Below are 57,671 nucleotides of genomic sequence, written 5' to 3' on the forward strand. Positions count from 1 at the left end.
TGACATATTGTCATTCAGTTTTCAATGTTCATCTAAAACGTAATCTATTAAATCATATCATTTTTAATTTCTAAAGTCAATAACTAATTTTGATTACTTTTATTATTTTATATCGTTTTTTAATTTTATGCAACGGTAAATTTTACACCGTATTTACATTTTTTAAAATGTATTAACACTTCTTAAAAACGACTTTTTTATCTTATCAAACATTTCATTTAGTGTCAACAAATTATTTTAATAATTTTATTGTTGTTTTAAGCAATTCTGTTAACTTGCTCACAAAAAAATATTCTATCAGAATTTTTATATTTTGCAATAGAAAAAGCGCTCGAAATGATATTTTTTCGAGCACTTTTACACTAATATTTATTTATTATTTTATTGTTGTAGCAATCACTTTTTGTGCAATTGTTTTATAGATTTTTCCTAATCGATCTTCTTCTTGATAAATAGATGGTGAAAAGTCATTAGGATTCCAAGAAGGTTGTTCAAGAGGTAGTTCTCCTAACAATTGGGTATTTAGCTCGTCCGCAAGTTTACGTCCTCCACCTTTACCAAATACATACTCTTTTTTTCCAGTTTCTTTACTTTCGAAATAACTCATATTTTCAATAACACCTAAAATAGAATGCTCTGTATGCTTAGCCATAGCTCCAGCTCTTGCTGCTACAAATGCTGCTGTTGGATGTGGTGTGGTTACTATTATTTCTTTACTACTTGGTAACATTGAATGAACGTCAAGCGCTACATCACCTGTTCCAGGAGGTAAATCAAGTAATAAGTAATCTAATTCTCCCCATTTAACTTCAACAAAGAAATTCGTCAACATTTTTCCTAACATAGGACCACGCCAAATAACTGGTGCATTTTCTTCAACGAAAAATGCCATTGAAATCACTTTAACACCATGACGTTCTACAGGAATAATCTCTTTTCCTTGAACACCAGGCTTTTCATCTATACCCATCATATCTGGAACACTAAAACCATAAATGTCAGCATCTATGAGTCCTACTCTTTTTCCTTCTCTTGCTAATGCTACTGCTAAGTTTACGGCTATAGTTGATTTCCCTACTCCACCTTTACCAGAAGCAATTGCAATAAACTCCACTGGATTATTCTGTGACAATAATCCCTCAATTGTCTTAGGTTTCTCTTTTTCTTTTCCAGTATATTTTTCCACAACTTCTGCAGGTAGTTCCTCAAAACGAATGCCCACTGTATTTGCGCCATTCTCTTTTAAAGCTTTAACCACAGACATTTGCAAATCAAGCTGTGGTTGCCCCCCTAATTGAGCCATAGCAACTTTAACACTTACATGTTGAATTTCTTCTTTTATTTTTACTTCTACAATTCCTTTTGTTTCTTTTAAAGGTACATTAATAATTGGATCTTTTAAGTCTCCCACTATTTTTTCAACTTGTTCTACCGTTAACAACTCATTATCCCCCTTAAGTTTCTTTATATTTATATTTTAACAAATTTACTTACAATCTGTGCTGAATTTATCAAGAATTAATAGCTTATGTTTACTTTTTATCATTCAAGTCTTCGCTATCTGGATAAAAAATCATTTTACATAAATATAGTATTCCAATAATTAATGCAATAACCCAAAATTCAATTTTAATATATACGTAATGAATATGAATAACGAAATAGAATAGGATAGTCGTAATTACATAAGAAATTAAATGAAATAGTGTTCCATTAAAATATGGATTATTAGGTAATTGCTTTCTAAAGTAATCCATTAAATGTTCAATAGCAAATAGCAAAAAGTATCCAAAGACTATATAGCTACCATAGTATACTAAATTACTGAATAAATCCTTATTGTATGTAAAGAATCCTAATTTTAAAAAAATAAGAATTCGACTTAATCCAAATAACCCAAATCCTAAAAGTATTAAAAATATACAACCTGATAGAATAAAAATCATAAGAATAAGAAGAGTCGGAAAGATACCATTAAATTTTTGATTAGAAAATTTCACTTCTCTCTTTCCTCCTCTTTTCAACAATACTTTATAATGACACTTTATCATTTATATATAGTAACTTAAAATTTATTATTTTATACTTTCTTTATTCTCTCTAAATAAAAATATCCATATTACAATTAATACAAGCGCAACAATTGTAATTACAGTTAATATATTATAAAAGTTACCTCCTAATAAACCAAATTGAAGTGCATATAATGACCCCATCAATGTAGATCCTATAGATGATCCTAAATTTTTAGTTAATGCATAAAATGACATCATTTTTTTCATATATTTAGGACTTGTTTCTTCTTGAACAATTACACTGTCTTTAGTATAAACAAAACCAAAACTGAATCCTGCAAGTATCACAGCTCCCGCAATAATAAGAGGAATATGAAGTCCAAATATTAAAATCACATTACTTAAAATTAATGATATGAAAGCTCCGATATATAGTTTTTTTCTTGAAAATTTTGATTCTACTTTAGCTAAGTTAAAGTTTAAAGCTAACCACGCAACAGAAAGTGGAAATATAACTAATCCACTTTGTATTGGAGATAATTTTAAATGATCTTGTAAATAAACAGGTATATATAAGTTATACCCCATTAGACATATTGCTATAAGTAAATCAGTGATAAATACCAGTGAAATTGATTTATTAAATTCATTTATTGGTAAAAAAGGCATATCTATTTTATTTTCATATTTGAATAAAACGAATAATATAACTAATGCTAGTATTAATGCAATAATATTAAAAGTAACACCTGTTTTATTTAATAAACTAAACATGAGAAGTCCAATAAAAATATAAAACAATGATAATCCTTTTACATCAAAGTGTGTATGTTGTACTTCCGCTTCTTCTGGAAAATGAAAAGTAAGAAAAGTTAAAACAATAGCTATCATTGCTATTGGTATGTTGATATAAAACAACCAATGCCATGTTGCCACTTCTAATATTCCGCCACCTAATAACGGTCCAAGAATACTTGAAATTCCCCAGACACTTCCAACGATGCCCATTATTTTGTAACGAAGCGGAATTTCAAATGCTAGTTTTGGTACAATTTGAGTCAAAGACATCATAACTCCTGCGCCAAGTCCCTGTATGGCTCTTGAAACAATTAACATTGTAAACGTTTCACTCATGCCTGACACAAAACTTCCAATACCAAATAATAGTAAGCCGACTACAGCTATATATAGAATCTTAAATCTTGCGAGAAGTTCACCCACAATAGGATTTGCTACTACAAGTGCTATAAAATAAACGGTAAAGACTAGTGGCACTGCTGTACCAGCATTCAAATCTTTACGAATGGTAGGCAATGCTAGTGAAATAATTGAACTTTCAATTGCTGCCATAAACATGGTTAAAACCAAAGTCACTACAATACCTATTGATTTTAATTTCATCTTTGCCCTCCTATGTATTTAAAAAGATCATAATATAGAATATCCTTAATTATATTCATAAACAATTTTAATGTAATGTATTATTAAAAAAGAAAAAAACAGGGTAGAATTCTTTTTGAATTCATAGTCCTGTTTCTAAATAAGCACCTAATAAACTAAATTATTCTCAATGATATCATCTTTTAGCTAGGTCTACATAAAATATACGATGCCTATAAAATGAAAGAGTGATGCGATAACGATAAAAATATGCCATATCATATGAAAATATGGACGGTTTTTTTGTGCATAAAACCATGCTCCAATGGTATAAGAAAGTCCACCTAACACGATAAATAAAATAAATAACCAAGATGTTCTAATAATAATCACAGGTAAAAATATAATGCCAACCCATCCCATAACTAAGTATACGATTAAGCTTAATTTGGGATTTACATGAGTTGAAATTGATTTATATAGAACACCCCATATTGTTGTTCCCCATAATAACAAAAAGACCAGCCATCCTAACCAACCTCCAACAACTGTTAGTAAGACAGGTGTATACGTTCCAGAAATTGCTACATATATCATACTATGGTCAATAATTCTTAATATATACTTATGCGATGTATTATTTTTCATTGAATGATATACAGTAGAGGAAATAAACATCATGAAAATACTAATAACAAAGATCGAAACACTAATAGAACTTAGTGTTCCATACTCATTATAACTATGTACTGCTGCATAAGGCAGTAAAAATAAAGTCATTAGTGCGGCAAAACCATGTGAGGTTGCATTACCAATTTCCTCGCCAAAAGATAGTGGAATAATGTCTTTAAATGATTCAATTACATTATCTTTTGTATGCTGAGATGATTTAGACATCGTATTCCACCATCCTTTAAATGACATTCATTCGTTTTAAATCATCAGTTGCAGTTTCTACACTGTCTTTTCCCTCTTTATTTTTCAAAGGTGAAAATTCTTCTTTTCTTGGAACTTGTAATGTAATAAAGCTATTCGCATATCGGAAAATATCAAAGTAAAATAGTTCAAATTTTAAAGATGTTTTTTCAATTAAACCAAAGTCATCATCCAGTTGTTTCAATTTTTTAATGGCTAAATGATATGGTAAATCATTATTTACCGCTTGATTTATAAACGATAACTTAAATGCGTGAATGCCAATATTTGCATTATCAAATGTATTCGCTACATTTTCATCAAGCTCTGAGTATTCAAGTACAGTATCTTTATTATCTTTACTAACTAATCGTCCAACACTTTCACCCTTTTTAGGTTGAATAGATTTAGATGTGATATCTTTATCATTTACTACTGTAAACCCTACAAATACAGGATCAAGAACCTTTACTAACACATTGTCAATATTATTTAAGAAAATGAACTTTACGCCATCTCTCTCCATTTTATCTAAATAACCATGATACTCTAGCGATTTAAATATCCCCCCATTACCATTAGGTGTTTCCATAATATAGCCTTTTTCATTAAAAATAAGTCTACCATTTTCACTTAGAGCCACAATGTTGTCTTGTTTAAAAAAGTGAATATATTCTGGGTTATAACCAAAATAATCATGGTTTTCAAAATAACGTAATGTTTCCTCATGATTAATATCACTAGTCATAATATACCAATTAATACAATGTCCTGTTTCATTTTTCAGATGCAATAGTTGTCTTGCTTGAAGTTCAAATAAACTTACTCCTTCAATTTCAAAAGAACCTTTAGGTCCTTTATAACCTAAACGTGTGCCTTGACCACCAGCCATAAGAACAACAGCAAATTCTCCATTTCTTATTGCTTCTATTCCTTTATGTTCATAATATTCACGATCTTGCTCAGTAAATGCTTCCTTAATTTTATAATCAACTTCAGAAGCTGCAGTAACATCTGTAATTGTTTTACGATTAACATATAAACTTTGATAAAGTTCTTGAATAAATTCTAAATCTAATGAGTTCACTTTTTCATCTAATTGCTCTTTTTCATTACTACTCATCATTTTCTCATATTCAATTAAATGTTCTTGATTATATTTTTCTAATTTACTTTGATCTAGCATTACTAACTCTCCTTATAGATAGTTCGTGTCATTCAAATATATTTATCATATTAATTATAAATTTGATATTAAGACAAGAAAGATGGTCCATCTTATTCATTGATATCATCCAGACAATGAATGGCTCACATATTTCAAGATTTCATTTATAAACTCTTGAAATATTATGTATATTGCTCCAATACTAAAAGCTGTTGATAAGGATGCATCTAAAAAACCACCAGTTTTGAAAGTAAAAGGAAACTTAATCGCTAAAGGTATTGGATAAAGTAACTTTACCCCTCTAGGTGTCAACATATCTAGTATAACATGAGAAGCCATTGCACCGATAATAGTAACTAAATAATAAGTCGGAGTTTGAATTAAAATAAGTAAAAAACCTATCATACCTAAGAATAACAATGAATGCGTAAATGTTCGATGACCGAAGATAGTACTAATGAGCAAACTAAGAATTTTAAATTGTCTTCCAACCTTACTTCTTGTATGACAAATATCTGGAAGTAAACTTCCTGATATTGCTAAACAAATTACTGTTACAGTAGAAAATAGATCTGTATGATAATGGTCAACTGTTATTGCTCCTACAAGCAAACCAGCAGCTACATGCGTTTTTCCTGTCATTTATCTTCTCCTTTATTAAAAATATATTAACATAAATAGCCTTAAAATACGAACATATTTTCGGTATATAGATATCTTTCTTTAAACGCTTATTTTTCTTATTTATTATAAGTATTTTATTTGATATATCTTTGAATTTGTATATTATTAAAATAAATAAGTAAGGAGGTCTGACTATGTTTGTTGTTACAAATCGTATTACTGTAAAAAAAGGATTTGCTAAAAAAATGGCACCACGTTTCACTAAAGGTGGTAAGATTGAACAACTAGAAGGTTTCAGAAAAATTGAAGTTTGGCAAATTGATAATACTAATGATACTGAAGATATGTATGTTAATACATGGTGGGACAATGAAGAAAACTTCAAAGCTTGGACCCAAAGTGATGCGTTTAAAGAAGCACATAAAAATACTGGAAAATCTTCAACAGAAGATTCACCAGTATTAACAAGTGAAATAGTAAAAGCAAACGTACTATCAACTTTAGAATAGAAAAAAGAAGCAGGAAGGAATTGAAATTGCATTCATCCATCCTTACCCTGCTTCTTTTTTTATAGTAATACATGTGCCATTAAAGCAATAATTGGTAATGTGATTGCAGTTCTGATTAAAAATATCATAAATAATTTTCCGAGACTGACCGGGATTTTAGAACCTAAAATAACACCGCCCACTTCAGATAGATAAATTAATTGAGATATACTTAAAGCACCGATCACAAATCGTGTCAATTCACTGTGTACCGTCGCTATTAAGATAGAAGGTAAAAACATATCTGCAAAACCAATAAGTAAAGTTTCAGACGCTTTTGCAGCTTCAGGAATTTGAAGTAATTGTAATATAGGAATAAATGGTTTTCCTATGATTTCAAATACTGGCGTATAATTTGCTATTATCGTGGCAATAGTCCCTATACTCATCACTACTGGTAAAATAACAAACCACATATCGATCACCGTTTTAATTCCCGTTTTAAAAAATGCTTTAACTCCTGGCGCTTTTAGCCCTACAATTGTAGCTTCATCAAAACCATGAGCTAATGCAGTTTTACCTTCTGGAAGTTTTTCAAGTCGTGTACTTTCAGATACTTCTTTCGTAAAATCATCTGGAATTTGATTTAGTGGCCATATTCTTGGCATGATCATCGCTGCAACTAAGCAAGAAACGATCACTGTTAAATAAAATACAAAAAACTTTTGTTGTAATCCAATAGTTTGAGCAATAACAATAGCAAATGTGATCGATACAACACTAAAAGTTGTAGAAATGACTATTGATTCTCTTTTTGAATAAATACCTTTTTCATATTGACGACTTGTAATAAGCACGCCTACTGTTCCATCTCCTATAAATGAGGCTAAATTATCAACTGCTGATCGTCCTGGTAAAGTAAATAGTGGTCTCATGATCGGTCTAAACAATGGTCCTAAAAATTCTAATAAACCGTATTCCATTAATAAAGGTAAAAATAAGGCAGCAAAAAGGAATACTGCTACTAATGTAGGTAATAAATCATTAAATACTAATCCGCCCGTATCTTCTGAATATATCACTTTACTTCCAAATTTAAAATAAGTCATCCAAGCAAATACAGCTGCAAGAACTCTTAATATCATCCACACTGGGCCAACTTGAAATGCGTTCGCGATAAGGCCACCTGGTTTTACTTTATTCTTTAAAATTGTTGAAAATAAAATAGTCAAAATAGTCGATAATGTAATGATTGTAATAATGAGAATTGACATTGCAGGTCCTAATAAATCTTTTAACCAATTTGCCAAAAATGCCACTGGTAATGTCGTTTGTTTCTCCCCATCTTGTACAATTGGAACGGGTATTAAAAATAAAATAATACCAATGATTGACATCGATATAAATTTTATTCTTCCTTTTATTTTCTCTTGTTTGTTATAATCCTCCAATATTCACCCTTCTTTCCATTTATATAGGTCATTGTTTTTATTCATTCATTTTGTATTTTCATCGAAATTAACACCTATTAGTTATATAAATATAACTTTATTTGTATTTTTATAAACAATATGTACTTTACTATATCTTATTTTCAAATAACTTGCAATATACAAAAGTTTAAAATTTCATAAAAAATGTGAGATAGCATTCACTGTGAATACGATCTCACTTTTTTAATATTTAAATTCTTCTAAGTAACAATAAAAAGTATGGAACACCAACAATGGCAATAACTACGCCTACTGGTATATCAAGTGGCGGATGAATACCTCTTGCTAAGCCATCACTAAATAAAATAAGGATTGCTCCAATTAAACCAGACATCATCACTACGTGAACATGACGATATCCGACGATTCTTCGAGCTATTTGTGGCGCAATTAATCCAAGAAAACTGATTCCTCCAACTATTGAAATAGATGCTCCTGCTAACATTACTGATAAAATCAACAATATCATTTTAATATGTTTTATTCGTGTACCTAATGCTATCGCTATTGAATCTCCTAGGTTTAAGATATCAAGTTGATGACTTAAAGCAATGACGATTGGAATCGTAATGATAAACCAAGGTAACATTGAATATACATTTTCTATCGTATGACCATAGAGACTACCTGTTAACCATATAAGCGCATTATTTGCATCCATAGGATTTCGTATTAGTAAAAATTGTACTATTGCTGTACATATAGCACCAATTGCTAAGCCAATTAATGCCAACGTAGACCCTTTAATATTAAATTGAGATATTAAAAATGATAAAATTAAACTGATTATTAATGCACCAACAAATGAACCCATAGGTAAAATAATTAAAGGAGCATTAGGAAAAACCATAATAATAATTATCGCTGCTAAACTTGCTCCTTTAGTAATTCCAATAACATCTGGAGAAGCGAGAGGATTTTTTACTACCCCTTGTATGATTGTTCCTGAAATAGCTAAACTACTTCCTACTATTAATCCTAAAAGTGTTCTAGGTATACGATATTCATTTAGAATAAAATCATCTTGTATAAATAAACTATTTATTACTTTAATAGGATTATACATTGTTTCGCCGACGCATAAGCTAATAAATATACTTATTATTAATATAGTAACGACAAGTGCATAACGAATAGCTAATGAATGGTGTGTCATATTCGTTTCACTCCCCTTAAAGTAATAAATAAGAAATAAAATGCTCCTATAAATGAAGTAACAATTCCAACTGGTGATTCATAGGGATATGTAATTAAACGACTCAATGTATCAGATATTAACAATAAATTTGCGCCAACTATGAATGTTAAAGGAATCAAAATGAAGTAATTATGCGGTGCATAACGTTTTACTATATGTGGCACGATTAATCCTATAAATCCAATAGGTCCTACAATAGAGACAGAAGTTCCAGCAAATATAATAACAAGTAATCCGATAATGATTCTTATCATTTCAGTTCTTTGACCTAAACTTTTGGCTAGTGTCTCACCTAATTCCATTATTGTAAGTTGTCTTGCGAATGCAATTAGTATGATAAATCCCATAAGAATCCAAGGAAAAATGATCACTACATCTTTCCATTTCATTCCATTTAAAGAGCCAACTAACCAAAACATAACCGTAGAATTAGAATCTTCATTAAGTAAAATAATACCTTGTGTAAGACTACTAAAAAACAAATGGACTGCCATTCCTGCTAAAGCTAATTTCACTGGTGTTATTTTTTTCGCAGAACCAGATAATAAATACACAGTTAACCCACCAGTAAATGCCCCAATAAACGCTAAATAGATTGCATAGTTTCCCATAGTAGGCATTAATACTGTCACTAATACGATAATAAATGAAGCACCTGCATTTACCCCAAATATTTGTGGAGATGCTAATGGATTTCTAGTTATAGATTGCATAAGTAAACCAGCTAGAGCTAATGCACCACCCACAAGTATGGCAATAATCATCCTTGGCATTCTAACATTTTGAATGATAAACGTCTGCTTGTTTTCAATTGAAGTAAAAAAGTAATGATAAATATCTTTAGTTTGAATATTTGAAGTTCCAGTCGCTAAATTAAGATAAGCAAAAATAAAAAGAAGGCAAACACTCACTGAAAAGGTGAGTGTCATACGCTTCTTGATTGACATTTTATTAGTAGAAAGACGATTACTTTTTTGTATAGCCATTGTCAATCCATCCTATTTATTTCTGTCTTTTTTTGAAATTTCTACGATTTCTTTAGCCATTTCTTCTGAAGAGATTAAACCACGTGCGCGGGCCCATGTATCACGATCAACCACATCTATTTTATGATTTTTAACTGCATCAAGTTTGTTCCAAATAGGATCTTTTTTCAATTCTTGATAAGAAGATTCATTAGAACTTGCACCATTTGTCATAATAAACATGCGTTCTGGATTGATTTCAGATAATGTTTCTGAATTGAGTTGTAAATAAGGTCCTTGTAAATATTTACTTAATCCTTTCGTCACATCTTTATTTAATGCTTCTTTAAAACCTAATTCACCTAATAACTGTCCCACATAAGATTCGCTTGGATGCGCTAGTAATCCAGACTTAGAAGCTACAGCTGGAAGTACCTTTTCATTTTTATCAAATTGAATCTCTTGTTTATATTGAACTATTTTTTTCTTATGTTCGTCTAAACGTTTGTCACCTTGTTTCTCTTTATTGAGAGATTTAGCTATAACTTTAAACGCTTCGATATTTTCATTATAGTCGCCGTCAAAGCTTTTTAATTCTATTGTTGGAGCAATTTTACTTAATTCCTTATAAATTCCTTTATGTCGATTACTGTCGGCAATAATTAAATCAGGTTTTAATTTACTTATTTCTTCTAAATTTGGTTGTTTACGCGTACCAACAGATGTATAATTACCAATTTTATCTCTTAAGGGTTTAATCATTCTATTCTTTTTATTATCATCTGCTATTCCTACAGGCTTAACATTCAAAGCTGCTAATGCATCAACAAATGAGAATTCTAAAGCTACTATTCTCTTAGCACCTTTTGATACCTTAGTTGTACCTAAATCATGCTTAATTTCAATAGTATCTTTAGAAGATGATGTGTGATTAGATGATTTTGAACCATTGTTACTTACCTTTCCACATGCAGTTATTAATATTAAAGTCAATAATATTGAAATGATTCCAAAAATTGTTGTTCTTTTCATGATGACACTCCTTAATATGTATTGATGTATATTCTTATTTTATTGATACCGATTATCATTGTCAATAAAAAAATAAAAAATAGAAATTGACACAGAATTCATTTTGAATTCGTTGTCTCATCCCGAAAACGTTGACAGCTAACGCATAAAAAAATCTGAGACACTATTGTTGTCTCAGATTCTATATAATGAATTATATACTGTTGGTATGTTTTGATTGATTCAAATTGTTAATACGTTGAGAAATAGCAAGTTCTTCACTATAATACTTTTCCATTCTCTGATGATACATTAGTTGTGATAGCGCTTCGTATTCTAATGAAAATAGTATGCAATCTCCTACTTTGTAGTTAATTTCTTCTTTTAAATCTATCATTAAATGATCACTTGAAGCACCCATAATTTCTATTCGATGATTGAGTGGTTTTATTTTTTCAATCACAGTATCAATATATCCCACATCTACAATAGCTTGTAAGTAACTTTCTTTTGTCTTTATATACCTAGGTTTAATTTCAATAATTTCCGCTTCAAGTAATATTGCATTTTGAAATAACTCAGGTATATTTTCATTAGTAGTTGTATCCACACCACGAAATAATGTTTCTCCTATTCTCAACTCATTAATACAGCCTAAATCATATTGTTTTAACAATGGAAGCATACTTGAGTTACCTCCAGAAATAACTTCAAATGATACCCCTGTCTTGTATTGTACATGGTGAACAAATTGATTTATTTTGTCGATATCATTTAATGTTGGAGCTTTAGATTTAAAACACATGAAATTAAATGCAAGACCTATAAGTTTTATATTATTCATTCGTTTTATTTCATTAATATATTCAACTATATGACAAGGTAATACACCTTCACGTTGATCTTTCCAATCAACCATCAATATAACTTGATGTTTATGATTCATTTCAGTTGCAATATGATTTAACTGTCGTATTGTTACCATCTCTGTTTGAATACTTATGTAACTCTTTTTAATTAAATCTTCATACTGACGCTTTAAAGGAGATCTCAAAAGTAAAAATTGACAATCTTTTGTAAATTGCTGAGGTATATTTTCTAGTCGAGATTCTGCAAAGTAGTTAAATCCTACTTTCATTAATCGTTTAATGATATGTTCATCTCCAGCAATACTTTTTATCACAGGTATAATAGCTATATTTTTGCTATCAAACAATATTTTTAATACATGTGCATTATATTCAATCTTCGATAAATTGATTACAATACGAGACACTTAATTCACCTCTCTTTTTATTGGATTGTCTAAGCTAATATTCAGATATTTTTTCACTTTATTTTTCATTCTCATTTTCAACAATGCTTTTACTGTAATTGTAGGTCCAAATAAAATTTTTCTTAATGTATCTGCATGAGGCTTAGTATCATTAATTGCTACTTCTATTTCTTCTTGAATTATATTAAACAGTTCTTCTTCTTTTATAAATTCATACTTTTTAAAATGAAAAATTAATTCTGCCAGTTGATTTTGAACGACTGCATGTTGAAATTTCATAATGACTTCTTCAATTGAATCTGCAAGTAAACTTTTATTTTCCACTTCTATATGTTTTAATTTTTGACTTAGGATTTCAATATCTATTCGAGAGCCACCGAGATCTCGCACTATAAATTGTATTTGATACTTTGGTCCTAAATGCACTAATGTATTTTGCATATGTGCTTCTAAAGCTATACCGTAATCTTGTATTAAACCTAATAAAGGTGTCACTAGCTGACGAGTATAATGTCGCATAAACTGATGTATGGTACGTTGATTTATGTCATCATTAATCCATTTAAGGTAACTATCCACTGTGATTTCATTATCTACTACATTTTTATTTACTAATGCACCTGTAACTAATAAAATATCATCATCCTTTGTAAAAGGTTTTTCGCGAATAATACAAGCAAGTTGTCTAGCATCGTCACTGTCTGTTTTAGCAAATAAACCGTAAGGCTCAAGTGCAACATTTAATTGTGTATACTGATTTAATTCACGATGTAATGCTTGACTTAATTTGGGTCCATCAATTGTTGTTTCTGGAGATACTGTCCTAACTGCACTAGTAGCTTGAACATTTACTGGTAATTTCACATGATAAGGATGATTGATTAGCGACATTGTTCTAAAAGAAGATGTTGCTTTAGATGGAACATGAAATGGAGTAGCTATCAAAATATGATCTTGTAGCCACTCCTTAAATCTATTACGAATCGTATGTTCATATTGCCATGGGTGAACTAAAATGACTTTATAGTCTTTAAGCAAACGTTCTCTATCATTCATAAATGTATGTAATTCGTCAAGATATTCAGGAATAACCTCATTTAAAATGAACTGAGAATGATCAAGAATGGTTGTAACAGTTACATAATCATTATGTATTAGCATTACTTTCAAATTAATAATCTTTTCAAATTCTGGTGAATAGGTTCTCACTTCTTCCATTGATAAAGGTAATTTTGTTTTAGTAAGTGGATGTGTAGGATGACCTTCAAATATTAAGCTTTCAGAATATAGTCCGTCATCTATATCCTTATCTTTTTTCAACTTTTCTAGCCAAACAAAAAAATTCAAATGTTCTGACGCATTTATATATGTATCATGTCTTTGAAGATACTCACGACGTGTATCGAATGCTTTATATACTTCAATGAAACTATCTCTGCTATGAATAAGTTCACTTTTTAAATGGAATGGGATATCAATATGAAAATCTGTTACTAGTATGTCTAATAGTTTTTCTAGACTATCCACCGGTTCTTTATGTTGATGATTCATATATATTATCGGCCCATCAAATTCATATCGAGATAATGCACTTTCGTATTTAAAATGAACATTTAGAAGCACTTGTTCAAACTCAATCGTTATATAATGATTTTCTTTGAAAATGGTAGTTGAATGAGTCCATATATTTTCCTTTATTAGAGCATTTATTACTCTATATTGCATATTTCTATCTGCATGCTTCCACTCGTTTAACATTTTTAAATCCTCCGCCTTATCATTCGTTTTCATAATTAAGTTTAACTAGTTTAATCATTATAAATTTAATTAAGGTTACTAGCAATGTCATGAACTCAGAATTTATTAAAATATTGTGTCTTAAATTTAAACTATCTTTTAACAAGGTTTAATTTTAGAGTTAGATATTATACAAACTATTTATAATTTTGTAGAATGTGGATGAGGTGTTATATGAATAAAAATACAACTATTAATAATCATAACTTACAACTTACTAATGAAGAATATAATGTTTATACATATTTAAATGAATTTTATCCTGAATTAATCAGTCATTTTAAACAATATATTTTAATAGGTAGAGATAAAATTTCTCAACGTCTTATTACATCTTTATATCGTGAAAACTTAATACACGCTAAAGATAATAGTCAGATTATTAGACCTACCAAATTAACCGTATCGATGTTTTCTAAAGATAAAGACGTATTATGTATTCATTTTCCAAAATCAAATATCGATATTTACAGTCAAATAAAAGGTAGATATGCCTTTGACCGGGTAGATGTGGAAGGCCCTTTTTATATCTTAAAACATCGTAATCACGAATATGAAAGAATCCAACATCCAAATGATATTCTAGATTTAATTTTAGCTGAAGAGCCAAAACTTGATAACGTTGCTAGTGAACAATTTAGAGAAGATTTAAATAATAGTGCTGCTAATATGATTCTGGCACTAAGTTATCAAGCTAAACATATGCATTCAAACTACGAATCCTTATGGGAATTGATTGTAAAAAGTGGAGATAGTTATTTACGTTCGGAACAATCAGTTATAGAAGGTCATCCTCTTCATCCAGGCGCAAAGCTTCGTAAAGGGATGAGTGGTAAAGAGAATTTTCATTATAGTTCAGAATACGGTCAAGAAATTCAATTAAAATGTGTATTCATACACAATAGTATAGCGAATGTTCAATCCTTATCTTCAACCTATAATGATATACTTCACCAATCTTTTCATAAATTATTTACTCACCTTTTAAATAAATATAATGATATAAGAATTGAAGATTATCATTTAATGGTTGTCCATCCTTGGCAATTCGAACATATTTTACTTAGTCAGTATCAACAAGAACTAGATGAACAACTTATTATTCCTATTGATATGACCTTACCTTATTATGCTGGCTTATCATTCAGAACATTAATGCCAAAATATCCTAAACTATTTCCGCATATTAAACTTTCTACAAATGTTCATATTACTGGAGAAATACGGACGCTTTCTGAACAAACAACGCATAATGGACCTTTAGTTACTAAAATTGTGAATGATATTTTAAAAAACGACATTGATTTTCAACCTTATCGCATAGAAACGTTAGATGAAATTGCTGGCATTCATTTTTATAATTCTAAAGATCCTTCAACAATCCAAACTGAACGTAGTGAACAATTGGGGGCATTATTTAGAGAAAATATTTATACATTAATCGAAGAAGATACAATACCTGTCATATCTTCTAGTCTTGTTGCTTATTATCCAAACAATACTGAACCGCCTATTGAAAGCTTAATAAAACAATATCAACTTACACATCAATTTAAGTCATTTGAAAAAGCGGCTTATGCATGGATTCAAGATTATGCGACTCAATTATTAGGAATAGTTATGCCACTATATGTAAAATATGGAATCGCGCTAGAGGCACATTTACAAAATTCTATTGCTACATTTAATCAAGACGGTAGTTTAAGTAAAATCTATATTCGAGATTTCGAAGGATTACGTATTGATGAAACTCAATTAAACCAAATGGGGTATCAAACATCACATTTCCATAAGAAATCTAGAATTCTTACTCAATCTACTACATCTGTTTTTAATAAAGTATTCTATTCAACTGTTCAAAATCATCTAGCTGAATTAATATTAACTATCACTGAAAAAGTAGAAAATATAGATTTCGAAAAAATAATGTGGAATCATATCAGTCATATTATTCAAGATATATTAGCTAAGTTGACTGACGTTGATACAGGACGTATGCAAAAGATTACTCATACTTTATTTGCTACAACAATTGATTATAAGTGTGTAACCACTATGCGTTTAGAAGATGAAGCACATCATTACACTTATATTAAAGTTAATAATCCACTACATTAAAATTAAGAAGCGGAATAACATTCAATTTGAATGATATTCCGCTTCTTGTTTAAAAATAATATTAACCATAAAAAAAAGACCTTGGAACATTCCAAGGTCTTTTTTCAATAAGATTATTGTAAATCTGATCTTTCGAAATTATTATTGCTGTTATTATTGTTATTACTGTTGTTGTTTTTTTGGTTTTTTTGTGCCCATTCTTTTTTAGTCATTACGTCGTCAACTTGCATGTTAACTTCAACAACATCTAAACCAGTAATGTATTTAACTTGTTCTTTAACTAAGTCAGTTACTTTACGGAAGATTTTTGGAGCTGATTCACCGTATTCTAAGATTACTTTTAAATCTACAGCCGCTTGTTTTTCACCAACTTCAACAGAAACACCTTGTGTTACGTTGTTACCGCTTGAGAATGCGCTAGAAATACTGTCAGTGAATCCGCCTTTCATGTCTAAGATGCCTCTTACTTCACGAGCAGCGATACCAGCAATTTTTTCGATAACTTCATCAGAGAAAGTTAATTTATTTTCAAAGCGTTGTTGATTATTTTGACGTTCTTCTCTGTATTGTTGTGCTTGTTCTTGACGTTCTTCTCTTTCTTTTTCATTTACTCCAGTTTGGTTATTATATGCTTGTTTAGCTTTGTTATTATCTACAGCCATGTGAATTCTCCTTTTTAAATAGAAATTTAATTTTTAATACTTAATTTTTTAATATATATGAATTCTTAAATAATGAATGTTAACTCCATCGATTTAAGAAGTTCATGAAATCTTGTGTACGGTCTTTCATATACCCAACGCCAATTCCGATTAAACATAAAACAATAATTAAAATTGTTTTCCAGAATCCTAAAGTCAGGAATAAGATTGCAATAAGTAAGAATGCAAAGAAACCTATAATTCGCCATTTATACGACTTTAGGAAGTCGATAATTTGTTGAGTAGAATCTTGACTATTTTGGTTATTATCAGCCATGTTATCCCTCCCTTATAGTACGCGTTGTCCGGCAGATTTTTGATCTCTAACATTAATTTCTAATTTTCTAACAGGCATTTCAGTAAAATGCTCAACATTATGTTTAATGTCAGATCTAATGCTCTCAGTTAATGATTTTACTTGCACATCATTAGGCACTAAGAAATCAGCTTTAATGTCAATGTAAGAATTGTTTTTCTTATTGTAAAGTTTAGTAACCACGTTTGGTTGTCTGATTTCATCGTATTTAGTTAATGTATCATATGCAGACTTTTCAACTGCCTTACGTGATACATAAATATGTCCATCATTATAGTCTTTATAAAGACCTGGTTTTCTATATGTTGGTTTAAAGATGCTAAATACCAATATAATACCAATTAATACGAGTAAAGCTGATAAACCAATTAATAATGGTTGGAACCAATTGAATTGTAAGAAATAGTCTTGATAACGTTTAATACGACTATCATCTATGTACATAAACAATAAGAAACCAACAATCGCAACTATTAATAGGCCAAGGATAAAGTTTTTAAATCTATGCACCTCTAAACACACCTCCTTAGTCATTATTGAAATTATTTAATTATAAAATTTAAGTACCCTTTAACAATTTTTTAAAACGTTAACATTAAAATTTTTTATTTAATTTTTTTAATTTATTAAAGTTTACCTTCTAAGTTAAATATTCCCAAATTTAACACAATAAAAACCTATTTTTCATAATTATTTTCGTTTTTTATATTATTCGTTTTTTTGTATTGTAAATTATCTTTTTTCATTAAAACATCTTTCTTTGATACCCGCGGATGATCTAAACTCAACGTTTTAAATAAAGACCCTATCATAAGAATAATAACTACGGAAAATGGAAGTGCTGCAATAATCAATAAGTTCTGAATTGCTTGCGTTCCTCCAGTATAGATCATTATCATCGCAAATAAAGCCATAATAATACCCCAACTTACTTTAACGAAAGAGCTCGGATTAATATCTCCTTTACTACTTAACATTCCAAGTACATAAGTAGCCGAATCTGCAGAAGTTACAAAGAAAATCATAATAACGATTAAAGTAACAATACTTAATACAAATCCCAATGGAAAATGCTCTAAAGTAGCAAATGTTGCAGTTTCTGTTGCTTCTTTAGCAATATTAGCAATTCCACTATGCTGAAGATACACTGCTGCTCCTCCGAATACTGCAAAGAAAAAGAAACATACAAGAGCTGGAACAAATAACACTCCTAAAATAAATTCTTTAATTGTTCTACCACGTGATACACGTGCAATGAATATTCCTACAAATGGTGCCCAAGACACCCACCATGCCCAGTAAAATATAGTCCAATTTTGTATCCATTGAAATTTTGCACCACCATCCATTGGAATACGCAAACTCATACTAAAGAAATTAAAAATATAATTTCCTAATCCGTTAGTAAATGTATTTAAAATATATAAAGTAGGTCCTACTAGAAATAATCCTATTAATACAATGAAAGCTAAAATCATATTAATATTACTTAAAGTTTTTATTCCTTTATCAATTCCAGACCATGCAGACCAACTAAATAAAATAGTTGCAATAATAATAATAATGACATGTGTGCCAAAATGACTCGGTACTTTAAACAAGTAGTGAAGACCTTCATTAATTTGTAAAGCACCAAAACCTAAGGTAGCTGCTACACCTGTAACTGTTGCAATAACAGCTAAAACATCTATAGCACCTCCGATTGGCCCTCTCATTCTTTTTTCTCCAAAAATCGGAACAAGCGTTGCGCTCACTAAACCTGGATACCCTTTATGAAAATTAAAATAAGCAAAAACTAATGCAACAATGCCATACACTGCCCACGCATGAATTCCCCAATGGAAGAATGCAAACTGAAATGCATCATTAATTGCTGCTTGTGTACCAATTTTATGTATAGGCGTTGCTTTATAGGCATGACTAATTGGCTCAGCCGTAGTCCAAAACACTAATCCTATTCCCATCCCTGCACTGAACAACATAGCAAACCAAGAAAGTAATGAAAATTCTGGTTCTTCTCCTTCCACACCTAACGTAATGGATGCATATCTTGAAAATAATAAGTATACGCAAATAAAGAATATAATTAAAACTAGTAAAAGATAATACCAAGAAAAATTAACTGCAATAAACGATGTAATATTTTGGGTAATTACTTCTAATTGCTTAGGTAGTATCGCTCCATACACTACAAATAATGTACAGATAGCTAATGCAATCCAAAATACAATGCTTATAGATTTTTTTCGCATTATATTATTCTCCTTTCTGATAGTTAGAAATACTATACCCTATTCATGTTATATCTAATGGTATATTGGAATTTTTATAATTAATCAAATTGATATATTATAAAACAGTAAAAACACCTCTTAATGCCTTATTGATAGACACTAGGAGGCGTTAAATCATTCTCTATTCTTCTACATTTATAACAAGTTTTCCTATCATTGAATTAGATTCTAATATTTGATGAGCTTCATATAAATGTTCTGCTGTTAAGCCATTGATGACTTTTGTCGTTGTATTTTGATACGTGCCGTTCTCAATTTTTTTAGCAATATCCTCTAAATAATAATGATGTTTAATCATGTCTTTTGTTTGAAAAATAGGTCTTGTAAACATAAATTCATGTGTAAAGGAAACACTTTTTGTTTTTAATAAATTTAAATCTTGTGATTCTTTAAAAGCTACAATCGTAGCAACATGTCCTCTTGGTTTCACTATATCTATCATTGTTTCATAATACATGTCTGTATCAAACGTGCAAAATACGAAATCTACCGCTTCAATGTGCTGTTGTTCTAATTGAGATTTTAAATCTTCTTTGTGATTGAGTACGATATCTGCACCCATCTTTTTTGACCAATCGATTGTTTCTTGACGTGACGCAGTTGTAATGACTTTTAGACCATATGCCTTAGCAATTTGAGTCGTAATACTTCCAACACCACCAGCGCCATTGATAATAAGTAATGATTTCCCTTTGTTTTGATTTGGATCCTCTGAAATTTCAAACACATCAAATAAAGTTTCTGACGCTGTAATACCAGTTAACGGAAGACTGGCAGCTTGTTCTGCCGAAAGATTTTTAGGTGCTTTTGCGACTAATCGTTCATCAATAAGTTGATATTCCTGATTTGAACCATGTTGATTAGGCGCACCAGAATAAAATACAATATCGCCTTCCTTAAACATTGTAACCTCTGTTCCAGTTTTTTGAACCGTCCCTACTGCATCAAAACCTAAAATTCTTAGGGAATTTTTAACTTCAGTAAGGCGTTGCTTTGTATCAACCGGATTTACACTTATACTTTGTATTTTAACAAGCAACTCTCTAGAAGATGGTTGGGGCACATCTAATTCAAATGTTTCAAATACATTTCCTTCTTCTAATTTAAATGGTTGTTTAAATCCTATAGCTTTCATAATTATAAACCTACCTTTTATTGACTTTTAAACTATACATTCTCTGACACTTTAACGATCTGTTTACCAAAATTTTCACCTGTAAATAAGTTTCTGAACGCTTTTGGTAAACATTCAAATCCTTCTTCTATAGATACTTTTGTTTTAATTTTTCCTTCTTGTATCCACGTTGCTAATTCTTTACTTGCATGTTCAAAATCATCGGCAAATTCCGCTACTAAGAAACCACGCATCAGTGCTTGATGTTTAATTAATGTACTTTGTACACGTGGACCTTTTTCTTGTTCAGTATTATTATAATTAGAAATCGTACCGCAAACAGGAATACGTGCATGACGGTTGAGATGTTTCATAACTTCATCGGCTATTGTGCCACCTACATTTTCAAAATAAACATCTACGCCATTCGGTACGACTTTTGCTAATGCTTCTGCAAAATCATCCTTTTTATAATCAATACCTGCATCAAAACCCAATTCTTCTGTTAGATAATTCACTTTTTTATCTCCACCAGCTATACCTACTACTCTAGCACCTTTGATTTTAGCAATTTGACCAACCACAGCACCTACTGCACCAGAAGCTGCTGAAACTACTACAGTGTCGCCTTCTTTTGGTTGACCAATCTCTAATAAACCATGATAAGCTGTTTGACCTGTCATACCTAACGTACTTAAATATAAATAAAGTGGTACATCTGTATTAGATATTTTACTTATATTCTCTTCATTTACTGTATTAATACGCTTCCATGGCAACATACCTACAATAATGTCATCTTCATTAAATTTTTCAGAATTTGATTTAATAATTTTGCCTACAATGTGACTTTGAATAGGTTCGCCAATTTTAAAAGGCTCCACATAAGAATCGGCTTGAGTCATTCTTCCACGCATATACGGATCGACAGATATATATAAGGATTCAATTTGAATTTCATTTTCTTTCGGATCAACTATGTCAATATTTTCATATTTAAATGTATCATCTTGAGGCATACCTTCAGGATATTTTGCTAATAAAACTTGCTCATTATTCATTATAAAAGACTCCTTTTAGTATTCAAAAACAGTGTCATATCACAAACAATTTTATCGCAATTCAATTGCTTTCACTTTATAATGTCTAGTGTATAACACTTAATACTTTACTATACCAAGAAAAGTGAGGTCTTAAACTTGAAATTAAGTATCTTAGACTATGTACCACTCTTTGAAGGTGATACACCACAAGAAGCTTTAAATCATTCAATTGAACTTGCTCAACTATCAGAGAAACTAGGTTATGCACGTTATTGGGTAGCAGAACACCATCAAGTTCCCTCTATTGTATCAAGCGCTCCTGAAATCGTAATGACTATGTTACTTGAACATACACACTCTATTCATATCGGAAGTGGCGGTGTTATGCTCCCCCATTATAGTGCTTACAAAGTTGCAGAACAATTTAAAATTATGGAAGTCAAACATCCTGGCCGAATTGATATGGGAATTGGACGTTCTCCTAGCTTTAAAAATGTAAACGAAGCGCTAAATGAGTTTAAAACTCAAAAACCTGAATTATCTCAACAAGTAGATGATTTGAACAAATACTTTACGAATGACACTACTCATTCACATCGTTTCAAAACTTTAGAAGCCACTCCATACACAGAGCATTCACCTGAGGTGTTTATTTTAGGAATGAGTGAACAAAGTGCTGAACTTGCCGCAAAAAAAGGCTTACCTTTTGTGATTGCTCATATGGGTCAATCGCACGCAAATTTAACACATGTTATTCAACATTATAAATCGCGTTTTACAGAGTATCATGGTCATTCGCATTCACCCTATATTATTTTAGCTACTTTTGTCGTTACGGCAGAAAATGAATTAACGATTAAGCAATTATTAGATGCATTAAATTTGTGGTTAATACGTATTAACTATCTTAAACAACCTAAAGTATATCCTTCTATTGAAACAGCACAGCAACGCCATTATTCTGAAAGAGAACAAGAAAAAATAGAAAAAAATAAACGTCGAATGATTAGTGGCTTACCACATGAAGTAGCTCAGCAGCTAATACAATTACAAAACGAATTTGAAGTCGATGAAATCATGATTCTTCCTAATGTATATGGACATACTCATCGAACTAAATTAATTGAACTTATAGCTCATGCTTGTCTAGATAATTAGGAGAGTCAGTATTATAAACGCGCCTAATTTTTATTGGTTCCATAAAATTTAATAATTTCATTTGCAACATCTTTATTTTCATGAAGTTGACTATATTGAGTCGCTGATTCTGTATATTAAGATTTTTTATACGTTTTTGGACTTGCTCCTAACAGATATTTCAATGGCCGAGATGAGCTATTAGATACTTTAACGTCAAAATGCACACCACCTTTATTATCTTTATAAATATTTAAATCTTCTATTTGTTTACCTTTATAAATATTTTTTAATCCAAGTAACTTTTTATAATCTTCACTCATTTTTTAGGTTTGCCATTTTGATCAACTTGAATTTCATTCACCTTTTCATTTAAATTAAGAACGCCATTATATGTTCTAGCAATATTGACTTCTTTTTTAGCGTCGGAAATGGTGGATCATAATCATCATTTTTCATAACATACGTGAAAGATAAATTTCCCATAGACTGTGCGACAAAAATATATTCCTTATTTCTTTTATACTAGTATATTCAATAAAATAAGAAACAGGACAGAAATTTTCATTTCTGTCCTGTTTAATTTATCAAATTACTTAATTTCTTTAGATTCAGCTAATGCTTTGTACCAATATGCACTTTTTTTCGGATAACGTTCTTGTGTGTCAAAATCAACATAGAATAGACCATAACGTTTTTCATAACCATTAGACCATGAGAACACATCCATAAGTGACCATAAGAAATAGCCTTTTACATTGGCCCCATCACGTATCGCATCAGCAATGACTTCAAGATGTTTTTTAACATAGTCGATACGTGCATCATCATCAACTGTCTTACGTTCTTCGTCGAATTCATCTTTATACCCAAGCCCATTTTCAGTAACATAAATTTTGTGATAGTTAGGATAATCTTTTATAACACGCATAATTTGATCATAAAGACCTTGTGGATAAATCATCCAATAACAATCAGTACGAGGAACATCTATGTCAAATTCACGTTGTCCTACGCCTTTAAGCTGATATTTAGAGCCACCTTTATCTCCAGTAGCATTGTGTGTAATTTCTGATTCCCCTTCATATCCTCTCATCCAATCACTCATATAATAATTGATACCTAAGAAGTCATTTAAATCTTTTGCAGCATCTAATGTAACATAATCTTCATCGGTAATATCTAATTTGCCACCATTGACAGAAAGAATATGTTGTACACCTTCCATAGTTTCACGAGAATATTTTCCTAAATATGTTGCATCTAAGATAAATTTGTTATGAATAATATCTTCAAGTTCTGCTGCTCTTACATCTTCTGGATTTGAAGGATCGTATGGATACTTAGTTGGTAATGCATGAACGACTCCAATTTCCCCATTATATCCATTGTCTTTAAATAGTTTAACTGCTTTCGCATGTGCGACCATCATATTATGATGAGATTGGAATACTTTTGCAAAATCATATTTAATTCCTGGTGGGAATTTACCGACTAAATACTGGCCATCACCAATAGGACCAATTTCATTAAAAGTAGTCCAATAGTTGACTTCAGTAAATTCTTCAAAGCAGAATTTTGCATAGTCTACAAAATAATCAATCGTTTTACGGTTTAAGAAATCTCCATCACTGTGAAGTGTTTCTGGGGTATCAAAATGATGTAATGTAACAAACGGTTCAACGTGACGTTTATGACATTCTTTAAATAAATTGTGATAGAATTCTACACCTTTTTGATTAACTTCTCCATAACCTGTTGGAAAAATTCTTGACCATGCGATAGATATACGGATACCATTAACACCAAATTTCTCACTTAATTCTAAATCAACTGGATATTTATGATAAAAGTCACTTGCAGGTTCAGCTGTATACCAATAATTTTCTTCTAGATAAGTGTCCCAGGCTACACGACCTTTTCCGTCAGTTTGAGTCGCACCTTCTGCTTGATAAGCTGCTGTTGCACCACCGAAAATAAAATCTTCTGGTAATTTTTTCATTATACTTTCATCTCCTAATTATTTTTCAAATTGTTGTTGAACGAAGTCTAATGCTGCTTTGCCATCACGAGTTAAGTTAATGTATTCAACACCTTGAGTTTTTGCTAATTTAATACCTAATCGATCTGTATCTTGTTTTATATCTTCATAGTTAGAAGCAACTTGAGGCGCTAAAATAATTAATTGATAGTCTTTCATAATATCCATATGTGCACCATAACCACCAGCTGCCGCTTTTACAGGCACCTGATATTCTTCAGCAGCCTTGTTTAACGTATTTGCAAGTAATCCACTTGTACCGCCACCGGCACATAAGACTAAAACATTAGTTTGTTCGTTAATTGAATTTGGTGGCTCTTTAGCCGATACTTCCTCATCGGAAGGTGCTGGTTCAGTTGTTGTCGCTTCATTTGCACCAGCAGTTGCTAAAATTGCATCTGCTTTTTTCGTATCAAAGTTTGCTGATACTTTTTCTTTTAATTCATTATTTACTTCTTTGTTGCCTCGTTCTTCTTCAAGAATTTGTTCATCATATACTTTTAAAAATGGATAATAAATCATAACGTCAACTACGATTAATACAATGGCTAATACAAATGACCAAAATGCAAATCCTGTACCCATCACAATACCAAGGGGCCCTGGTGTCGTCCATGGTAAGAAGATACTAAAACTATTCATTTTAAGTACATCAACAAAGAATTTAAAGATCCATACGTTTACTATTGGTGCAAAAATAAATGGTATGAAAAATACTGGATTTAATACGAGTGGTGCACCAAATAAAATTGGTTCATTTACTCCAAAGAATGTTGGTACAACTGATGCTCTACCAATTGCTTTATTTCTTTTTGATTTAGTTAACCACATAAACATAAATGGCACGACTAATGTAGTGCTTGTAACACTATTTTTATGTATAAAAAAAGACCACGCTCATAAGAACGTGGTTAGAATATAGTGTTAGCCTCTTATAAATCTGATAATTATTTTAATTATCACAAACTGGGTACCTTTATTATAACATAAAAAAAGAGGGACAAGCACTAAACTTGTCCCTCCATAAAACATAATGAACTTTGTAAACGTATGGGATATTATCCCAAGTCGATTATATCATATTAATACACTTCTACAATTCTCAAACGTTCATGCCATATCCATCCGTTATTATTTCTAGAATAGACACGACACCAACCATTTTTAATTTCAAAGATATAGAACTGATCATATCCTGCTCTATAAGTATTGTTTGTCACGTACCACTCTATACCTCTAAATTTAACTAACGCTGCACCATGATAATCGACACGCGCTCTGAATTTAGCTTTAGATGACTTTTTCATGTTTAATGGTGGAATACTATTCACTTTTATTCCTGTTGTATCTGCAAGAATATTACGTTGCGCTACTGCTTGTTTATCATCTTTTTTTGCAAAATTCTTACCACCTGCTGTTTTGTAGATATCTTTAACGATTAAGCGTTCATACCATACATAACCGTCATTGCTAGGACTGTAAACTCTAGCCCAACCATTACGAATTTCATAAATGTAGAACACGTCGCCCGGATTGTATTCTTCACTCGTAACAACCATTACGTTATTATGGTTAGGTCTACAAATTCTAACGCCCTCGCTATCTGCAACCGCTTTGAAGTATGGTTGATTACTCCATGTTAAGTTTAGCGGTGGCTTTTTCTCTAACTTGATTGAACTTTTAGATTTACGTTGAGGTTTTTGTACTTCTTTAATATCAGTTAAATCAACGCTATCGTCTGCGAAGTCTGGCACAATGAAATGTGTTAAGCCTGTGTAATCATCTTCACGTAATTTAGCTGGCGAATTGGCTTTACTATCGAAGTTTTGTTCTAAGATTGTAAATGATTTTGTACCGCCGCTATTGTCCCAAACTAAACCAGTATGTCCCCACTTTTTGTAAATTCCTGACGTATAAATTGGAATTGCACAAATAGGCGGCACGTAATCTCTTGTATTTTTAACCACTTTCCAACCTTTCGGCATGGCGTTTTTAGTGTGTAACTCTTTAGCGTTACCAATGAAACGTACGCCACCTGTTACATGATAGATGAAGTCTACAACGACATCTGCACATTGGAAAGCGAACTCTTTATCGAAGTCGATATATTGTCCTTTCAAGCTGTGCATGTATTCAATTGCTTGCTTATACTTAACCACACTTTGTGGCGAAGGTGTCGGTTTCTTGCTTGTTTTTTTTGATAATTTCTTGCTCGGCGCTGGTTTTTTAACGCCATTGATGTATTTAGCGATTTGTTTATCTAAATTTTTTACGTTACGTGAATATCCACAAGCCTCTAATAAGTTACCAGGATCAATTTTATCTGCTTGAATGTCTTGGTGGCCTGGCACTTCTGTTTTGTAATCAATGCCCCAATAATTACATAAATAAGCAAGTACTCGTGCCATGTTATCTAACGACTTACGTGAACGTTCAATATTGCCTGGGAAGTAACTACCTTCCACTCCAAATGCTACATCATTAGCGTCTGCACCATACCATTGGTTGTCGGTAGGTGTATTATATACTACATGCCAGGCTTTCTCTGTTACTGGAATGCATACAATGCACTCTTTATCGTCAACAAAAATATGAGCGCTCGCAACAGTAGCCCAATTTTCCATATACGTATTTCTATAATAATTTACATTTGTTTGTGCTGTTGTGTGAGGGTTTCCAGTATCGTGTGCTACTGCAAATAAAGGTTTCTTACTTGTTAAAGGTTGCCCGCTTCTACGTGTTCCAATCGGTAAAAAATCATATTTAACGGGAACGCCATTCCATTTTTCTGCCATTATCCACGACCTCCACCAATTTTATTATTTTTATCTTTAGTTGAACCTGTACGTGGTCGAACTGTTTCCCAAATACCAGTAGCCATTAGTCCGCTTATTAAACCAGCAAGCAATCGACCACCAATTGACAATTCGGTAACTATTTCAGGAATAAAGGCTGTAATACCTCCTAAAACGATACCAATACCAATAGCAATTAAAGGTACAATGTTTTTAGGTATGCCAGCTTGCTTAACTAATTGCGTTAATGCGATTGTGATAACTGAAATCACTGTCGCAAATGCGATAATACTTTCCATTACTTCCACTCCTTTTTCAAAATAAAAAGCCGACACATAAGTGTCGACTTAAATTAATTTTATTTACAATTTCCGAACCAAAAACAAGACCAAAAATCAGCTTTTGCAAATAGTTTAAACATATTAATCATCTCCTTATATGCTGAATATCATTCTGACAACTGCGAAAATAATAGAACCTACTAATGAAAAAACCGTACCTAACATTAAACGTTTCATTTCTTTGATGTTTTTGCGATTTTCTCTTTTGCTTTCTTTATCAATCTCTCGTTCTCGATTAATACTATCTAGGGTAAAGTTCATTTTCTGATTTATCAGCTCTTGATTATGTTGTCCATCTTTTATTTGCTCCAAAGATGCGAATATCTTTTCATCATTATCTTCTAACCGTTTTATTCTTGTTTCATAATCGCGCCCTTTACTATCCTCCATTCTTGCACCTCTATTCTGCGTTAGTTTCAGTTGTTTCTCCTACATACTCTAATAAAGTTGTTAGCTTTACTGGTTTGACTGTCACTTTTTCAGCAATAATACCGAACTCATAGTTTAATTCATTTAGACTATTTAAACGTTCAGCAAGTGCTTTAATTTTATTTAAATCATCAAATTTAGTTGCGGTATTTACATTAGTAGTAGGGTAGAACTGTCCTCTAAAGTCATTAGATAAAGCTGCTTCTTCTCCTTTTTCATTCACTTGTACTAAGATGTAACTTTCTGTGTTTTTTACGATTTCGTTCATAATAAATTCCTCCTAAAATTTGGTATAAAAAGAGTGCTAAAGGTTACTCTCCTTCAGCACTTGTTTGTTCATTATTTTGTTGTTCTTCTTGCTCTCTAATTACTGCTCTTAACATTGCATTTTCTTGTGAAAGTTTAGCGTTTTGAGTAACTAACTCCTCGATAACATAACTTGGATTAGCTTGTAATTGATTGTTCATTTAATCGTTCCTCCAATTTATCTACTTTTTTAATTAATTCTTGAATAGCTTTAGTATTCCAAAACATCACTTCGTTACCATCAAACCCATCTCCATGTCGCCATTCGATAGGTATTTCTCGTTCAATAATAATTCCGTGATGATTACGTGCATAGTTTGTTTCTTTTTCTGAGTTTAATTTGTATGAATACAATTTCAAATCATTTCTAAATGCATCTAACACACTGTAATCCCATTCTTTAATATCATATTTGAATTTTTCAGATGACATAGCGTGCCAGTTAGCAAAGCGAATGTCTTTATATCCAACGTCTCCACCGTTATACCGTAAGTTATTTGTCACTCGTAATTCGCCAGTAGACACGCCGATATAAAAGTCTTTAGCAGTATTAACTCTTATAGAGTTCGCTTGTACATCTAAGCATTGTAAATCTTTATATTTCACATTGCCGTTGTTGTAACCTTTTTTATCGGTTATACGTAATGCGTCATCTACTAAAATATAAGCATTACTTCCTTTAGCAGTTAAATCTCCATATAATTTATCCGCAAAGAAATGACCTGTCCCAATATCACCATCTTTATTGGTAGCATAAATTGTACTGTTAATAGAACTTTTACTAAATCTTATTCCTGAACCATATTGTGACGTATCACTTGAAACATTACCGTATTTAAGAACACCGTCTGTGTATGCACCACTATCATTTTGTTTTACATACATAGCAAATTCATTGTTTCCAGTTCGGTTATCACGATAAGGTCTAAAGTAAATACCATAGTTACTTTCGATATTTACAGTTAAGTTTGCATTTAAAATAATACGACTGTAATCACTTTCTAAGGCTACTGCACCATAAGTTGAGTGAAGTCGTACACCACGAGAGGTATCATTATATTTTGTAGAATGAAATTCTAATGTACCTGCTGTTTCATCACCAGCACCTGCAAGCATTGTTGATAAACCTTTTTCGGTTAAATATAAGTTATAACCAGTTGTTCTATTTTGTACTTTTACAGTACCGCCTTGAACACCTAATCTTAAATTAGCGGTATCAGTTTCGTTTGCCCAAGTACGCGTGAAAGAACCATAAGAAAGGATAGAATTGTTTCTAATATCTAAATAATCAACACTATCCCCGCCTCGAATGCCAATGTTATTAACATTAATATCTAAACCTTCAGGACTTAAATTTAAACGGTTAATAACCTCGTTTTTACCGACTTTATCATCCACTCTACTTGCCATCACATTGAAGTCTTTATTGACTGTAATATCTACCTTATCGCCTCTAAGTTGAATACCATTTTTATCCATAGTGTAAGATTGAATATTACCATTCTCATCGTAACTTAAATTTATCCCCTTAGTTGTGGCTGATATTTCTGAAATCACTTGAGATAATGTTTTACGACTAGCGTTGAACTTTTGTTCATCAACTTTTAACGCTATTTTATCGCCATTTTGAGTGATTGATGTTTCTAGTTTAGTCATGGCTACGTCATTAGAACGTTTATACTCATCTGTGTAATTTTTAGCATTTGTTTCTGCTTGTTGTATGTCACTTTTTATATCTTCGTTAGCTGGTGTCCAATCAGTCGCTTTATTACCTTTTTCAAGTTTTATCCATTCAATAGTAGAGAAAGAAGTTGCACTATTAGGGTATTGATATATCCTTAGAGATGAGCTGTCTACTTTATTAGAGCCATCCCATCTTTCATCAACCCATTCAAAAGTCTTAATAAATACATCATTATTATTTTTATCTGAATTGTTTAGATCTCCAATTTTTACCATAGCATTAGTATTGTAAATTAAGAACGCTGTTCTATTATCACCTAAATCACCTTTAATAGATATTGTAACTATATCTCCTGGTTCTAATTTATCTATAATTGGAAATTCTTTGATTAAATAAGAGTTTTCTGTGAAAGGTCCTGACGTATCTGCGAGTAAATTACGACCACCAATACTTAAATTATTTACTTGGTTATCAGTATAACTTTTAGCCTCTGTCATACCACTCTCAAATTTAGTTAAAGTAACTTTATCAGTAATTTCATTTGAAAGTTGCTTTCTTTCACTATCAGCATTATCTAATCTTTGAACAATATTATTTTTATCGGTAGTGTAATCTTGTTTAGATACTTTACTTTCAATTTGTGTAGGTAAAATATCAAGTGTCGCTTTATTGCTTTGAACTGTCGTTTCTAAAGGTGTAAGTCGTCCGTCAACATCTCTTAATTTTTGCGCTACATCATCACTTTTAGCCATTAAACTAATCTGTTTATCTAATTCTGTTATGCTTGCCTCGTTAGTTGTTACGCGTGTTGTGATAGGCTCTAATTGATTAATAGTGTTTTGATTTGCTGCCTCTTGCGCCTCTTGCGCTTTTTGCTCTGCGTATGCTTTTGCTTCATCACGTTTTGCTATTGCGTCAGCTATTGCCCGTTTTTCTTCTTCGCTAACAATACCGTCAGCATATGCTTTTATTTCTGTCTGTTTTAATTCGTCTTGTGCTTTAGCATACGCTTTCGCTGCTTCTTCTGAGTTTTGTTGCGCTTGTTGTATATCTTTTTTAACATCTTCATTAGCCGGCGCCCAACCTGTAACTTTATCGCCTTCAACTAGGATAGCTTTTTCGATTGTTACATTTAAATCGACGTTAGATTGACCGGCTACATCTTTATAAATAAGAAATTCTGTACTTGCAGCTTGTGCTGTAAATGTATAAATGATTTTACTGTCTTTAATATCTACTGTATTTCTTGCTCCATTAGGGTTATATGGATAAACGCTAGTTTGCCCGCTTTGTCTTTCATCAGTAGTTATAAAGTTACAAGCAAAGGTGTAGTGTTTGCCAATTTCTAACGGTTTTGATAAATAAAAATGTATTAAAGAATAAGTGTCATTATTTGAAAAATCACTTCGACTTTCACTATTTAAAAGTAAGTTTTCACTTCCGATATTTAAACCGTCTATTTTACGTTCTACACTGCTAATACTCGCGCTTATTTCGTTTTTAGTAGTGTTTATCTTACTATCTATTTCCTTACCTAAAATACTGTTTAAATTGCTTATTTGACCGTCTGTATAATCTTGTAATGTAGTTTTAAGATTTTCTACTTCATTACGATTAGGTATATCAGCATATAACTGTTGATTTTCGCTATCCCAACGACCATTAGGTAACGTTTGTGCTATTTTATCCATAGCATCATTAAACTTCTCATCAGTATATTGTGATTGAAGTAATTTCAACCGTTTATCAATAGAAATTTTAGCCTCAGTAACGTATTTATATAACGTTTGTAATTTTTCTCGATACACTGTAAATAAAGTTTGAGTATCAATCAACTTACCTATCGTTGCTGTATCTTCATCCATGCTATCTAAATTAGTTTTAATGTTTTGATACACGCTATCTACGTCTGATAATGCTTGGTTTAAGTTTGCTTTTAAATCATCATCGACAAGATATTCATTATTTAACACATCGTACACATCATTTTGTAACTTACTATGTTGAATAGTTAAATTGATGAAACTATTATTTAAATCTCGATACATCACTTGCTCACGTCTTAAACCACCGATTTTTTCAACATCATCAGCAGTTTGAGTGATCCATTCCCCGTTCCAATATCTACGTAGTACTGCAACATCAGGATTAGACGTGTCGTACCATAATGTATCGTTTTGTGGGTTTTCTGGTGGCTCTGCACCTTTAAATATTTTACGTTCGTAATATTCTAACTCCCCAGCTACAACATCACTCACAATAGTATTCACATTAGATATATTGTCGTTTAGTTTTTTAGTAATTTCATCTAACTTTCTATTAAAAAACTCTCTTAGTTTTGTTTCTTCGTACTCAATGACATTGCCGAATGTAAATTCACTTTCATCTGACAACCAATTGTATTTAATACCTATAACTTCTGCTTCTATATATAAAGGTGGTCTAAAATCTCTGTCTTTTACCCTTACTATATCTCTAAGATGAACATTTATATCTTCGTAATATTTATGAATATCAATTGAAGATACTTCGTAACTTATCGCTGCTTGATTACGCTTATTAAGTTCTGTTTTAGCAAGTGTAGTCAGACGTTTGAGTGTCATATTCTCATCTTCGGTTTCAGGCTCATATACATCCCAAATATAACGATTAGGAAGTCCGAAAATCTCTTGTGCTTCATCATCTACTACAACAGTTTCAATTCTTGAACCATCTTCTTTTTCAGGACCAACTGCAAGTAAAGCAGTTTTCACTTCAGATAGATCAATCGTTCTAGTCATACCTGTTAAGTCTTTACCTTTAGTGATTTCCTTACCTTTAAATAAGTTTTTAGGTTTAGTAATTGATACATAACGATGTTCGACTGAATGAGCGCTTAACTCAATATAGAAATCAGGAATCATGTCGTAAGTAGTACAAAGCATATAAATTAAATCAAACGGATTAGTATGAGAAGTCCATGAAGTTGTACGATTGCCTCCATATTCAGTATCGTCAGACACTTCCCAACCTGTATCAGCAAGTGTTTTGAGTAGCGCTTGTGTTGTTGTATATGCTTCAAACTTACCAGGCTTAATAGGCTTTGCTGTTTTCAAATCTTCTAAGTAACTAGCGTTACATTCGATTTCAGTTGTACCATCAAAATTATCTGTGATGTGGATGATAACAAACTCTCTAAACGTACCATTATTATCTTGAGCGATAATTCGATTACGTTCTCTTAATTTCTCTGCTCGAGTATTTTCAATCGTAAAATCAAAAGTTTCTGTTTTTTCTTCTACATTCATACTCATTTCAGCATTAATCAATGCACCATCACTTTGACTAATGAAATCAATAATGTTGTCATTAAAATCAAGTACATGTATTCCTACATTCTTCACTTTTCCACCTCCAATCTATAAATATCTATCTTGCCAATATACTGTCGTGTCGTATGTGTTTTCGGGATAAATAATACATTCATTCATCCCTTTATTTATGTTGAAGAAGTCACTACCAAACGTTTTTAAATCGAGTGCAGGTTCTTCGTTAATTGTTACTGTCTTTTCTTCCATATTAATATTAATTAAATCACCTTTTTTAATGATTAAATCTCTTGCTTTAGGTGGTTTAGGTAATATTTCATGATTATAACTACCTAAAATTGTTGTAGGCATATGATAATTACTACCGTTTTTAGCAATATAGATACTTACTGCTGATATAGGTCGTTGATAGAAGTTTCCTGCATCCACAAATACTTTTTCAGTCACATCTACTGGAGTAATTCGTTTAGGATATTCTACTTCATCATATTTCCATGTTTTTATATAAAATTTATCTCCAATACGTTTTAAACGCATATAAATTACTATATGTTTCCATGTGTAAAACTTCGGTGCGTTTGTATAACTGTATATCTTCTTTTGGTTACCGTTTTGGTCGAATAGTGTCACATGTATTGTGCCAATATTTTGCGTTGCTCTAGGGTTGCTATAACCAATAGAAGCGATCACACGGTTATCTGTGTCATATATATATTGAGTTGCATGTGTTGCACCTTTTTTACCTTGATTAACATGTATTTTAACTGTCGAACTAAAATCTTGAGTGCTTTTACCGAATGAATGCTTATATTCTGCACCATTCCATCCACTTGTAGATGTAATTGAACTTTCATTAAGCATAAAAGCGTCTTTAGAAGAACTCATTGCCATAGCACCACCAACTGTTCCACCAGTAACGTTGTCGTTAATAGTACCGTTAGTGACTTTAGTCCATCCAAAGAAAGAACGCATCTCATCATTAAACAAAGTCGGTGTATAATCTTCGACTTTCTTATCTAAATCATCATCGCCTATCATAAAATAATCTTCATCATTTTTTGTGATAGAGAAATAACTCGCATTCTTTAATGCTGTTGCTTGCACAATGATAGGACTGTCTGCTGTTCCTGTACTTACGACAGAAACTTGGTCAGAAATAGCTGTGTTTTTAGTACCTTCTACTGCGTATTTGTATGGATCAGCTAAAACAACATTTATATTGAATTGCCAAAAATTTCTACTATACTTTTCTAATTCAATAGGCCCTTCAAAATAAGCATTCCAGTACCAGTTTTGTGATTTAAATTGGAGTGGTACTGAATGATCGTAGTCAAAGAACTTAACAAGTTCATTTAATACCTCATCATGTGTTTTTATACCACCTTCGGAAAGATAACTATTTTTTATAATTAATGGTAGCTCGAATTTATATTCTTTTAGTTGTCTATTCTTGATGATACTTCCATTTCTACCTAAAACTTCTTCAGTTTCAATTTCAAAATTAAAAGAGGGTATTTTAAACCCTCTTTCAACTACTAACCACGGAAGTGTTTTTTTATTAACTTTTATAGTATCAATCAATTATGTGACCTCCCCTGGTTTAAATCTTGATTTTCTTTGTTTTTGTCTATTGTATTTATCAATAGAATTAAAAACTTGTTGTTCGTGTGTATATTTATCAATCGTTGGATTAAAGTCTTTATCAGCAATAGCATTATTACTTGCTACTATTTGAGTCAATAGAGTAATTTGTTGTTGTTGCGCTTGTAACATTTGAAGTAGAACATCATCATCATTACTACCATGTGGTCTAGGTAATGAGTTTGGTCGTTTGTTACGTTGGTTTTTACCGTCTATATCTTGTGCAGCAAGTGCCAATAACTTCATCGCATCAGAATTACGACTTGGATCAGTAGGAATTATCCATTCAGGATAACCACCTTCTGCAATGTTGTACCAACCTGCATTTTTTATTAAGCCACCTGTGGCAAACTTTTTACGTCTACCAGTTGGCCCCCAACCAGTTAAGCCACTAGCCATACGACGTTTCCAATATGATAAGTTAGCGCGCCAATCTGTGTTATTGAAGAAAGCAAGTAATTGGTCGTAACCGTTTTTAATGTTTCTATGTCCTTTAATTGCGTAGCTGTTAAATGAGCCTGGTGTGTATTGTAGTAAACCTTGTGCTTCATTACCGCCACTGTTTACGTCTTTTATCCCTTGTGTAACTCCAGCATTACCGCTACTTTCTGTTTGGATAAGTCGAGCAACATCGTTCACATCAGCGTTAGATACTCGCACACCAATCGCTTTAGCAGCACGTCTGATATCGGGTTTCCATGCGCTTGCTGATTTAGAAACACTCTTACTACCATTATGTGACTTTAACCATTTAACTGGATCAATAGAATGTCCTGTCATTGAGCCGAAACCATGTTTATTCATTTCATAATGTAAGTGTGGTCCACTACTTGAACCTGTGTCACCAGAAATACCAATAGCGTCACCAGGTTTAACACGTTGTCCATTTTTAACAAGCCATTTACTCAAGTGGCCGAAATAAGCATCATAAGGTTTCGCTCTTACGATAACATGTTTCCCAAAGCCTGATGCTGTATGTCTTGTTTCAACTTTACCGCCCATCGGCGTTAGGACTTTTTCATAAATATATGGTAAGTCAATACCTGGATGCGCCCAGTTAAACGGATAGCCTGGTGGTGGACCGTTCGGACTGTATCTTGTAGTAATGTTATCAAGATACTTAATAAATCGACCATCGCCATCGCCACCAGAAACGTCATCTAACCAACCACCGAATAATGACTTAACGCCTTCTTTTAGTTGTTTCCACATTGCGTCCCAAAGCATTTTAGGAATTTCTCCGTTAACCATACTAAAGTCAACGCCGAACTCTTTTAGGACTTTATTAACAAGTTTTCCAGGACTACCAATATATTGTAATAAGTCTCCTGCTTTCTCTTTAGCCCATGTCCCTGCAGCACCTAGAGCGCCTTTAGTTGTGTTAATCATTTTCTTAGCACCGTCACTAAGTGACTTAACTGTGTGTTTAGCACCTGAGCCAATATCTTTAGTTTTGTCAGTAACGTATTTCCACGCTTCTTTTGCAGCGCCTCCAGCACCACCTGCACCAAAGCCACCTTGTCTCATCATTTCTCCAGCATCGAATGTAGGATGCTTATGTTTTTTATGTTTCTTAGCTTCTCTTAGCATACGTTTTCTAACATCTTCACCGCTATCTGTACCACGAGAAAATTTAGGGATAAAACCTTGATTTCGGAGTTTTTGAGTGTTTCTACCACTTATAACTTTATCGCCTTTATCCAATGGAAAAATTACATCTTTACCAATAGGTGCAATGATTGATCCGTTTTTACGTTGCACCAACTCTTGATGTCCGTTTGATCCTGTTCCATTTCCTCTACCTTTGTCATTCAAAGTAGCTAGTGTAGGACGGTTGATTGCACCATTAGAAACAAAACTTTGTGAGCTTACACCCTCTGTACCAGTAGAGAGTTTAGGTATTTTACTATCTATACCTAATTTGCCACCTACCCAGTTTACTGCTTTGATTAATGCGTTCAGACTTTTCTTGACTGCGCTAACCATTCCAGTAATATGACCTTTGATTTTTCCAATAATTTTTTTAAGTCCTTTAGACATATTATTAAATACGTTCTTTACACCGTTCCATAAACCTTTAGCCATATTAACGGTTGTGTTCTTGATACTTCTCCAAGTGTTCGACATAAAACTTTTAACTTTGTTAAAAATATTACGCGTTCCATTTGATAAACTATTCCAAGTACCTTTAACGCCACTCCATAAAGATTTCGCTAATCGCACTGTTGTATTCTTGATGTTACGCCAAATATTACTCATAAAGTTTTTAAGTTTATTAAAGATATTACGCGTTACTTTAGACAAACTATTAAATGCATTTTTAACGCCATTACTTAAACTTTTAGCTAATTTTATTGTTGTGTTTTTGATAGCTGTCCAAGTTCTTGTGATAAACGCTTTTAAATTAGCTAGTATTTTTCGAACACCATTGTACATGCCTTTAATAGCGTTAATGACACCGTTTTTAATAGCAGTCCATATTCTGATAGATATTGCTTTAATACTTTGCCATAGACGAGTGATGAAGTTTTTAAGTGTGTTAAGGGTATTTCTAGCTGTGCTAACCAATGTTCGAATAATGGCTAGCACTCCATTTTTTAAGGCAATCCATAATTTAATAGCAGTATTTTTAATACTTATCCACAATGCAGATAGGAAACCTTTTAGAACTGTGAAATTATGTTTAGATAATGTAACAAAATTTCGGATGATCGCAAGTACACTATTTTTAATGCTAGTCCAAATTGCAATAGAAATATTTTTAATTCCATTAAGGATAGCAACTATAATATTTTTTAATCCAGTAAATAAAAACTTAATAGTGGCAACTAACACTTTAATTATTCCAAGCGTTACATTTTTTACAATCGTCCATATCGTTCTAAACGAATTAATGATCAATTGTCCGATAGTTTTAACAATAACCACCATATTACCGAGTGTAGAACGTAATATGCCCGAAATAATTAACAAGTATCCACTAAATACTTGTTTTACACCTTCCCATAAAAGTTTAAAGTCTCCTGTGAACAAACCTTTGAATATTTTAATAACGCCACGAATGACATTAAGCCCACCTTGGACTATTTCACGTAAGCTAGTGAACACATTGATGACAATTTGTTTAATACCACCGAATGTAATACTAAAGAAAGCTTTGATACTCGATAATATCGGCTTAATTACACCATTAAATAGCGAATTCAAAATTGAGCCTATTGCAATCTTGATAGTAGTAAATACCATGATAATAAAATCGCCATTTTGTTTCCAAAACGTTTTAAAGAAAGCTCCGATAATAGTAGATGTTGTTTTTATAAAGTTAACAAAATCATTGTAAGCGCCACGTACCATTAAAAGAGTAGCATAAAATTGTTTTGCTGCTTCATCAGGTAATATCTTTTTAAGAATGTTTAAACCTTTCCCAGAATTATTATTCATAACAGCGCCGATTGCACTAAAGAATTGTTTAATTACATTCCCTAAACCAATGAATGCGTTTTTTATTGGCGTGACTACTGTGTTGACGATATTTCTAAATGTTTCCGACTTTTTATAAGCAACCACAAAGGCTGTTCCTATACCTGCAATAGCTGCAATTGCTAACCCTACCGGACCAAGCATGAATTTAAATGCGCCACCTACTAAAGTTAAACCTTTAGCAGCAAACGGTGCTTTAGTTCCTAGGAAATTCATTAAACCGCCAGCTTTTGTGATATCTGTCATCACAGGACCTATTGTAGTCATAATACTTCCTAGTGCTGCGGTAAACGCACCTGTGGTTAAGATTAAAGGTCCTAAAGCTGCAGCGAATATGCCTAATCCTACCACTCCTGTTTTCACCCAACCAGGCATATTTGTAAACTTATCAGCTAACATTGCAAGAAAATCAGCGGCTTTGCGTATATGTGGTGCTAGAACATCACCTATACTAATCGCCATTGATTCGATAGCTGATTTCATTTTTCGAATCGAACCGCCAATGCCACCTTCCATCTCGTCACTCATACGTTTAGAAGCACCTGTTGAGTTATCAATAGACTTAGTCAATTTTTTGTAGTCCTCATCTGAAGCATTGATGACAGCTAATGCACCACTCATTGCTTCTTTACCAAATATAGTAGCTGCAGCACTTGCTTGTTGGTCTTTTGATAAACCTTTAAATTTATTACGTAACTGACCCATAACATCACGCATAGGAAGCATTTTACCGTTACTATCAGTAATAGATATACCTAATCTATCCATTTCTTCTTTCATAGCTTTTGTTGGTTTAGCAAGGTTAGTGAACATCGTTCTTAATGCTGTACCAGCTTTTTCACCTTTAATCCCAGCATTGGACATTAATCCAATAGCTATTGATGTATCTTCCACAGTATATCCCAACGCGCCTGCAACTGGAGCAGCATATTTAAACGCTTCGCCTAAACCACGTACATCTGTATTAGCTTTAGAACTTGTCTGTGCTAATACATCTGCAAATCGTCCACTATCTTTCGCTTTCATACCAAATGCTGTTAACGAGTCAGTAACGATGTCACTTACTGCACCTAAATCTTCACCTGATGCAGCTGCTAACTGCATGACACCATCGATACCGCCTAGCATATCTTTGGTATCCCAGCCGGCCAAGGCCATGTAGTTAAGAGCTTCTGCTGATTCGGATGCACTAAATTTAGTTTTAGCCCCCATTTCAAGGGCTTTGTCTCTTAATTGTTGAAACTCGCCACCAGTAGCGCCCGATGTCGCTTTAACTTTACGCATTGAGTCATCAAAATCAATACTCTTTTTAGCTGCAAGACCGAACCCAGCTACAATAGGAGCTGTAACATACATAGACATGGAACGACCGACATTTTTCATCGATTCTCCGACACTGGTAAGTTTAGGTCCGATATCAGTAAACTTTTGACCTAATCGACCAAAACTACTATTAGAGACTCTAGCTGCTTCTTGCGCTTCTTTTTGGAATCTTTTGAAACCATCTACAGTTTGGTCTAGCTCGTGTTCGAGTCTATTTAATGTATCAGCTTGTTTATTATATTCAGTTCTTAATCTAACCGCTTTTGCGCTATTTGCACCTTGCTCTTTCGCAGTTTGCATATATTGATTACGCAGTTCTTTAACATTATTCCTCTGTTGCTTTGTCGCAGCATCTAACTCACGAATTCTATTTTTATAACTTGTCATAGACTTTTCTGAGTATTTAAAGTTGTTACTCGATAATTTCAAGTCAGAATTCAATTGTCTAAAACTGCGCCTAATGCCAGCTAATGTCGAACCAATACCCATATCCTGCATAGATAGGTCAATCTGCAAACCTTTAATTCTTTCTGCCATACTTCCACCTCCTTACTTATAAATTGGTGAATGCGTCTAACATGCTGTCTTTTTTATCGACTGATTTGGTTGGCTTTCTGCCATCTTCAATAACATCCATAAAAAAAGAAAAGGGCATGTCCAAGATATCGTTGATATCTTTTCCGCCCTCTTTCATCATGTCATATGCTACTTTTTTTAAATTTTGCTTATGTTCCGACCATGTAACCACTTTATTATTTAAATCATCTTCGCTAATTGCTTTTTTCTTTGTTCATCCATTTGACCTTGAGCAATAAATTGTACTTGTGATCGAATTTCTTCAATTGCATCAGGTGCATGTAAACGATCTAACAAATCATCACTTGTAAATTGTTTGTTATATACATCTACTACAAAATCAGTCATACGTTTGAACATTTCTTTTTCTGTTAATTCGTTTCCGTCTTCAGAAGTACCTTCCATAATGTCAGTTGCTTCATAAATTTTACGGAATGGAATAAAGTTAGGTGTGAAATATGTCTCAACCTCGAAATTTCCATTTTTATCTTCCTTAACGTTCCCTTCTTTATCTAATGATACTAATTTAATGAAATTAATTTTTTTAGCCATTTGTAAAACTCCTTTTAATATAATGATTTTTATTTGCAAATAAAAAGAGGGCTATATGCCCCCAAAATTAGTTTTCAATCTTTTTAATCAATGGTTTACGTTGACGATTGTCGCTTGAAGAAAGCTCAAGAATACGTTCTTCGTCAATTTTTTTGTTGGCAGGACGCGGAAATGTCTTACCTTTTTCGTATAATTTCTCGTTATCTTGTAAATCTTTAAAAGTTTTTAATACTTCATATTTAGCCATTAAGTAAATCCTCCTTATAATTATGCTCCGATATCAGATGAAACAGGTTCCTCAGAAACAGTCGCATTAGGGTGTGGTTTACCGAATACTTTTTGCCAAATCGCATCACGCATGATAGTTACACCTTTTTCATCACGACCTAAAAGCATTGTTTGTTCTTTATCAAAGCCTTCAACTTCTGCAGGCATGAACTCAGCTGTAGATTGGTCTTGAGAGAATTCGACACCATCTTCTTTAGTTTGTCCACTAACTTCAGGGAATGTGAACATACCTTTAAGCAATCCAACATATTCAGATGCTCCAGTTTCTGTTGTTTTTTCAAATATAACTGCGACATATGGCGGTGTATTATTACCTACACCGATCACGCCATCATCAGATTTATCTAAACCAAATAAAACTTCTCTATCCTCAATTGGTAAGTGGTGGAATGTAGATTCTAATTCGACAGTTCCATTTGAAACTGCTAATTCAGCAACACTATTATCCCCATATGCTTTTTCAATAGATTGTTCTTTTGATACCTGAACTTCTTGTAAGTATTTAATACGTTCAGGGTCAGTTACACCTGAAACCTCTTCTGTATTCAAAGGCATATAGTAAAATCCTGTAATACCTGTAAATGAATTATATTTTTTTGCCATTCGTAATTCCTCCTATAAATTTAATTCAGAACGATAAAAGGTCCCCTCGTATCTTCGAGCGGACCTGTACATTTTTGATTCTTCGTCGTATTCCGGTTTTGCATTTGATGTGTTTTCCATTTTCAATTGTTCTTTCATTAATCGTGAAATGTGATAACTAACTTTATTCCTTACAAAATACGCTTGATACTCTTCAGATTCAGGTACAAATACATCAACTTGTACAAGATAGCTTAATGCAAGATTATCGTTATCAGCGTATTCGACAGGTAATGTGTCATCAACCTCACTCATTACAATATAAGGTTTTCTCATATCTGATGGTTCGGGGTATTCATAAAACTTAATACGATTGCTAACATATTTTTGTACTAACACATCCTTAACAAGAATGTTGTAAATTTCCATTAAAATATCTCTCAATCGTATCAACCCCTTTTCAACCTTTGTTTAACAATTTGAAAATAAGTCTCTTGACCACTTCTTAAAGCACGTTCTACCGCACCTTTTCCTCGGGGGTTAGGGTTCTTGATCGTACCAAATTCATTTAAATGAATAATTCTGTAGCGCTCCTTAGGACCTTTCCAATGTATTTTAATAGTCCGAACACCATTTAAAGTGAAAGGTTTAGATAATTTCACTTCAGCTTTACTAGCGCCTGTGTCTTTAAAACTTTCAAAGTTGTTTTTGATTTTTTGAACAATTACATGACCACCAGCAACTAAAGCTTCATCCACGATGCGTTTCATTTTTGCTTTACCATATCTATTTTCAAGTTCGCGTTCTAGTTCCTTCATACCTTTTAATTTAATCGCCATTTGCTACACCTACTACTTTAATCATTTCTTTATTACTTGAATTAGGCGCAAAGTCGATTATTTTAAATGTAGAATTTTCATACAATCCATAAATAAGTTCGAACGTATCTGAGTGATTGATTTGATAATCAGTATGTGGATTTCTAAAATTAATCGTAATTTTATGAACGCCAGTTATACCGTTTGTTTTTTCTAAATCTTTCGTAGAACTCTCATAAACTTCACAAAGCGTCGTAAACGCTTCTTTTTTCTTTTTACTTCCTGGAAACGGACCATCTTTTTCCACCATACGAAAAAAAGTAACGGGTACTCGTAAGTCTCCGCTACTTATTTTAGGTGGTTTATAATTCTTATTCATAATCTACCTCCCTCATATTTTCAAGTGCAAAAGAGGTGATTTGACTTAGAAAGTTATCGTGGAAAAACTCTAAATTATCATTATAAGCATACCTTGTACGCTCATATACAAGCTCAGCTCCACGGTTATTCTTATTCATATCAAACTCTTGGCAACGATATTCAATATCTTCGTAGGATTGTTCGAGTAATGATTGTATATGCTCATCTTCGAACGTATGAAAAATTTTTAATCGTCTCTTCATTTCTTCAACATGATTTTGAGTGATCATTTAATCACCCCTTTCAATTATGCGCCTACATCAGGTGATACTGAGTCAGCGGATGGTTTTGATGCAATATCCAAGTCGTAAACCAAAGCTACTTTATTATCGTCTGGCATACCATGCGCAAATTGTTTTGCGATAAACACATCAGCATCTTCTAACGCAAGTGTTTGGTCATATGACTTGATAGTTACTGAGCCGGTTTGAACTGCATAATAACGACTTCCTACAACAAAAATAGCTTTATCAGGGTCTACAAACTCTGATGCTACAACATCTACGTTAAATGGTAATGACGTTACCCAAGCACCGTTTACTGTTTGCATAGTGTTTTGGGCTTTTACATAGAATTGATCTGCTGGGTTAACTAGAAGTGTTACACCTGTACTTACGTCTACTTGTGCTCCATTCTCTTTAGTTGAAAGCGTCGTAAGCGCTTGCGCTAATTCATTAGCGGTAGTTTGAGCATCCGCGAATGTCAATGTCCCTGCTGATGCTTTATCAGTCGCGCCAGTAATAGTTACGCCGTCTGTATCATATGTTAAATCTTTTGTTAGTCCATAAGGTTGGTTTGACGCTGCACCGTTACCTTTAACAATACCTTCTTCTAATTTAAGTGCCATCGCTTCTGCTAATTGCAAGCGAACATAACGCTCAATCCATTCTGGGCCAAACTCCAACATATCTTTAGGCACGATGGCAAATGCAGTTAATTTATTTTGTGAGAAATTCAATTCTTTAAAATTCGCTTGAATTTGCCCTTGAATCTTACCGAATACTTCTCCCCAAACAGCAGCACCTTTAGGATCTCCAACGATTAAACGCGTTTTAATTCCAGCGATTTGAAAATTAATTTTAGATAATAGAGGTCGTGCTTTTTGCATATCTTCAAACACACGTAATACTGTAGATTCCGGTAAAATAACCTCTTCTTTATAAGTGTCTAAGTTTGCATCATCTTCTACTAAGTTAGTAAAGAAACGTGATTCTTCAGCGGTAAGAATGTTTTCCCCTCGATTCATACGCACTTGCTTATCTGTCGAAGTGTTATAAACTTCTTCACGCGCTTCTTTTAACACTTCGTTCTGCAAATTAGAAGAGAAAGCAGCCATGTATTCCGCATATTTATTTTCAATCGTTTCAGGGTCAGCGTCATTTCTTACTGCCTCAAAATATTCATTCTTTAAATTCTCAACATCTTTGTTGATTGAATCTTTAAATTTCATCGTCATAATTTTTCCTCCTATAAATAACGTTTTTTCTTTGGTTTATTATTACTATTTTTGAAATTGGCTAATTGAATTTTCAAACTTTCAATTTCATTCTTCATAGCAATCATTTCATCATTGTTTTCTACATCTTCTTGCGTTTCTTTAGGTGTTTCAACCTTATCTTTCGTTTTATCCGCAAAACCTTTATCTACGGCATCTTGTGCTGTAAACCAAGTTTCATCAGTCATGAGTTGTTCAATCTCTTCATTATCAAGTCCTGTTTTATCTTTATAAACTTCAACAATAGACGCATCCACTGTCTCTAAGGCATTTAGTGTCTTCTTAACGTCCGCCTTATTACCAATTGCGATGGTCGCTGCTTCGTGAATCATCAGCGAAGCACCTTTGCTCATAATAAGCTCATCGGCCGCCATTGCAATGATAGAGGCCGCACTCGCAGCCAAAGCAGTAACTTCAATTGTGATGTGTGAAGAGTGGTTTTTTAAATAATTATAAATTTCAATTCCTTGAAAGGCGTCACCACCAGGGCTGTTTAAGCGAATTACAATATCTTTATCTACACTATCTAATACTTCGGCAATATCATGACTGTTAATAGTTTCATCGGCAAAGATAGAAGATTGAGCCACCGGTCCACTAAGAGTGAGAACAAATTTATCGTCTTTCACTTCGTTTTTAAAAGCATATTTAGACGTTGCTTTCATTAGCTCTTGTTTCGTCTTCATTTTCATTCTCACCCCCTTTCAATTCATCCTCAGGTTGATAGTTTTTAGTCAAAATAAAACGGTCTCCACCTTCAACAGGTGCAAGACCGAGCATTTCACGAACTTCATTTTGTTTAGCTGCGCTTGATGATATTAATTTGTCTACTTTTTCTGCATTCTTGATTGGATCTACCGTATTGATACCAACAACTTTTATACGTTTACCACTTAAAAATTCGCTTTCAGTAAAAAACTTGCTATTCAATTCATCTTCGATTTTTGAAATTAAAGGATTAATGCAGAAATCTATATATGCACTCATAGCATTACTTAAATCAGCAACATCTCCATGTATTAAGTTCGATGGAATACCTACAATTTTCGCAACATCATCAATAATCATGCGTTTGACTTTTTGTAAATTTTCTCCGCCATTATCATTACCAGTTGTGCTATCTTTTGACAGTTCTTTATATTCGAAACCTGGCACTTGAGGCACGATCGCAACACCATTATTCTTAAATTGACTATAAATTTTATCAATATACTTTTGCAATCTTGTCATTTTTTTATTATCGATATTTCCACCGCCAGAATCGACGCTAACAATACCTCTGATTTGATTTTTACGAAGTTGCGTATCCATCATACGTCCGAAAAGTTCTCCATAATCTGCAAATAAGCTCTCAACAAATCTTTGTAACTTATCGTTGTTATAATTTAAATATATAACTTCATTCATCCTAAAAGAACGTTCAAATTTGAAGTCTTTTACAATAATATCTTTAAAAACATCTTCGTAAACAGCAAATTCTTCTCTATAAAAATCATCAGCAATCAATAAGTCATCTGAGTCGCTTTTAATGATTAGAACCTCATTGTCATAAACCAATTTGTAAATAACTTTGTGCCAAAAATCAGTAGCGCTTGAGTCTGTGTTAGGTCTTACATTCAGTTTATAATACAATTTATCTTGCTTTAGTTCTTGATCATCTTTAACCCAAAATTCAGATTGGCTGAATGTTCGTGAAATAAAATTAATTACAGTTTCAATAGCCATTCGCTTCAAATATGAACGATTGGCTGGGTCGTTTGCTAATTCTAAATCGAGCATATCTCTTAATTCTAAATTCCTCTTAAATACTGCATCCAAAAAACCCAATTAACCACCTCCTTTGTTACTAAAAATTAAGTTGATCTAATAAATCAAACGCTTTATCTAAATCGATTTCTTGTATTTCATCTATACTGTATAAAGCGTGTAAGAAAGCATGGAAACCATCAGTTTTACGTCTATGTTCATCTTTTTTGATAAATTCTTTATTACCATCTTTTTTAACATGTACCGCAACATTGTTCGTATACCAACGCATTAATGGATTGTCTCCGAATATAATTCTATGATTTGCAAATAATGTTTCAATTCTAGGCGCTAACTTACTATGGACACCTCTTGGATTTCGTAATACTTCTATTTCAAACCCAGCTTCTTCAAATAAAGGTCGCATTAAATCCATACGGAAATTATCTGCAACTACTTTTTGAACAGCGTACTTTTCACGCATTTTTATAAACCAGTTGACAATGTGAGCAGGGTTTATTGAAGGCTCATCTACGATTGTTAAATGCCCTTGTCTTTCCCATTCTTTTATCGGAGGTTTTAACTGAGCTTGGTCAAGATATTCCTTGCGAGCAAAAGAATGAGAAATCCAAACAACATTATCACCTTGTTTGAATAACAAGCCTACTGCTGCAAAATCTTTGATACTAGCATAATCAACGCCTCCAATTGCAGTTTTATTTTTTAGTGGTGGTATATCACGACTTGTTGCAAGTACATCATCACGAGATGCTACAATTTTGCTAGAATCTTCTTCAGGTAGATTCATTCGCTTAGTCATAAAATTTTCATAACCACTTGGGCTATGTTTCAAGTCGTTATATTGATTTAAAACTTTACGATAAAGGCGTTTGCCATAATCACTCATAGGTTCTTCAAACATAGGATTTGCTTTAGACCACTTAGATGGGTCATCCTTCTCATCTTTATGATCTAATCGACAGATAAATGGAAACAGCCGGTCATCTGTTGCCTTTCCTTCTAAAATATCGTTTGAACGTTCTTTCATTTTATCTAGGAAACCTTCACGCACGAATCCATCTGTACCAATAAAAAATTCTCTAGGATGCTTAACTTTACCTAAGCCACTAGAGAATACATCAACAATATCGTTATTTTCATACCTGTGAACCTCATCATAAATTATAAATCCTTCACGACCACCATCTTTACTTCCTGCATTACTAGTTGCATATTCAAACTTACTTTGAGTCTTAGTAGAAGTAATTCTAAGTTTAGTCAGGTCAAATAAGCCTTTTCCTTCTACATCATTAACTTTCCCCTCGTACAAACCATGTTTGATTATCATTCTGTGCATTTCTTCAAATGATGTTTTAGCTTGCTTTTCTGTGTTGGCTACAACAGTGCCATCATAATTATCGATATCATGCAATTCACTAATGAAATATGTCGATAATCCACTTATTAGACCGTTTTTACCAGCACCACGCGCAACAAGCCAAAAGAATTGTTCAAAATAAAGTTCATTTTCCTCATCAAAGAGAAATACAAATGCTATTAAAAATTTCTGAAAGGGTTGTAATTTGAAATAAAACCGTTCAATAAAAGCTATACATAGTTCAATTTGTTCATTATCAAAGTATAGATCGTTTCTATATAAGATGTTGTTTTCTAGATGATCAATCAATTTTATTCTATCGTTATTAAGTTTAATTTCTCCATGCTTGTACTTGTCAATATACCATTTGACATGTTTATTTATCTCCATTCAACATACTCCTTAAATTGCCAGTCTCTTTATCAACCACAACATCTATTTCTTCAGGAAGTAGTTTAGATAATTGCATGATTATCTTTTGATAAGCCGCATCTCGTGAATTGAAAAGCTTAGCAATAGGTCTTTCCCTTTCGTATGGAGGAGCGCTCTCAGATTGAGTAAATAACTCATAATCGCCTTTTTCTTGAATGTCCAACCATGCATCATCTAATAATATACGCATTCGTGCAGCTTGAACAATTAAACCTTGTGCTACCCGTTTTTTATCATCAGGTATAGATTTAAATATTTTATCCAGTCGTTGTTTTTCTTTTTTTACACGAGCTTCATGTTGTTTAATTTGTTCTTCGTTACGTTCCATCGCAATATCACCTCATTTCAGTTTATCTAGGAGGGGGGGTCATACGTGAAAAAATTATAATAAATGTCGGGAGAAGACTCCCCTGCCCCGTTTCCCCTTCAACAATTTAATCCAAAAATATTTAAGCGGGGGGCTATTTATTTTTTACCACCATTCATCGCCAGTCCATTTTGTTTCTTTTTTAGGAAATGCTCTCCCTTTTTGATATCTATTATGCTTTTTATTATGACAACTCACACATAACGTGACTAAATTATCCATATCGTAAGCTAAATCAGGATGACTATCTAACTCTTTAATATGGTCAACATCAAGAGACTTGTGTTTTGTGCGATCTATAGTTTTTACTATGCCTTCCTTTTTGCATTCTTGGCATTCATAATTATCTCTTAATAAAACTTTTTCTCTGAGTTCACGCCACTTTTTTGATTTATAAAATCTCATTGTTTCTTTATCTACATGACGATCACTTGCAGGTTTACTTTTACCATCATTAAACCATTCTCTTATAACTTGCTTGACTTTATCTTTATCTGGTCTATCACTATTGTTCACACGTTCGATACACGTATCTATATCAGTATCCATTCTAACTATGTGATAGTTAGATACTCTATCTGTTATCTTCTTGGATAAATAAGTAGTAATGACATATAACTTACCTTTACTTATATGTTGAGTATAATCGAGCATCATATTGCGTATGAGTATACAAGTGTCATGAGCCTGTGGCATATAGTGGTGATACTCACTTAGTGTGATTGATTGTGATATAGCATCATAATCATAAACCATGTCTTCATTAGTTATATGTTGCTTAACATATGTAGTCTTACCACTTGCAGGTGGACCATATACTATAATAATATCCACAAGCTTACCTCCATAATAAAAGACACACCACATTAGTGATGTGCCTTCGAGTATTTATTCAATTCGTATAGTTATATTATAAAGTTATATATATCAGTAATGCACATTACCTTCGATGTCTTCTATCTCTTCGATGTCTTCTCTTTATCGTAGTGTCCTTGTTGTGCATCCATATACACATTCACTATCTCATTGATACATGCATAGAACTTAGAGTCACTATTGATTTCCATTAAGTCCTTGATAGTCTTATGCTGCATGTTTAGTTTAAGCATTTGTAATATGTGATAGTTCCTATCATCTGTTATATATTCTTCATACTTATCAATGAACTCTATCTTATTAAGTATCTTTACATTACGTCGATACTCTCTATTCCTATTAAGTACTTTAACTAATACCTTATCACCTGTACCACCTTTAGCTTTAGGCATTACAGACTCGATACCATATTGTGCAATAGATGTACTGTCTGCGTCATAGACTTGCGACTCTATAATATTACGCATCCACTTATAATCATTGATCATTCCTTTTACTTCATCTCGTGTGTACAAGTGATTACCTCCATTACTTAAACTGTTTCTTCGCTCTTTGTATTTCAAACTCCACATCTTCTATGTCGCAATCTCTCACGTACTTAGTGAATAGGTACACATTCGTATATCTCTGTGCGTCTAACTCCTGACGTAACACTGTATTGTTACCTATCGCTATGAGTAGCAGTACGCCGAGTATAATGGTTAATGCTATCCACATTAGTTGTCATTCCTTTCCTCGTTAAATCCTATAGCTAAATTTTCAAATGCCAACACTAAGATAGTACGCCACTGTTCAGAGGTTAAATTGGTATGTCTATTATTAATTCGATTTAAATAATTTATTAAGTCATTAGGATTATCATACGTCACACCATCAATGGCAATGCCTAAACCAGATATACAATTAGAATTTATTCCCATTATCTTCTCACCTCATTTAAATATATTTATCTTTAAGTTTTAACAACTCATTATAATTAGCTTTGAGTTTTGCTTCTGATACTTCAGCGTCAGTTGAGAATTCATCTATGATTATTTCAGAACTGCAGTAGTATTCTTTTAGTAAATAATCAACCAAATTTTCTTTACTGTTTATACATTTAATATCTTCATCGATAGTTGGAGTTTTAATTTCTCCTTCTCTTTTTAAACGCAATTTTTCCTCGGCTCTTTTCATTTCAATTTTGGCACTTCTCCAAAATTCATCATGAGACTTAAAATAAACTTTCCATTCGCCATCTGATTTAACATCAGACCATTGTTCTTCAAATAACTTTTTGTTTTTGGGTTCATCTAATACAACTATCCATTTTTCGTTTCCGTTCGTCATCATGATAGGTTCCTCTATATTCTTAAACACTACTCACTCACCTCTGCTTTAATTCTGTTCAAGTCGTATTGATCGGTTTCTAATGCGTAATCATTCGGTGCAGTATCAATATCATCTGTACTTTCTAGCTTAGTGATGAGTAGAGAAGTGAGATACTTCCCTAACTCATACATAGCGATTAAGAATAAATCTTTAAGTATACGTTTAATCATCTACATCATCTCCATGTTCGATATATTCTATAACGTGTTCCAATGCTGATTTATAAGTAAGTGTTATCGAATCTTCCTGTTTTAATTCTTCAATATCGCTAATTACACTTTTTAATTTTTTGATTACTTCTTCACTACTTTTCATTCCGTTCACTCCTTATCGAATATCCCTAATTTTTTATATTCATCTTCTAGCCAACGCCAATTTGCTTTAGTTGGTTTAACGTAATTTAATAACCCTTTAATTTTCTCTTTCGCTTCTTCCTTATCCTCTGCCTCTACCAACGTCATACGTTCATTCTCTCTAGGACTTTCTACATGTCTATGCACATGACCTGTGCTATCTGTGAATTCTCTGATTAGGAATTGTTTCACAGTATCACTCCTTGATTTTTAACTACTATAATTGCTCTGTGCGAACCGTAATCTATATGAAGATCATTATCTACTTCCCAAAATCTTAAATAAGGCGTTATAGGTAGTTCTTTCAACTTAGGTAACTGTTCTGTCATTTCTAACCAGTTAGATCCTTTTATAACTTCACCTAATTTGATACCTCTTTTGTGATGGTTCTTTTTCAAATACACTTTAGAATATTGCGTCACTTCCCCAGCACCTCTTTACTCTTTCTTTTTAAATTTCAAAGTCACTACATCTCTAAAATGTTGGTTTCTTGTATGAGTTTCTGAAAGTTTATAATTAGTTATCATTTCAATTACTTCATAATCTACTAGGTTCAGATGAGATATATGAATATTAGTTTCATCTTTTCCGTTAAATAATCTTTTTAATATTTTTATTGTCGGTTGTTCAAAGTCTTTCACTTCTCCAACACCTCTTTTACTTTTTCTAATATGTCTTTACTCTCCTGTGCTTCCGTATGCTCCACGTCCTGATATTTCATCAAACTCTTGCACCTCCGTTGGCTCTGGTAACATTACTGGTGCAATGACTAATTGCGCTAAGCGTGTTCCTGCTTTAACTACGATTGCCTCATCACCTATATTATCTGTGATAATTCCAATTTCTTTGTTATACGTATGATCAATTGTTCCAAACGCTACACGTAATTTTGTATCTTTTGATTTACCTGATCGTGGTCTCACTTGCGCTTCATATCCATACGCTAAATCAATTGCAATGTGTGTTGGGACTACAACTGTACTATGTGCAGGAATAACTGTGTCTTCTGCTACATATAAATCTAATCCACTATCTGTTGGATTTGCTCTTGTTGGTAAAATTGCTTTCTCACTTAGTTTTTTAATTGGTAAAATTCCCATTTATTGTTCCTCCTTAAATTTGAAATACTCTTCGAATTCATATTCATCTGTAAAGTAATATTTTGACCTTTCATGTGAGGTAGGGTTTATCCAAATGATGTAACACGGATAACTGATAAAAGATAAAGCGCCAATAAGTAACTTTTTGTTAGGAAATATAGAAAAACAATCTGTTTCTTTTTGTACTTGCTCAACATTGTTATCATCAATGTAAATTGCTTTTAAATTTTTATTTTTAACTGTGTGATGCTTCTTTAATTTTTCAATCGTTTGCCACTTACTCATCACTACCACGCTCCAAATCATTTAATAAAGTTTGAATATAAGTTTTAGATGCACTTAATAATTCGTCTTGATAAGCATTAAGAATTGATTTATCTACTTGCTCGATATGCCACAATGCCTCTTGTAAGTTATCTATATCTTGAAACATTAATGGTCGGCCTCCATTTCATCGAACACATGGCACAATCTATCTATAAAACGTTCATTATCATATAATGAATAGCCGTTTAATTTTTCACTATCAGCAGCTTCTTTTATCTTGTCGTATGCCTCTGCCTTCCTTTTAATCTCTGCCATATCATTGATTATCTTGTCACGTTCTTTTGATACATCATATAAATTACCTTCTATTTCATAACTTAATTTAACTTCTTTATCTAATTTTCTCTCTAACTCTGCATTACGCTCACGCAATTTCTCAAGATCATCAAGCAATGTGTTATAACTTTTTTGTGATAATGTTACTCCCATTTAATTGTCCTCCAATAATTCTGGGTTTTCGTTAATTCTTTGTTTTATAACTGTCCAATCACAATTGTATATCCTAGCTATTTTGCTAATGCTTAGACCGTTTTCCAAGTGTTGTTTTAATTCCTTTGAATCAATATTATACTTACGTTTCATCTTCATCCCTTTTCTTTTACGACCAGCTTCAGCAATTTTATCTCTATGACTTTGCGTAAGAGATTTCCCTTTATTATGACCTGACAAGTGTTGACTTGCTGTTAAGATGGTAAGGTTTGATTTTGAAGCATCCGATTTGTCGCCATTAATATGATGAACGTGTTCGTCCTTCCCCAATTTTCTACCTAACCAATACATCATTAATAATCTATGTACATGGTATTTTTTATCATGTACAGAAACACAAGGGTAAAGACCATGCATATAGATTTTTTTATTACTTGAAGTGGGTTTGCTTTGAACCCATAATATAGCTTTTTCTAATTCTTTATAATCAACTTTGCAATTACATTCATTTCTAAAATTTATGCTTTTTTGTGAATTAACAATCAATTTTCTTACTCCTCGTTTAATAAGTTTTTATTTTCAAACACATTACCAATAACCGATAAATAATTTTCTGCTGTTACTCTATATAACTCATATTGTTCAGTAGTTTCTTTCATGCTTATTCCAAAACAGGACTTATGGTTATCCCAAACAATACTTCCTTTTGTTTTTATACGTTTATCATATGGATATTTAAGCTCTACAATATCTCCTACATAAATCTCAGTACCATTCTTATCTTTCAAGCCAGTTGATTGCATGAGTTCAAAACAATTTGCATCATAATATTCTGAACAACTATTATCGACTTCTCCATAACCTGTATCGTCTAATGCGTAATTAAACGATATTGCTGAAACATTTTTATCAATTCCGTTGAATTCAATAACGCCTATGTCATATCTCATTCGGTTATCTATTAGATCCCACGCTCTAAATTTAGGTATCATCTCAAACACTCCCTGTTCCTTTTTATGTCACACTCACTAACTTTCATCGTCACTCTACTTCCTGCTACCTTAACCACAAAGCCTTTGACACCTAACTCACGTAACTCCTGCTGTATTTGTGTAGGTGTCTTACCTTGTGTGTTGTAGCGATAGCGTTGGTTGATTGTGTTGCTAAGTATCATGAAATTAACTCCTCACATATCTCATCAAACGTTTGAATACCTCTACCGTCAGTAACATCCATGATTACGCCATACACATATTGATTGATACTGAATTCTGCTCGATCTTGTTCTTCTGAAATATGTCCCGTTCCTTGTCTGATGTCAGTACATTGGACGTAAATCTTAATATCCTTATCACTTGCTCTTTTAAGGTGCTGTGCATACCCCATTTCGCAAATTGTCCCTTGTGCATGTGGTAAGTAATCAAATATCATTACATCGCTTGTTTCCATGCCTAGTGTGTCGTTAAACACAATGCGTTCTGCTAATTTATCTTGCTTAGCATTCGCTTTATCATTTATATCCTTATCGTCATGTGGTGCGTAAACTTTAAAGCCTAATCGCTGTAACTCTTGCTTTTCCCACTCTCTGCGCATCTGTTGGCCTATACTTAGCATGTCGCCACCTAAATAGATCATTGTTCTACCTCTTCTTCTTTAATTTCGTATATCTCATCTTCAACGCTTTTAATTAAGTTATCGATTTTTTCTCTAATATCTTTACCGCTCGCATTTTTAAATTCTGTCGTTGTTTCATATCTGAGATAACCTAAATAACCCATTATATTTATAAGTAGTCCTTCTAATTCTTTTATTCTGTTACATGCTTCTGTATCTTTATATGTTTCTCTATGAAATTTAATACCTTGTAGCAAAAGTTCAGATGTAATATCATTTTCAATATTGATTTTCACTTTTTAGTCCTCCCAATTCTCTATCGCAAACTCAACACTTTGCTTGGCTTTCTTTAAATCTTCTAAACCATTCTTTCTAGGCGCTCTCATTAAGTATTTGAGTGCATTACCTACGTGATAAAATACTGACGCTGATTTGTACGTCTTACCTACTAATTCGATAATCATTCGTGCTGAGAACTTACCGAACTGATAATGTGGTGGTTCGTGTACCATGTCTTGTTCTTCCTGCATATCCACCTTACGAGTGAATGGCGCATTCACTCTCATAAAGTCGTCATTGTCAGTTATCGTAAATTTATATCCACCTTGATTTTCTACTTCTGCTTTCCATACCGTTTTTAACAGTATTTCTTCTGCGTACACACGATTTACAATCGCTGTTTGAAAAGCACTAAACTTTTTGTTGGCACATTGGAACTGCACTATGTCATCTTTGTTAAGTTCTACTATTCTTACATTCTCCATTCGCTTATCCCCTTACCTTTGGAAATATGTCATTCTCTTCTAAGTATCTAAACCACTTACTACTCACTCTGTGCTTTTTAACCAACGCTTCTGAACGTCTTGCTCTTGCGATACGTTGTTCACGTCGTTTACGTTTTAATGCTCTTTCGTGTTCTGCTCTGATATACATAAGCTGACGGTATTCTCTTTCTGATAATCTCCCGTACTGCTCTTTATTGCTTAAGCGTTCTTCGACTTTCTCCGTACTAACCATTTATTACTCCTCCGATTATGTTTATTCAGCTACTTTTAATTTAATTTTCTGTTGTTTAAACATGATTTCTTTAGATCCCGCTTTGAGAAGTTTGTAAATTTCATCTTTGCTAAGTTCAACTTCTGGAACAGGTTTGAAGTTATTAACGTAGTCAATTTCGACAATCTCAAAAATGTCATCAAAATCAACTTTCAAATAATCAATCAACAACTCTCTCATGTAACCAGAAACGTATCTTTTTCTATTCGCTAAGTTTGAAATAACTGTTCTATCAACATGAATATTTTCAGCAACAGCTGTATAACTTAAATTGCGTTTTTCTAAAAGAAGTTTGAACGGTTTAGATTTAATTAAAGTTTTCATTTTCTTCATACGATCACTTCCAATGTTCATAACGAAAATCTACATCTTTAATGTCGATATCGTCGAAAATTTCTTCTGGACTTTTCTTAGCTTGCTCAATTCTGTATTCCATTTCTTCATCAGTTTCTTTAGTTGCTGGTAACTCAATCGTGCCTCTGATTAATACTTCAGCTTTGACTGTTGCCATTACTCATCACCTACCAATTCGCCATCTTTCCAGATGAGTGTCATTGTGTCTCCGTCTTTTAACCAAAATTCTCTACTAAAATCATCTTTTACTTGTTCAATAGAATTCCCGAACCATTGCGCTCCATCATTATCTTGAAATATCTCAAGCATTTCTGGGATTTTTGTGCCTTCTGTAAGCTCTTCTTCAACTTCCACTGTGAAAGTTTCATCTTTACCAATTGAATGCTCTACAGACACTGTTTGTACCATGTCAAAATACACAGAACCTCCGTCAATATTGCTATAAAATGCTTTTTCTTTAACATCATTCTTCCAAGCCCACTCAATTAATTCTAATAAGTTCATTTTCTTCTCAACTTTAACTTTTACCATTCTTCATCTTCTCCTTCTTACGCTTTCTGCGTACCTTCCACAATTTCGATTGCTTCTTCCACACTTCTTGCTACGCCATATAAAATGTTTTGCGTTTCTGCGAAGTCTTTAAATTTCTTTTGTTCAGGTCTCAATCGTCCACTTTCCGTCTTTACTTCGATTGCTATAAATTTTCCATCTGATTTACGATAACCAAATGTATCGGGAAAGCCTTTAGGGAGTAATTTGATTATTCTGTTATCTTTTGTCTGTACTTTTCCTGCATTTGCTCTCCAAAGTCTGTGACCACGTTGATTGATTGCTAATATTATTTCGTTCTGTATTTTTTGTTCGCTTGGCATTTAAAATAGGCCCTCCTTAATCGTGGGGATAGTTTAAGAGGAGGGTTTAATTTTGACTAAAACCTCGTAATATCAACGTTTCAAGACTATTTTTGATTTTGGGGAGGCTTTTTCTAAAACTTTTTATTTATATATATATATTTATTATTTTTTTATTTTTTATCTTTTAGAAAAACTATCCCAACTATCCCTAAAGTAATAAAATATATAGGTTAAAGTATTGATATTATAAGGTTTTAAGTTGGGGAAGGTTTTTAAAAATAA

68 protein-coding genes and 2 pseudogenes are annotated in these 57,671 nt (G+C 32.6%); 3 read left to right on the plus strand and 67 right to left on the minus strand.

Translation table 11 applies throughout. The annotated features are described in order from the left end of the window. Window positions 1-376: 376 nt before the first annotated feature. The 6 genes from HMPREF3046_RS01715 to HMPREF3046_RS01740 form a co-directional block, all read right to left on the minus strand. A complete protein-coding gene (locus HMPREF3046_RS01715; RefSeq protein WP_049334532.1) occupies window positions 377-1,441 on the minus strand; it encodes an Mrp/NBP35 family ATP-binding protein in 1,065 nt (354 codons plus the stop codon). Between the two features lie 91 nt (window positions 1,442-1,532). Continuing rightward, window positions 1,533-1,946 (minus strand): SepA family multidrug efflux transporter, encoded by a 414-nt coding sequence (locus tag HMPREF3046_RS01720; RefSeq protein WP_070716212.1) that lies wholly within the window; start codon window positions 1,944-1,946, stop codon window positions 1,533-1,535. A gap of 129 nt (window positions 1,947-2,075) precedes the next feature. Beyond that, a complete protein-coding gene (gene sdrM / locus HMPREF3046_RS01725; RefSeq protein ID WP_070715926.1) occupies window positions 2,076-3,416 on the minus strand; it encodes a multidrug efflux MFS transporter SdrM in 1,341 nt (446 codons plus the stop codon). A 192-nt stretch (window positions 3,417-3,608) separates the two neighbouring features. After that, window positions 3,609-4,292 carry a PAQR family membrane homeostasis protein TrhA gene (locus tag HMPREF3046_RS01730; protein WP_070715929.1) on the minus strand — a complete coding sequence of 228 codons (684 nt, stop codon included), beginning with the start codon at window positions 4,290-4,292 and terminating at the stop codon, window positions 3,609-3,611. Window positions 4,293-4,308: 16 nt separating this feature from the next. After that, window positions 4,309-5,496 carry a UTP--glucose-1-phosphate uridylyltransferase gene (locus HMPREF3046_RS01735; RefSeq protein WP_070715931.1) on the minus strand — a complete coding sequence of 396 codons (1,188 nt, stop codon included), beginning with the start codon at window positions 5,494-5,496 and terminating at the stop codon, window positions 4,309-4,311. A 105-nt stretch (window positions 5,497-5,601) separates the two neighbouring features. After that, window positions 5,602-6,120, minus strand: coding sequence for a metal-dependent hydrolase (locus HMPREF3046_RS01740; protein WP_070715934.1), 519 nt, complete (start codon window positions 6,118-6,120; stop codon window positions 5,602-5,604). Window positions 6,121-6,296: 176 nt separating this feature from the next. On the opposite strand from HMPREF3046_RS01740, the gene HMPREF3046_RS01745 reads away from it, so the two are divergent. Beyond that, on the plus strand, window positions 6,297-6,611 hold the full coding sequence (locus HMPREF3046_RS01745; RefSeq protein ID WP_070715936.1) for a heme oxygenase: 315 nt from the start codon (window positions 6,297-6,299) through the stop codon (window positions 6,609-6,611). Between the two features lie 59 nt (window positions 6,612-6,670). On the opposite strand, the gene HMPREF3046_RS01750 is transcribed toward HMPREF3046_RS01745, so the two are convergent. The 6 genes from HMPREF3046_RS01750 to HMPREF3046_RS01775 all read right to left on the minus strand — a co-directional run bounded on the left by HMPREF3046_RS01750 (window position 6,671) and on the right by HMPREF3046_RS01775 (window position 14,291). After that, window positions 6,671-7,987, minus strand: a complete 1,317-nt coding sequence (locus HMPREF3046_RS01750; protein ID WP_070715938.1) for a YjiH family protein — start codon at window positions 7,985-7,987, stop codon at window positions 6,671-6,673. A 286-nt stretch (window positions 7,988-8,273) separates the two neighbouring features. Next, a complete protein-coding gene (locus HMPREF3046_RS01755) occupies window positions 8,274-9,239 on the minus strand; it encodes a FecCD family ABC transporter permease (RefSeq protein WP_070715940.1) in 966 nt (321 codons plus the stop codon). Continuing rightward, window positions 9,236-10,267: a FecCD family ABC transporter permease gene (locus HMPREF3046_RS01760; RefSeq protein WP_070715941.1), complete on the minus strand. Its 1,032-nt coding sequence runs from the start codon at window positions 10,265-10,267 to the stop codon at window positions 9,236-9,238. The genes HMPREF3046_RS01755 and HMPREF3046_RS01760 overlap by 4 nt, the downstream gene beginning before the upstream one ends. A 12-nt stretch (window positions 10,268-10,279) precedes the next feature. Beyond that, on the minus strand, window positions 10,280-11,278 hold the full coding sequence (locus tag HMPREF3046_RS01765; RefSeq protein WP_049417823.1) for an ABC transporter substrate-binding protein: 999 nt from the start codon (window positions 11,276-11,278) through the stop codon (window positions 10,280-10,282). 193 nt (window positions 11,279-11,471) lie between these two features. After that, window positions 11,472-12,533: an alanine racemase gene (locus tag HMPREF3046_RS01770; RefSeq protein ID WP_070715942.1), complete on the minus strand. Its 1,062-nt coding sequence runs from the start codon at window positions 12,531-12,533 to the stop codon at window positions 11,472-11,474. Then, on the minus strand, window positions 12,534-14,291 hold the full coding sequence (locus HMPREF3046_RS01775) for an IucA/IucC family protein (protein ID WP_070715944.1): 1,758 nt from the start codon (window positions 14,289-14,291) through the stop codon (window positions 12,534-12,536). 213 nt (window positions 14,292-14,504) lie between these two features. On the opposite strand from HMPREF3046_RS01775, the gene HMPREF3046_RS01780 reads away from it, so the two are divergent. Next, the gene (locus HMPREF3046_RS01780) at window positions 14,505-16,448 is read left to right on the plus strand and encodes an IucA/IucC family protein (RefSeq protein ID WP_070715945.1); all 1,944 of its coding nucleotides are present in this window, start codon (window positions 14,505-14,507) and stop codon (window positions 16,446-16,448) included. Between the two features lie 113 nt (window positions 16,449-16,561). On the opposite strand, the gene HMPREF3046_RS01785 is transcribed toward HMPREF3046_RS01780, so the two are convergent. From HMPREF3046_RS01785 to HMPREF3046_RS01810, 6 genes are all read right to left on the minus strand, one after another. Continuing rightward, window positions 16,562-17,110, minus strand: coding sequence for an Asp23/Gls24 family envelope stress response protein (locus HMPREF3046_RS01785; protein ID WP_070715947.1), 549 nt, complete (start codon window positions 17,108-17,110; stop codon window positions 16,562-16,564). A 79-nt stretch (window positions 17,111-17,189) separates the two neighbouring features. Further along, the gene (locus tag HMPREF3046_RS01790; RefSeq protein WP_070715949.1) at window positions 17,190-17,426 is read right to left on the minus strand and encodes a DUF2273 domain-containing protein; all 237 of its coding nucleotides are present in this window, start codon (window positions 17,424-17,426) and stop codon (window positions 17,190-17,192) included. A gap of 12 nt (window positions 17,427-17,438) precedes the next feature. Beyond that, window positions 17,439-17,975, minus strand: coding sequence for an alkaline shock response membrane anchor protein AmaP (gene amaP, locus HMPREF3046_RS01795; protein ID WP_002448415.1), 537 nt, complete (start codon window positions 17,973-17,975; stop codon window positions 17,439-17,441). A 167-nt stretch (window positions 17,976-18,142) separates the two neighbouring features. Continuing rightward, entirely contained in the window at window positions 18,143-19,717 is a 1,575-nt protein-coding gene (locus tag HMPREF3046_RS01800) for a BCCT family transporter (protein ID WP_070715951.1), read from the minus strand. Between the two features lie 163 nt (window positions 19,718-19,880). Continuing rightward, window positions 19,881-20,894 carry a zinc-binding alcohol dehydrogenase family protein gene (locus tag HMPREF3046_RS01805; protein WP_070715953.1) on the minus strand — a complete coding sequence of 338 codons (1,014 nt, stop codon included), beginning with the start codon at window positions 20,892-20,894 and terminating at the stop codon, window positions 19,881-19,883. A gap of 32 nt (window positions 20,895-20,926) precedes the next feature. Beyond that, entirely contained in the window at window positions 20,927-21,934 is a 1,008-nt protein-coding gene (locus tag HMPREF3046_RS01810) for an NADP-dependent oxidoreductase (RefSeq protein ID WP_070715954.1), read from the minus strand. A 138-nt stretch (window positions 21,935-22,072) separates the two neighbouring features. Here HMPREF3046_RS01810 and HMPREF3046_RS01815 point away from each other — a divergent pair, with 138 nt between their 5' ends. Continuing rightward, window positions 22,073-23,074 (plus strand): LLM class flavin-dependent oxidoreductase, encoded by a 1,002-nt coding sequence (locus HMPREF3046_RS01815; protein ID WP_070715958.1) that lies wholly within the window; start codon window positions 22,073-22,075, stop codon window positions 23,072-23,074. 23 nt (window positions 23,075-23,097) lie between these two features. Here HMPREF3046_RS01815 and HMPREF3046_RS11180 read toward each other — a convergent pair. From HMPREF3046_RS11180 to HMPREF3046_RS02040, 49 genes and pseudogenes are all read right to left on the minus strand, one after another. Further along, window positions 23,098-23,566: pseudogene (locus HMPREF3046_RS11180) on the minus strand (alpha/beta hydrolase); the annotation flags it as partial. A gap of 79 nt (window positions 23,567-23,645) precedes the next feature. Next, window positions 23,646-25,058 (minus strand): 6-phospho-beta-galactosidase, encoded by a 1,413-nt coding sequence (lacG, locus tag HMPREF3046_RS01825; protein WP_141755514.1) that lies wholly within the window; start codon window positions 25,056-25,058, stop codon window positions 23,646-23,648. Between the two features lie 15 nt (window positions 25,059-25,073). After that, a pseudogene (locus HMPREF3046_RS01830) lies at window positions 25,074-25,958 on the minus strand (PTS lactose transporter subunit IIBC); the annotation flags it as partial. A gap of 218 nt (window positions 25,959-26,176) precedes the next feature. Next, entirely contained in the window at window positions 26,177-27,889 is a 1,713-nt protein-coding gene (locus HMPREF3046_RS01835; protein ID WP_070715965.1) for a peptidoglycan recognition protein family protein, read from the minus strand. Next, window positions 27,889-28,188, minus strand: a complete 300-nt coding sequence (locus tag HMPREF3046_RS01840) for a hypothetical protein (protein WP_070715966.1) — start codon at window positions 28,186-28,188, stop codon at window positions 27,889-27,891. Before HMPREF3046_RS01840 ends, HMPREF3046_RS01835 begins: the two co-directional genes overlap by 1 nt. 135 nt (window positions 28,189-28,323) lie before the next feature. Then, window positions 28,324-28,620, minus strand: a complete 297-nt coding sequence (locus HMPREF3046_RS01845; RefSeq protein WP_070715968.1) for a DUF2951 family protein — start codon at window positions 28,618-28,620, stop codon at window positions 28,324-28,326. Window positions 28,621-28,630: 10 nt separating this feature from the next. Continuing rightward, complete coding sequence (locus HMPREF3046_RS01850) at window positions 28,631-28,927, minus strand: hypothetical protein (RefSeq protein WP_256278207.1); 297 nt, start codon at window positions 28,925-28,927, stop codon at window positions 28,631-28,633. Window positions 28,928-28,970: 43 nt separating this feature from the next. Next, a complete protein-coding gene (locus HMPREF3046_RS11285) occupies window positions 28,971-29,126 on the minus strand; it encodes a hypothetical protein (RefSeq protein ID WP_037540968.1) in 156 nt (51 codons plus the stop codon). Then, window positions 29,104-34,032 (minus strand): phage tail spike protein, encoded by a 4,929-nt coding sequence (locus HMPREF3046_RS11455; protein ID WP_070715972.1) that lies wholly within the window; start codon window positions 34,030-34,032, stop codon window positions 29,104-29,106. Before HMPREF3046_RS11455 ends, HMPREF3046_RS11285 begins: the two co-directional genes overlap by 23 nt. A gap of 15 nt (window positions 34,033-34,047) precedes the next feature. Next, entirely contained in the window at window positions 34,048-35,538 is a 1,491-nt protein-coding gene (locus HMPREF3046_RS01860) for a phage distal tail protein (RefSeq protein WP_070715975.1), read from the minus strand. Next, complete coding sequence (locus HMPREF3046_RS11620; RefSeq protein WP_070715977.1) at window positions 35,539-40,938, minus strand: phage tail tape measure protein; 5,400 nt, start codon at window positions 40,936-40,938, stop codon at window positions 35,539-35,541. A gap of 16 nt (window positions 40,939-40,954) precedes the next feature. Next, window positions 40,955-41,098, minus strand: a complete 144-nt coding sequence (gene gpGT / locus HMPREF3046_RS01870; protein WP_302008972.1) for a phage tail assembly chaperone GT — start codon at window positions 41,096-41,098, stop codon at window positions 40,955-40,957. Between the two features lie 59 nt (window positions 41,099-41,157). Next, window positions 41,158-41,529, minus strand: coding sequence for a phage tail assembly chaperone G (gene gpG, locus HMPREF3046_RS01875; RefSeq protein ID WP_070715981.1), 372 nt, complete (start codon window positions 41,527-41,529; stop codon window positions 41,158-41,160). 67 nt (window positions 41,530-41,596) lie between these two features. Continuing rightward, a complete protein-coding gene (locus HMPREF3046_RS01880) occupies window positions 41,597-41,776 on the minus strand; it encodes a hypothetical protein (protein ID WP_070715983.1) in 180 nt (59 codons plus the stop codon). Between the two features lie 20 nt (window positions 41,777-41,796). Further along, window positions 41,797-42,420 (minus strand): major tail protein, encoded by a 624-nt coding sequence (locus HMPREF3046_RS01885; RefSeq protein WP_070715987.1) that lies wholly within the window; start codon window positions 42,418-42,420, stop codon window positions 41,797-41,799. Window positions 42,421-42,432: 12 nt separating this feature from the next. Further along, the gene (locus HMPREF3046_RS01890) at window positions 42,433-42,843 is read right to left on the minus strand and encodes a hypothetical protein (protein WP_070715990.1); all 411 of its coding nucleotides are present in this window, start codon (window positions 42,841-42,843) and stop codon (window positions 42,433-42,435) included. Window positions 42,844-42,848: 5 nt separating this feature from the next. Next, window positions 42,849-43,238, minus strand: coding sequence for an HK97 gp10 family phage protein (locus HMPREF3046_RS01895; protein WP_070715992.1), 390 nt, complete (start codon window positions 43,236-43,238; stop codon window positions 42,849-42,851). Further along, a complete protein-coding gene (locus HMPREF3046_RS01900; protein WP_070715994.1) occupies window positions 43,228-43,596 on the minus strand; it encodes a hypothetical protein in 369 nt (122 codons plus the stop codon). The genes HMPREF3046_RS01895 and HMPREF3046_RS01900 overlap by 11 nt, the downstream gene beginning before the upstream one ends. After that, the gene (locus tag HMPREF3046_RS01905) at window positions 43,589-43,867 is read right to left on the minus strand and encodes a hypothetical protein (RefSeq protein WP_070715996.1); all 279 of its coding nucleotides are present in this window, start codon (window positions 43,865-43,867) and stop codon (window positions 43,589-43,591) included. Before HMPREF3046_RS01905 ends, HMPREF3046_RS01900 begins: the two co-directional genes overlap by 8 nt. A gap of 17 nt (window positions 43,868-43,884) precedes the next feature. Further along, window positions 43,885-45,093 (minus strand): phage major capsid protein, encoded by a 1,209-nt coding sequence (locus HMPREF3046_RS01910; protein ID WP_070715998.1) that lies wholly within the window; start codon window positions 45,091-45,093, stop codon window positions 43,885-43,887. Between the two features lie 11 nt (window positions 45,094-45,104). Continuing rightward, entirely contained in the window at window positions 45,105-45,818 is a 714-nt protein-coding gene (locus tag HMPREF3046_RS01915; protein WP_083316358.1) for a head maturation protease, ClpP-related, read from the minus strand. Continuing rightward, entirely contained in the window at window positions 45,781-46,959 is a 1,179-nt protein-coding gene (locus HMPREF3046_RS01920; protein ID WP_070716000.1) for a phage portal protein, read from the minus strand. Before HMPREF3046_RS01920 ends, HMPREF3046_RS01915 begins: the two co-directional genes overlap by 38 nt. A 19-nt stretch (window positions 46,960-46,978) precedes the next feature. Then, window positions 46,979-48,646 (minus strand): terminase TerL endonuclease subunit, encoded by a 1,668-nt coding sequence (locus HMPREF3046_RS01925; protein WP_070716002.1) that lies wholly within the window; start codon window positions 48,644-48,646, stop codon window positions 46,979-46,981. Next, complete coding sequence (locus HMPREF3046_RS01930) at window positions 48,633-49,016, minus strand: hypothetical protein (protein WP_070716005.1); 384 nt, start codon at window positions 49,014-49,016, stop codon at window positions 48,633-48,635. Before HMPREF3046_RS01930 ends, HMPREF3046_RS01925 begins: the two co-directional genes overlap by 14 nt. 144 nt (window positions 49,017-49,160) lie before the next feature. After that, window positions 49,161-49,460, minus strand: coding sequence for an HNH endonuclease (locus tag HMPREF3046_RS01935; protein WP_070716216.1), 300 nt, complete (start codon window positions 49,458-49,460; stop codon window positions 49,161-49,163). A gap of 551 nt (window positions 49,461-50,011) precedes the next feature. Continuing rightward, window positions 50,012-50,446 (minus strand): hypothetical protein, encoded by a 435-nt coding sequence (locus HMPREF3046_RS01940; protein WP_053022129.1) that lies wholly within the window; start codon window positions 50,444-50,446, stop codon window positions 50,012-50,014. A gap of 13 nt (window positions 50,447-50,459) precedes the next feature. Next, complete coding sequence (locus HMPREF3046_RS01945) at window positions 50,460-50,648, minus strand: DUF1514 family protein (protein ID WP_017175414.1); 189 nt, start codon at window positions 50,646-50,648, stop codon at window positions 50,460-50,462. Next, on the minus strand, window positions 50,648-50,851 hold the full coding sequence (locus tag HMPREF3046_RS01950) for a hypothetical protein (RefSeq protein ID WP_049417265.1): 204 nt from the start codon (window positions 50,849-50,851) through the stop codon (window positions 50,648-50,650). The genes HMPREF3046_RS01945 and HMPREF3046_RS01950 overlap by 1 nt, the downstream gene beginning before the upstream one ends. 16 nt (window positions 50,852-50,867) lie before the next feature. Then, entirely contained in the window at window positions 50,868-51,263 is a 396-nt protein-coding gene (locus tag HMPREF3046_RS01955; protein WP_176746057.1) for a hypothetical protein, read from the minus strand. A gap of 26 nt (window positions 51,264-51,289) precedes the next feature. Beyond that, window positions 51,290-51,472, minus strand: coding sequence for a transcriptional activator RinB (gene rinB, locus HMPREF3046_RS01960; RefSeq protein ID WP_070716010.1), 183 nt, complete (start codon window positions 51,470-51,472; stop codon window positions 51,290-51,292). Then, complete coding sequence (locus HMPREF3046_RS11290) at window positions 51,465-51,617, minus strand: hypothetical protein (protein ID WP_176746058.1); 153 nt, start codon at window positions 51,615-51,617, stop codon at window positions 51,465-51,467. The genes rinB and HMPREF3046_RS11290 overlap by 8 nt, the downstream gene beginning before the upstream one ends. A gap of 5 nt (window positions 51,618-51,622) precedes the next feature. Next, window positions 51,623-51,847: a DUF1381 domain-containing protein gene (locus HMPREF3046_RS01965; RefSeq protein ID WP_070716011.1), complete on the minus strand. Its 225-nt coding sequence runs from the start codon at window positions 51,845-51,847 to the stop codon at window positions 51,623-51,625. Next, window positions 51,844-52,077, minus strand: a complete 234-nt coding sequence (locus tag HMPREF3046_RS01970) for a hypothetical protein (protein WP_070716012.1) — start codon at window positions 52,075-52,077, stop codon at window positions 51,844-51,846. Before HMPREF3046_RS01970 ends, HMPREF3046_RS01965 begins: the two co-directional genes overlap by 4 nt. A 15-nt stretch (window positions 52,078-52,092) precedes the next feature. Then, on the minus strand, window positions 52,093-52,296 hold the full coding sequence (locus HMPREF3046_RS01975; RefSeq protein ID WP_048680220.1) for a hypothetical protein: 204 nt from the start codon (window positions 52,294-52,296) through the stop codon (window positions 52,093-52,095). A gap of 36 nt (window positions 52,297-52,332) precedes the next feature. After that, the gene (locus HMPREF3046_RS01980) at window positions 52,333-52,755 is read right to left on the minus strand and encodes a dUTP diphosphatase (protein WP_070716014.1); all 423 of its coding nucleotides are present in this window, start codon (window positions 52,753-52,755) and stop codon (window positions 52,333-52,335) included. Beyond that, the gene (locus HMPREF3046_RS01985; RefSeq protein ID WP_070716015.1) at window positions 52,756-53,040 is read right to left on the minus strand and encodes a hypothetical protein; all 285 of its coding nucleotides are present in this window, start codon (window positions 53,038-53,040) and stop codon (window positions 52,756-52,758) included. It lies immediately after the preceding gene. Continuing rightward, a complete protein-coding gene (locus HMPREF3046_RS11295; RefSeq protein ID WP_176746059.1) occupies window positions 53,033-53,188 on the minus strand; it encodes a hypothetical protein in 156 nt (51 codons plus the stop codon). Before HMPREF3046_RS11295 ends, HMPREF3046_RS01985 begins: the two co-directional genes overlap by 8 nt. Next, window positions 53,188-53,511 (minus strand): hypothetical protein, encoded by a 324-nt coding sequence (locus HMPREF3046_RS01990; protein ID WP_070716018.1) that lies wholly within the window; start codon window positions 53,509-53,511, stop codon window positions 53,188-53,190. The genes HMPREF3046_RS11295 and HMPREF3046_RS01990 overlap by 1 nt, the downstream gene beginning before the upstream one ends. Continuing rightward, window positions 53,512-54,057 carry an HNH endonuclease gene (locus HMPREF3046_RS01995; RefSeq protein WP_070716020.1) on the minus strand — a complete coding sequence of 182 codons (546 nt, stop codon included), beginning with the start codon at window positions 54,055-54,057 and terminating at the stop codon, window positions 53,512-53,514. A gap of 5 nt (window positions 54,058-54,062) precedes the next feature. Continuing rightward, on the minus strand, window positions 54,063-54,503 hold the full coding sequence (locus HMPREF3046_RS02000) for a YopX family protein (protein ID WP_070716021.1): 441 nt from the start codon (window positions 54,501-54,503) through the stop codon (window positions 54,063-54,065). After that, window positions 54,500-54,685 carry a hypothetical protein gene (locus HMPREF3046_RS11470; protein WP_070716024.1) on the minus strand — a complete coding sequence of 62 codons (186 nt, stop codon included), beginning with the start codon at window positions 54,683-54,685 and terminating at the stop codon, window positions 54,500-54,502. Before HMPREF3046_RS11470 ends, HMPREF3046_RS02000 begins: the two co-directional genes overlap by 4 nt. Continuing rightward, window positions 54,682-55,146, minus strand: coding sequence for a nucleoside 2-deoxyribosyltransferase (locus tag HMPREF3046_RS02010; RefSeq protein WP_070716028.1), 465 nt, complete (start codon window positions 55,144-55,146; stop codon window positions 54,682-54,684). The genes HMPREF3046_RS11470 and HMPREF3046_RS02010 overlap by 4 nt, the downstream gene beginning before the upstream one ends. Further along, complete coding sequence (locus HMPREF3046_RS02015; protein WP_070716029.1) at window positions 55,143-55,421, minus strand: hypothetical protein; 279 nt, start codon at window positions 55,419-55,421, stop codon at window positions 55,143-55,145. The genes HMPREF3046_RS02010 and HMPREF3046_RS02015 overlap by 4 nt, the downstream gene beginning before the upstream one ends. 3 nt (window positions 55,422-55,424) lie before the next feature. Continuing rightward, complete coding sequence (locus HMPREF3046_RS11475) at window positions 55,425-55,889, minus strand: DUF3310 domain-containing protein (protein ID WP_256278208.1); 465 nt, start codon at window positions 55,887-55,889, stop codon at window positions 55,425-55,427. A 4-nt stretch (window positions 55,890-55,893) separates the two neighbouring features. After that, window positions 55,894-56,142, minus strand: a complete 249-nt coding sequence (locus HMPREF3046_RS02025; RefSeq protein WP_070716032.1) for a hypothetical protein — start codon at window positions 56,140-56,142, stop codon at window positions 55,894-55,896. A gap of 21 nt (window positions 56,143-56,163) precedes the next feature. After that, a complete protein-coding gene (locus HMPREF3046_RS02030) occupies window positions 56,164-56,514 on the minus strand; it encodes a helix-turn-helix domain-containing protein (protein ID WP_070716033.1) in 351 nt (116 codons plus the stop codon). 4 nt (window positions 56,515-56,518) lie between these two features. Beyond that, the gene (locus HMPREF3046_RS11300) at window positions 56,519-56,692 is read right to left on the minus strand and encodes a hypothetical protein (RefSeq protein ID WP_170076379.1); all 174 of its coding nucleotides are present in this window, start codon (window positions 56,690-56,692) and stop codon (window positions 56,519-56,521) included. Further along, window positions 56,692-57,066, minus strand: a complete 375-nt coding sequence (locus HMPREF3046_RS02035; protein WP_070716036.1) for a hypothetical protein — start codon at window positions 57,064-57,066, stop codon at window positions 56,692-56,694. Before HMPREF3046_RS02035 ends, HMPREF3046_RS11300 begins: the two co-directional genes overlap by 1 nt. A gap of 17 nt (window positions 57,067-57,083) precedes the next feature. After that, window positions 57,084-57,407 carry a VRR-NUC domain-containing protein gene (locus tag HMPREF3046_RS02040; RefSeq protein WP_070716038.1) on the minus strand — a complete coding sequence of 108 codons (324 nt, stop codon included), beginning with the start codon at window positions 57,405-57,407 and terminating at the stop codon, window positions 57,084-57,086. Window positions 57,408-57,671 lie beyond the last annotated feature (264 nt).

The organism is Staphylococcus sp. HMSC070D05, assembly GCF_001815595.1.
Taxonomy (GTDB): domain Bacteria; phylum Bacillota; class Bacilli; order Staphylococcales; family Staphylococcaceae; genus Staphylococcus; species Staphylococcus hominis.

Bases quoted from the DNA above. Each gene is read 5' to 3' on its own strand.
- gpG (WP_070715981.1), bottom strand. From the start codon at position 41,529: ATGGCTAAAAAAATTAATTTCATTAAATTAGTATCATTAGATAAAGAA.
- HMPREF3046_RS11475 (WP_256278208.1), bottom strand. From the start codon at position 55,889: ATGGAGAATGTAAGAATAGTAGAACTTAACAAAGATGACATAGTGCAG.
- HMPREF3046_RS01915 (WP_083316358.1), bottom strand. From the start codon at position 45,818: ATGAAGACGAAACAAGAGCTAATGAAAGCAACGTCTAAATATGCTTTT.
- HMPREF3046_RS01930 (WP_070716005.1), bottom strand. From the start codon at position 49,016: ATGGAACGTAACGAAGAACAAATTAAACAACATGAAGCTCGTGTAAAA.
- HMPREF3046_RS01990 (WP_070716018.1), bottom strand. From the start codon at position 53,511: ATGGGAGTAACATTATCACAAAAAAGTTATAACACATTGCTTGATGAT.
- HMPREF3046_RS01850 (WP_256278207.1), bottom strand. From the start codon at position 28,927: ATGAACGAAATCGTAAAAAACACAGAAAGTTACATCTTAGTACAAGTG.
- HMPREF3046_RS02010 (WP_070716028.1), bottom strand. From the start codon at position 55,146: ATGATCTATTTAGGTGGCGACATGCTAAGTATAGGCCAACAGATGCGC.
- HMPREF3046_RS02030 (WP_070716033.1), bottom strand. From the start codon at position 56,514: ATGAAGAAAATGAAAACTTTAATTAAATCTAAACCGTTCAAACTTCTT.
- HMPREF3046_RS01730 (WP_070715929.1), bottom strand. From the start codon at position 4,292: ATGTCTAAATCATCTCAGCATACAAAAGATAATGTAATTGAATCATTT.
- HMPREF3046_RS01810 (WP_070715954.1), bottom strand. From the start codon at position 21,934: ATGAATAATGAGCAAGTTTTATTAGCAAAATATCCTGAAGGTATGCCT.
- HMPREF3046_RS01740 (WP_070715934.1), bottom strand. From the start codon at position 6,120: ATGACAGGAAAAACGCATGTAGCTGCTGGTTTGCTTGTAGGAGCAATA.
- HMPREF3046_RS11290 (WP_176746058.1), bottom strand. From the start codon at position 51,617: ATGAAAAGTAGTGAAGAAGTAATCAAAAAATTAAAAAGTGTAATTAGC.
- gpGT (WP_302008972.1), bottom strand. From the start codon at position 41,098: ATGATGAAAGAGGGCGGAAAAGATATCAACGATATCTTGGACATGCCC.
- HMPREF3046_RS01955 (WP_176746057.1), bottom strand. From the start codon at position 51,263: ATGATGACGAACGGAAACGAAAAATGGATAGTTGTATTAGATGAACCC.
- HMPREF3046_RS01735 (WP_070715931.1), bottom strand. From the start codon at position 5,496: ATGCTAGATCAAAGTAAATTAGAAAAATATAATCAAGAACATTTAATT.
- HMPREF3046_RS01895 (WP_070715992.1), bottom strand. From the start codon at position 43,238: ATGGCGATTAAATTAAAAGGTATGAAGGAACTAGAACGCGAACTTGAA.
- HMPREF3046_RS01780 (WP_070715945.1), top strand. From the start codon at position 14,505: ATGAATAAAAATACAACTATTAATAATCATAACTTACAACTTACTAAT.
- HMPREF3046_RS01720 (WP_070716212.1), bottom strand. From the start codon at position 1,946: ATGATTTTTATTCTATCAGGTTGTATATTTTTAATACTTTTAGGATTT.
- HMPREF3046_RS11300 (WP_170076379.1), bottom strand. From the start codon at position 56,692: ATGGCAACAGTCAAAGCTGAAGTATTAATCAGAGGCACGATTGAGTTA.
- HMPREF3046_RS01985 (WP_070716015.1), bottom strand. From the start codon at position 53,040: ATGAGTAAGTGGCAAACGATTGAAAAATTAAAGAAGCATCACACAGTT.
- rinB (WP_070716010.1), bottom strand. From the start codon at position 51,472: ATGATTAAACGTATACTTAAAGATTTATTCTTAATCGCTATGTATGAG.
- HMPREF3046_RS01910 (WP_070715998.1), bottom strand. From the start codon at position 45,093: ATGACGATGAAATTTAAAGATTCAATCAACAAAGATGTTGAGAATTTA.
- HMPREF3046_RS01800 (WP_070715951.1), bottom strand. From the start codon at position 19,717: ATGCGAAAAAAATCTATAAGCATTGTATTTTGGATTGCATTAGCTATC.
- HMPREF3046_RS01845 (WP_070715968.1), bottom strand. From the start codon at position 28,620: ATGGAGGATAGTAAAGGGCGCGATTATGAAACAAGAATAAAACGGTTA.
- HMPREF3046_RS02035 (WP_070716036.1), bottom strand. From the start codon at position 57,066: ATGGTAAAAGTTAAAGTTGAGAAGAAAATGAACTTATTAGAATTAATT.
- HMPREF3046_RS01950 (WP_049417265.1), bottom strand. From the start codon at position 50,851: ATGGGAATAAATTCTAATTGTATATCTGGTTTAGGCATTGCCATTGAT.
- HMPREF3046_RS01935 (WP_070716216.1), bottom strand. From the start codon at position 49,460: ATGAGATTTTATAAATCAAAAAAGTGGCGTGAACTCAGAGAAAAAGTT.
- HMPREF3046_RS01880 (WP_070715983.1), bottom strand. From the start codon at position 41,776: ATGGCTAAATATGAAGTATTAAAAACTTTTAAAGATTTACAAGATAAC.
- HMPREF3046_RS11620 (WP_070715977.1), bottom strand. From the start codon at position 40,938: ATGGCAGAAAGAATTAAAGGTTTGCAGATTGACCTATCTATGCAGGAT.
- HMPREF3046_RS01945 (WP_017175414.1), bottom strand. From the start codon at position 50,648: ATGTGGATAGCATTAACCATTATACTCGGCGTACTGCTACTCATAGCG.
- HMPREF3046_RS11285 (WP_037540968.1), bottom strand. From the start codon at position 29,126: ATGAACAATCAATTACAAGCTAATCCAAGTTATGTTATCGAGGAGTTA.
- sdrM (WP_070715926.1), bottom strand. From the start codon at position 3,416: ATGAAATTAAAATCAATAGGTATTGTAGTGACTTTGGTTTTAACCATG.
- HMPREF3046_RS01900 (WP_070715994.1), bottom strand. From the start codon at position 43,596: ATGAATAAGAATTATAAACCACCTAAAATAAGTAGCGGAGACTTACGA.
- HMPREF3046_RS01835 (WP_070715965.1), bottom strand. From the start codon at position 27,889: ATGGCAGAAAAATGGAATGGCGTTCCCGTTAAATATGATTTTTTACCG.
- HMPREF3046_RS01840 (WP_070715966.1), bottom strand. From the start codon at position 28,188: ATGGAAAGTATTATCGCATTTGCGACAGTGATTTCAGTTATCACAATC.
- HMPREF3046_RS02025 (WP_070716032.1), bottom strand. From the start codon at position 56,142: ATGGTTAGTACGGAGAAAGTCGAAGAACGCTTAAGCAATAAAGAGCAG.
- HMPREF3046_RS01885 (WP_070715987.1), bottom strand. From the start codon at position 42,420: ATGGCAAAAAAATATAATTCATTTACAGGTATTACAGGATTTTACTAT.
- HMPREF3046_RS01775 (WP_070715944.1), bottom strand. From the start codon at position 14,291: ATGTTAAACGAGTGGAAGCATGCAGATAGAAATATGCAATATAGAGTA.
- HMPREF3046_RS01980 (WP_070716014.1), bottom strand. From the start codon at position 52,755: ATGGGAATTTTACCAATTAAAAAACTAAGTGAGAAAGCAATTTTACCA.
- HMPREF3046_RS02000 (WP_070716021.1), bottom strand. From the start codon at position 54,503: ATGATACCTAAATTTAGAGCGTGGGATCTAATAGATAACCGAATGAGA.
- HMPREF3046_RS01755 (WP_070715940.1), bottom strand. From the start codon at position 9,239: ATGACACACCATTCATTAGCTATTCGTTATGCACTTGTCGTTACTATA.
- HMPREF3046_RS01745 (WP_070715936.1), top strand. From the start codon at position 6,297: ATGTTTGTTGTTACAAATCGTATTACTGTAAAAAAAGGATTTGCTAAA.
- HMPREF3046_RS01790 (WP_070715949.1), bottom strand. From the start codon at position 17,426: ATGGCTGATAATAACCAAAATAGTCAAGATTCTACTCAACAAATTATC.
- HMPREF3046_RS01760 (WP_070715941.1), bottom strand. From the start codon at position 10,267: ATGGCTATACAAAAAAGTAATCGTCTTTCTACTAATAAAATGTCAATC.
- HMPREF3046_RS01750 (WP_070715938.1), bottom strand. From the start codon at position 7,987: ATGTCAATCATTGGTATTATTTTATTTTTAATACCCGTTCCAATTGTA.
- HMPREF3046_RS11295 (WP_176746059.1), bottom strand. From the start codon at position 53,188: ATGTTTCAAGATATAGATAACTTACAAGAGGCATTGTGGCATATCGAG.
- HMPREF3046_RS01765 (WP_049417823.1), bottom strand. From the start codon at position 11,278: ATGAAAAGAACAACAATTTTTGGAATCATTTCAATATTATTGACTTTA.
- HMPREF3046_RS01905 (WP_070715996.1), bottom strand. From the start codon at position 43,867: ATGATCACTCAAAATCATGTTGAAGAAATGAAGAGACGATTAAAAATT.
- HMPREF3046_RS02040 (WP_070716038.1), bottom strand. From the start codon at position 57,407: ATGCCAAGCGAACAAAAAATACAGAACGAAATAATATTAGCAATCAAT.
- HMPREF3046_RS01785 (WP_070715947.1), bottom strand. From the start codon at position 17,110: ATGGCTGTAGATAATAACAAAGCTAAACAAGCATATAATAACCAAACT.
- HMPREF3046_RS01925 (WP_070716002.1), bottom strand. From the start codon at position 48,646: ATGGAGATAAATAAACATGTCAAATGGTATATTGACAAGTACAAGCAT.
- HMPREF3046_RS01805 (WP_070715953.1), bottom strand. From the start codon at position 20,894: ATGAAAGCTATAGGATTTAAACAACCATTTAAATTAGAAGAAGGAAAT.
- HMPREF3046_RS11470 (WP_070716024.1), bottom strand. From the start codon at position 54,685: ATGATACTTAGCAACACAATCAACCAACGCTATCGCTACAACACACAA.